This is a genomic window from Pseudomonas sp. FFPRI_1, assembly GCF_055384485.1.
The window spans coordinates 1518895-1576440 of sequence record NZ_AP029168.1; the positions used below are offsets into that span (position 1 = coordinate 1518895).

Sequence of the window (57546 nt, forward strand, 5' to 3'; positions counted from 1 at the left end):
CAGGCGCAGCTGGGCGATGATCTCGTCGATGGAGTCGTCCAGGTTGATGCCGTCGACTTCACTGCGGGGCACCAGGATGTCATTGACGGTGATGTTGTCCAGCGCATGGATGCCGGACAGGGCGTGGGGCTCCTGGCTGGCGGGCTCGTCGTCGAGCAAGGCCGGGTCGTCGTCGCTGTGCTTGACCGCGTTGGCCTTGGCGGCAAACGGCCGCAGCAGCAACTGGCCGATGGCATTGAGCAGCCAGGCCAGGGGGTAGACGATCTTCATCGGGATGGCCAGCAGGCTGTTGCCCAGGCTCAGGGTCCCTTCCGGATAGCGTGTGGCCAGGGTTCGCGGCAGGTATTCGGCCAGCACCAGGAGACAGCAGGTACTGATCAGGCAGGCCAGCCAGGGGCCGCTCTCGGCCCAGTAGAACAGGGCCAGCAAGGTGCTGATGATCACCGCCAGCACTCGGCACAAGGTGTTGCACAGAATCAGGCTTTCCTTGGGGAAGGCCAGGCGTGCTGTGGCTTTGTCACCCGGGCGCGAGCCGTTGCGCAAGGTCAGCAAGTGCTGCTGGGCGGCATCGATGGCGGTGAACAACCCCGACCAGACGATGAGCAGGGCAATTACCGCAAGCATGGGCCCGGAGGGCAGGGAATCGGTCATGGCCGGTCGTCAGATGTGCAGGATGTATTCACGAACCAGCTTGCTGCCGAAGTACGCCAGCATCAGCAGGCAGAATCCCGCCAGGGTCCAGCGAATCGCCTTGTGCCCACGCCAGCCGAGGCGGTTGCGGCCCCACAGCAGCACGCTGAACACCACCCAGGCCAGGCAGGCCAGCAGGGTCTTGTGCACCAGGTGCTGGGCAAACAGGTTCTCGACGAACAACCAGCCGGAAATCAGCGACAGCGACAGCAGGGTCCAGCCGGCCCACAGGAAGCCGAACAGCAGGCTTTCCATGGTCTGCAGCGGCGGGAAGTTCCTGATCAGTCCGGAAGGGTGCTTGTTCTTCAACTGGTGATCCTGCACCAGTAGCAGCAAGGCCTGGAACACCGCGATGGTGAACATGCCGTAGGCCAGGATCGACAGCAGGATGTGAGCCAGGATCCCGGGTTCCTCGTCGATCACCGGCACCGTGCCGGTAGGCACGAACTGCGCCAGCAGCACCGTCAGGGCGCCGAGGGGGAACAGCAGCACCAGCAGGTTCTCCACGGGAATCCGCGAGCAGGCCAGCAGGCTCAGGGCAATCACGGCGGCGGCGATCAGGCTGGCAGCACTGAAGAAATCCAGGCCCAGGCCGACCGGAGTCACCAGGTGAGTGACCAGGCTGGCAGCGTGGGCCAGCAACGCCAGTACGCCGAGAGTGACCAGCAGGCGTTTCTCGGCCTTGGCGCCGGAAGCCAGGCGAGAGCCTTGATAGAGGGTCGCAGCGGCATAAAGGACGGCGGCGGCGAGGGTGGGTAGCAAACTGGGTGACAAGGGGAGCATAAATCCTGTTAGGCAAGCCCGAAAGCCGCTGAGTTTGGCATAGAACCCACAGCCCTGAAAGACCACCCAAGCAGACGGCGAGGTGTCCGGCACGCACAGTCTTCGCTATAATCCGCGACCTGCCCACGCCGCAGGCTCATCGAGCACTTGTTTATCACGCTCTGGGCCGCCATTACCCCGGTCTACCTTGGGCCTGAAAGGATCGAGCATGTTTGAAAACCTAACCGACCGTCTCTCGCAGACGCTGCGCCATGTCACCGGCAAGGCCAAGCTGACCGAGGACAACATCAAAGACACCCTGCGTGAAGTGCGCATGGCGTTGCTCGAAGCCGACGTTGCCCTGCCGGTGGTCAAGGACTTCGTCAATTCGGTGAAGGAGCGTGCGGTCGGCACCGAAGTGTCCCGCAGCCTGACCCCGGGCCAGGCTTTTGTGAAGATCGTCCAGGCCGAGCTGGAAAGCCTGATGGGCGCGGCCAACGAAGACCTGAATCTGAGTGCCGTGCCGCCCGCCGTGGTGTTGATGGCCGGCCTGCAGGGTGCCGGTAAGACCACCACCGCCGGCAAGCTCGCGCGCTTTCTCAAGGAGCGCAAGAAAAAGAGCGTGATGGTGGTGTCCGCGGACGTCTACCGTCCGGCGGCGATCAAACAGCTGGAAACCCTGGCCAATGACATCGGCGTCACCTTCTTCCCGTCGGACCTGAGCCAGAAGCCGGTGGCCATCGCCGAAGCGGCTATAAAGGAAGCGAAACTCAAGTTCATCGATGTAGTGATCGTCGACACCGCCGGTCGCCTGCACATCGATGAAGAGATGATGGGCGAGATCAAGGCCCTGCACGCTGCGGTCAAACCGGTGGAAACCCTGTTCGTGGTCGACGCCATGACCGGTCAGGACGCCGCCAACACCGCCAAGGCCTTTGGCGACGCGCTGCCGCTGACCGGGGTGATCCTGACCAAGGTCGACGGTGACGCCCGTGGCGGTGCCGCGCTGTCGGTGCGGGCCATCACTGGCAAGCCGATCAAGTTCATCGGCATGGGTGAGAAGACCGAAGCCCTGGAACCGTTCCACCCGGAGCGTATTGCTTCGCGGATTCTCGGCATGGGCGACGTGCTCAGCCTGATCGAGCAGGCCGAACAGACCCTCGATAAAGACAAAGCCGACAAGCTTGCTAAAAAACTGAAGAAGGGCAAGGGCTTCGACCTCGAAGACTTCCGCGACCAACTGCAACAGATGAAGAACATGGGCGGCCTCGGTGGCCTGATGGACAAGCTGCCGAACATCGGTGGTGTCAACCTGGCGCAGATGGGCAATGCCCAGGGCGCAGCCGAGAAGCAGTTCAAGCAGATGGAAGCCATCATCAACTCCATGACCCCGGCCGAGCGCCGCGACCCTGAACTGATCAGCGGTTCGCGCAAGCGCCGGATCGCCATGGGTTCCGGCACCCAGGTGCAGGACATCGGTCGCTTGATCAAGCAGCACAAGCAGATGCAGAAGATGATGAAGAAGTTCTCCGCCAAGGGCGGAATGGCCAAGATGATGCGCGGCATGGGCGGTATGCTGCCCGGCGGCGGCATGCCGAAAATGTAAAGAATCCGCGCCGGCAGTCATGCCGGCGCTCTTCCACGGGGACGTGGAATCTCCAGCCAGCCTCCACCCGAGGCGCGCTGACCCGCTGTCGCTTGCGACGGCTCCATGGCAAATCTGAGTGGCGGCCGATGGGCGCCGGAAAAAGTCATTTGCAAAAGTCCGGATATTCCTTAGAATATGCGGCCTTTCGGGCACCCATGCCCGCTGTGCATTTAGATTTGCAGCACCGACTACAGGAACGATGTTCACATGCTAACAATCCGTCTTGCCCTTGGCGGCTCCAAAAAGCGCCCGTTTTACCACTTGACCGTAACCGACAGCCGTAACCCACGTGACGGTTCGCACAAGGAACAAGTTGGCTTCTTCAACCCGATCGCTCGTGGTCAAGAAGTCCGCCTGTCCGTGAACCAAGAGCGCGTAGCCTACTGGCTGAGCGTGGGTGCACAGCCTTCTGAGCGTGTTGCTCAGTTGCTGAAGGAATCGGCTAAGGCTGCAGCCTGAACCCTATGAACGCGACGCCAGCTCCTGCTGATGATTTGATCGTTATCGGCAAAATCTACTCTGTTCATGGCGTTCGCGGCGAAGTGAAGGTCTTTTCCTTTACTGATCCGATTAAAAACCTGTTGGACTACAAAACCTGGACGCTCAAGCGCGAAGGTAGCGTGAAGCAGGTTGAGCTGGTCAGTGGACGCGGGAACGATAAGTTCCTGGTCGCGAAGCTCAAGGGTCTTGATGATCGTGAAGAAGCTCGTCTTCTGGCCGGTTACGAGATCTGCGTGCCCCGCAGCCTGTTCCCTGAACTGACCGACGGCGAGTACTACTGGTACCAGCTGCAAGGTCTCAAGGTTATCGACACCCTCGGGCAACTGCTCGGACAGGTCGATCACCTGCTGGAGACCGGCTCGAACGATGTAATGGTGGTCAAGCCTTGCGCTGGCAGCCTGGATGATCGCGAACGCCTGTTGCCCTATACCGAGCAATGCGTGTTGGCCGTCGACCTGGCCGCGGGCGAGATGAAGGTGGAATGGGACGCGGACTTCTAAACGTGGCTAATTTGCGCGTAGAAGTGATCAGTTTGTTTCCCGAGATGTTTGCCGCCATCAGCGACTACGGCATAACCAGCCGCGCGGTGAAACAGGGGCTGTTGCAGCTCACCTGTTGGAATCCGCGAGACTACACCACGGATCGACATCACACTGTGGACGATCGCCCGTTTGGCGGTGGCCCTGGCATGGTGATGAAGATCAAGCCCCTGGAGGATGCACTGGTACAGGCCAGGAACGCAGCCGGGGAGGGTGCGAAGGTGATCTACCTGTCGCCCCAAGGCCGCCAACTGAATCAGTCGGCGGTACGCGAGTTGGCGAACGAGGATGCATTGATCCTGATTGCTGGTCGTTATGAAGGCATTGACGAGCGTTTTATTGAAGCTCATGTCGATGAAGAGTGGTCGATTGGCGACTATGTACTCTCCGGTGGCGAGCTGCCGGCGATGGTCCTGATTGATGCGGTTACGCGACTGCTGCCCGGAGCTTTAGGGCATGTGGATTCCGCGGAGGAAGATTCCTTCACGGACGGTCTGCTGGATTGCCCGCACTACACCCGACCGGAGGTGTATGCGGATCAGCGTGTTCCCGACGTGTTGCTAAGTGGCAACCACGCACACATCCGGCGTTGGCGTTTACAGCAGTCCCTTGGTCGGACCTATGAACGACGCGCCGATCTTCTGGAAAGCCGCTCGCTTTCTGGAGAAGAGAAGAAGCTGCTCGAGGAATATCTCCGCGAGCGGGACGATAGTTAACAACGTATCGATGGTAGATCCGACGATTTACCTTAGGAGCACAGCATGACCAACAAAATCATCCTTGCACTCGAAGCAGAGCAGATGACCAAAGAGATCCCAGCCTTTGCCCCGGGCGACACCATTGTCGTTCAGGTGAAAGTGAAGGAAGGCGATCGTTCCCGTCTGCAGGCGTTCGAAGGCGTAGTTATCGCCAAGCGCAACCGCGGTGTGAACAGCGCGTTCACCGTACGTAAAATCTCCAACGGCGTTGGCGTAGAGCGTACTTTCCAGACCTACAGCCCGCAGATCGACAGCATGGCTGTCAAGCGTCGCGGTGACGTGCGTAAAGCCAAGCTGTACTACCTGCGCGACCTGTCGGGTAAAGCAGCTCGCATCAAGGAAAAACTGGCTTAAGTCCAGCTTCCGATGCAGAAAAAAGCAGCCTACGGGCTGCTTTTTTGTTGCCCGTCATTTATCCCTTTCCAGTGTTTCAGGCAGTCGATCCATGTCCCCTCGCGAGCAAGAAATCACCCGTCGTACCGAGCTCTCGGTGACCCGGGTGACCAAGGCGGTATTCCCGTCCACCACCAACCACCACAACACCCTGTTCGGCGGCACCGCCCTGGCCTGGATGGACGAAGTGTCGTTTATCGCCGCCACGCGTTTCTGCCGCCTGCCTTTGGTCACGGTGTCCACCGATCGTATCGACTTCAATCACCCGATTGCCGCCGGCTCCATTGTCGAGCTGGTGGGGCGGGTGGTGAAGGTGGGCAATACCAGCCTCAAGGTCGAGGTGGAAGTCTTTGTCGAAAGCATGAGCTGCGACGGGCGGGAGAAGGCCATCCATGGCCTGTTCAGCTTTGTCGCCATCGATGACGACAAGCGTCCGGTGCCGGTGTTGCCAGGGTTCGCGGCGTAGGAGTCGGCTGGCCGGCGAGGGCGCTTTCGGGTCTCTTCGCTGGCAAGCCAGCCCCCACAAGGGGGTTGGGGTTAGAGGGGCTCGGGCAGGACCAGGGCCAGCAGGGTCCAGCCCGCCGCGGGCTTGAGGCTGCTTTCCGGGGTGACCACATGCACCCAGCCGCTGCTGTCACGGGCGAACAGCAAGGTGGCGCGTTCGCCATGCAGGGCCTGGTAGTCGTCCCAGCCGAAGCCTTCGGTGAGGTGGGTGCTGTACAGTTCGGCGCCTTGGCCCAGCAGGCTGGCCAGCTTGGTGTAGGTCAGGGCCTCGCTGCCCAGCAACTGGCCGCGGTGTTCATGGCTGGCGCGGTGCTTGTCGGTGCGCCGGCTTTCCTGGCTGTTGGCCAGGGCGAACAGGCGCTGGTGGCCGAAGTCGTGGCGAAAGCGCATGGCGGCCAGGGTGTTCAATTCGCCTGAGGGCGAAAGCGCGAGCAGGTGGCCCAGGCCCACCAGGTCCAGATGGGCATCAGCGTGCTGCGAGGCCGGATTGCCGAAATAGGTGGGCAGGCCTTCCATGCGCGCGGCGCGAATGTTTTCCCAGCTCGAATCGGTCAACAGCACCCGGCTGCCCAGCTGTTGCAAGGCCTTGCCGATGGTCCGCGCCGGGCCGTTGGCGCCGACGATCAGGAAACCGCTGGGGGCCGGCTCGGCGACTTTCAGCAGGCGCGCCAAGGGCCGCGCCGTGGCGCTTTGCAGAACCACGGTGCCGATGATCACGGCAAAGGTCAGGGGCACCAGCAGCAATGCCCCCTCATGGCCGGCTTCATCCAGGCGGATGGCGAAGATCGCCGACACCGCGGCCGCGACGATACCCCTCGGCGCGATCCAGGCCAGCAAGGCGCGCTCGCGCCAGTTGAGGCTCGACCCGGCGGTGGACAGCAGCACGTTCAGTGGCCGGGCGATGAACTGGATCACCAGCAGCAGGATCAGCACCAGCGGGCCCAGGGCGATCAGCGCCTTGAGGTCCAGGCGCGCTGCCAGGAGGATGAACAGCCCGGAAATCAGCAGCACGCTGAGGTTTTCCTTGAAGTGCAGGATGTGTCGTACATCCACGCCCTTCATGTTGGCCATCCACATGCCCATCAGGGTCACCGCCAGCAGCCCGGATTCGTGCATCACCTGGTTGGAGGCGATGAAGATGCCCAGCACCGCGGCCAGGGTTGCCAGGTTGTGCAGGTATTCCGGCAGCCACTGGCGGCGCATGATGCTGCCCAGCACCCAGCCTCCGGCAATGCCGAACAGGCTGCCGCAGAGAATCACCCCGCCGAAGGTCAGCAGGCTGTGGCTCAGGCCTTCGCCGGCGGCGCTGGCGATGATGAAGCTGTACACCACCACCGCCAGCAGGGCGCCGATGGGGTCGATGACGATGCCTTCCCAGCGCAGGATATTGGCGATCGAGGCCTTGGGCCGTACCACCCGCAGCATGGGCACGATCACCGTCGGTCCGGTGACCAGGGTCAGGGTGCCGAACAGCAGCGCCAGCATCCAGTCGAACCCCAGCAGCCAATGGGTCGCCAGGGTGATCACCGCCCAGGTGGAGAGGGCGCCGACGGTCACCAGGCGGTGCACCACGCTGCCGATCTCACGCCATTCCGAGAGGTGCAGGGTCAGGCTGCCCTCGAACAGGATCAGCGCCACCGCCAGGGACACCAGGGGCATCAGCAGTGGGCCGAACATTTCCTGGGGGTCGAGCCAGCCCAGTATCGGCCCGGCAAGAATGCCGCTCAGCAGCAGGAACAGAATGGCCGGCAGCTTCAATCGCCAGGCCAGCCACTGGCAGCCCAGCGCTGCCGCGCCAATGCCGCCGAAAGCCAGCAGAATCTGTTGTTCGCTCATCAATGCACCCTGTTCCTGAAAATGGCTGGCTATGAAAGACTAGCGACCCTCTGCGCAGTTCACTATTTTTTTGCGCGCGGCCCCTGGGTCGCGTCTTTCGAGTCTTTATGCCTGCCATCGACCATCCCCTGATCGACCGTTTCCTCGACGCCCTGTGGTTGGAGAAAGGCCTGTCCGACAATACCCGCGATGCCTACCGCAGCGACCTGGCGCTGTTCAATGGCTGGCTGCAGGAGCAAGGGCTGGAGCTGCCTCGGGCCGGGCGCGAGCTGATTCTCGATCACCTGGCCTGGCGTGTGGAGCAGGCCTACAAGCCTCGCTCGACGGCGCGGTTTCTCTCGGGCGTGCGTGGTTTCTATCGCTATTTGCTGCGAGAAAAGCTGATCGAAATCGATCCCACCCTGCAGATCGACATGCCACAGCTGGGGCGCCCGCTGCCCAAGTCACTGTCGGAAGCGGATGTGGACGCGCTGCTGGCCGCACCGGACTTGAGCGAGGCCATCGGCCAGCGCGACCGGGCCATGCTCGAAGTGCTGTATGCCTGTGGCCTGCGGGTTACCGAGCTGATCAGCCTGACCCTTGAACAGGTCAACCTGCGCCAGGGTGTATTGCGGGTCATGGGCAAGGGCAGCAAGGAACGCCTGGTGCCCATGGGCGAGGAGGCGATTGTCTGGGTCGAGCGCTACATGCGCGATGCCCGGGCCGAGCTGCTGGGCGGGCGCCCCAGCGACGTGCTGTTCCCCAGCCTGCGGGGCGAGCAGATGACCCGGCAGACCTTCTGGCATCGGATCAAGCACCAGGCCAAGGTGGCGGGGATCGGCAAGGCACTGTCGCCCCATACCCTGCGCCATGCCTTCGCCACCCACCTGCTCAACCACGGCGCCGACCTGCGAGTGGTGCAGATGCTGCTGGGCCACAGCGACCTGTCCACCACCCAGATCTATACCCATGTGGCCCGTGCCCGTTTGCAAGATCTGCACGCCAAGCACCATCCGCGGGGTTGATTTGCCTTCCGGGCCGCGCTTTGCGTCGCCCGTAGTCGGTGCCGGCAAACAGATGTGATAGGCTTTGCCGGTTTGCAAAACGGCTGTTTGCGAGCGGTTGCCATGGTGATCGCCGCGAGTGGCCCATTTGCCCGCCTTCAGGAGTTCCCATGCGCTTGACCCAGATTTTTGCCGCCGCCTCCCTGGCGCTGCTCAGCACCTTCGCCATGGCCGATGACAGTGCCGAGAAAGCCATCCGCAAGAGCCTCGAGACCCTGCAGCTCGAAACGCCGGTGGAAAGCATTACCGCCAGCCCCATGGGCGGCCTGTACGAAGTCAAGCTCAAGGGCAGCCGGGTGCTGTACGCCAGCGCCGACGGCCAGTTCGTGGTCCAGGGCTATCTGTTCCAGCTCAAGGACGGCAAGCCGGTCAACCTGACCGAAAAAACCGAGCGCCTGGGCATTTCCAAGTTGATCAATGGCATTCCGGTCGCGGAAACTGTGGTCTATCCGGCCATTGGCGAGACCAAGACCCACATCACCGTGTTCACCGACACCACCTGCCCGTACTGCCACAAGCTGCACGCCGAAGTGCCCGAGCTGAACAAGATGGGCGTTGAAGTGCGTTATGTGGCCTTCCCGCGTCAGGGCCTGGGTTCCCCGGGTGATGAACAGCTGCAGGCGGTCTGGTGCTCGGCGGACAAGAAAGCCGCCATGGACAAGATGGTCGACGGCAAGGAAATCAAGGCCGCCAAGTGCGCCAACCCGGTATCCAAGCAATTCGCCCTGGGCCAGTCGATCGGTGTCAACGGCACCCCGGCCATCGTCCTTGCCGATGGGCAAGTGATTCCCGGCTATCAGCCGGCACCGCAGATCGCCAAACTGGCACTGGGTGCGAAATAATCCTGCATCGTCACGCTAGCCTTTGACGATCATGGCTCGCCGGTGAAAGCGGGCGGGCCATTAATAGAGAGCCGCGCAGTTTGCGGCTGTATTCCACGGCCGGCCTAGAGTCGGCCGTTTTATGGGGAGTTCAGAGTGAATCCGGTCAAAGTAGGCATCTGTGGGCTGGGTACTGTCGGTGGCGGTACCCTAAACGTACTTCAGCGCAACGCCGAGGAGATTGCCCGCCGTGCCGGGCGTGGAATCGAAGTAGCGCAGATTGCTACCCGTACGCCAAAGCCGCAGTTCCAAACGACCGGTATTGCGATTACCAACGATGTCTTCGCCGTGGCCACCAATCCCGAGATCGATATCGTCATCGAGCTGGTGGGTGGCTACACCGTGGCCCGTGACCTGGTGCTCAAGGCCATCGAGAACGGCAAGCACGTGGTCACCGCCAACAAGGCGCTGATCGCTGTGCACGGTAACGAGATTTTCGCCAAGGCCCAGGAGAAGGGCGTGATCGTCGCTTTCGAAGCGGCCGTGGCCGGTGGCATCCCGGTGATCAAGGCGATCCGCGAAGGCCTGTCGGCCAACCGCATCAACTGGCTGGCGGGGATCATCAACGGCACCGGCAACTTCATCCTCTCGGAAATGCGCGAGAAGGGCCGCACCTTCGAAGACGTGCTGGCCGAGGCCCAGGCCCTGGGTTATGCCGAGGCCGACCCGACCTTCGACGTCGAAGGCATCGATGCTGCCCACAAGCTGACCATCCTGGCGTCCATCGCCTTTGGCATCCCGCTGCAGTTCGACAAGGCCTACACCGAAGGCATCACCAAGCTGACCACTGCCGATGTGAACTACGCCGAGGCCCTGGGCTACCGCATCAAGCACCTGGGTGTGGCGCGCCGCACCGAGGCCGGCATCGAGCTGCGGGTGCACCCGACGCTGATCCCTGCCGATCGCCTGATCGCCAACGTCAACGGCGTGATGAACGCGGTGATGGTCAATGGTGACGCTGCCGGTTCGACCCTGTTCTACGGCGCTGGCGCCGGCATGGAACCGACCGCTTCCTCGGTGGTGGCCGACCTGGTGGACGTGGTCCGCGCCATGACCAGCGACCCGGAAAACCGCGTGCCGCACCTGGCCTTCCAGCCCGACTCGCTGTCGGATCATCCGATCCTGCCGATCGAATCCTGCGAAAGTGCCTATTACCTGCGGATCCAGGCCAAGGATCACCCAGGCGTACTGGCCCAGGTGGCGAGCATCCTTTCCGAGCGTGGCATCAACATCGAGTCGATCATGCAGAAGGAAGTGGAAGAGCAGGACGGCCTGGTGCCGATGATCCTGCTGACCCACCGCGTTCTGGAGCAGCACATCAACGATGCGATCACCGCCCTGGAAGCCCTGCAGGGCGTCGTTGGCCCAGTGATGCGTATCCGCGTCGAACATCTCAATTGAAGCAGCGGCAAGCTTCAAGCAACCAGCGGCAAGTCAGGAGCCGAGCGGCCCTGGCTTGCAGCTTGTAGCTGATAGCTTGCAGCTCAAACCGAAGGTTTGCACTTATGCGCTATATCAGTACCCGTGGCCAGGCACCGGCCCTGAATTTCGAAGATGTGCTGCTGGCCGGCTTGGCCAGCGATGGCGGTCTCTATGTGCCTGAGAACCTGCCGCGCTTCACCCAGGAAGAGATCGCCTCCTGGGCCGGCCTGCCGTATCACGAGCTGGCGTTCCGGGTGATGCGCCCGTTCGTCACCGGCAGCATTGCCGACGCCGACTTCAAGAAGATCCTCGAGGAAACCTACGGCGTCTTCGCCCACAGCGCCGTGGCGCCGCTGCGCCAGCTCAACGGCAACGAGTGGGTGCTGGAACTGTTCCACGGCCCGACCCTGGCGTTCAAGGACTTCGCCCTGCAGCTGCTGGGTCGCCTGCTTGATCATGTGCTGTCCAAGCGCGGCGAGCGCGTGGTGATCATGGGCGCCACTTCCGGTGATACCGGTTCGGCGGCCATCGAAGGCTGCAAGGCCTGCGAGCACGTCGATATCTTCATCATGCACCCGCACAACCGGGTGTCCGAGGTGCAGCGTCGGCAGATGACCACCATCTTCGGCGAGAACATCCACAACATCGCCATCGAAGGCAACTTCGACGACTGCCAGGAAATGGTCAAGGCCAGCTTCGCCGACCAGGGCTTCCTCAAAGGCACGCGCCTGGTGGCGGTGAACTCGATCAACTGGGCGCGGATCATGGCCCAGATCGTCTACTACTTCCACGCGGCCCTGCAGCTGGGCGGCCCGGCGCGCTCCATCGCGTTCTCGGTGCCCACCGGCAACTTCGGCGACATCTTCGCCGGTTACCTGGCGCGCAACATGGGCCTGCCCATCAGCCAGCTGATCGTCGCCACCAACCGCAACGACATCCTGCACCGCTTCATGAGCGGCAACCAGTACGTCAAGGAAACCCTGCACGCGACCCTGTCGCCATCGATGGACATCATGGTCTCGTCGAACTTCGAGCGCCTGCTGTTCGACCTGCACGGGCGCAATGGCGCGGCCCTGGCCGGGCTGATGGAGAGTTTCAAGCAGGGCGGCGGCTTCAGCGTCGAGGAAGATCGCTGGACCGAAGCGCGCAAGCTGTTCGACTCCCTGGCGGTGAATGACGAAGAGACCTGCGAGACCATTGCCGAGGTCTTCGCCCAGACCGGTGAAGTGCTGGATCCGCACACCGCGATCGGGGTCAAGGCCGCTCGCGAGTGCCGCCGCAGCCTGGATACACCGATGGTGATCCTGGGCACCGCGCACCCGGTGAAGTTCCCGGAAGCGGTGGAAAAGGCCGGTGTCGGCAAGGCTCTGGAGCTGCCGGCCCACCTGACCGACCTGTTTCAGCGTGAAGAGCGCTGCACAGTCCTGGCCAACGACCTGAAAGCAGTGCAGGCTTTTGTCAGCCAGCACGGCAACCGTGGCAAGCCGCTCTGATAGATTGGCCTTGTCGACCACTAAGCCCGTCTTCTGACGGGCTTTGTTTTTTCAAGCTGCTGCACGGGCGGGGCCCGTCAGGGGCAGGGAGGCCTGGATGATGAATCGCCGAACTTTTCGGATGCCCAGGGGCTTGTGCCTGCTTGTCGCCTGCCTGCTGGCCTGGTCATTGCCCTGGGAGCCGGCCCTGGCCAGCGTGGCGAAGAGCCTGCCATTCAAATTGGTGCCGGCCTTTGTCGATCTGGAGCCACTGGAACTGGCGCCAGCCCAGCGCCAGTGGCTGCAGGCCCACCCGACCCTGCGAGTGGGGATCGCGATCGACGATTACCAGCCCATCGATATCACCCGCGATCGTAACCGTTACCAGGGCATCAGCGCCGACTACCTGAGCCTGGTGGGCGAGCGGCTGGGAGTCGGGATGGAGGTGCTGGGCTTTGCCGAGCGCGAACAGGCGGTGGAGGCGCTGCGCAACGGCACCATCGATGTGCTGACCAGTGCCAATGGCTACGAGCGTGGCGTATCCGGGCTGCGGTTTACCAGTGACTACATGCCCGACCGTTCCGTGGTGGTGGTGCGCCGCGACGAGCCGGATCTGGGTGATGATCTGCGGGGCAAGAAAGTGGTGCTGCTGGATGGCTACGCCAACGCCGCCCAAGTCCACGCCGCCTACCCGGACAGCCAGGTCATGCTCTCGCCGAACCTCTACAGTGGCCTGGAGGCGCTGAACCAGGGGGATACCGACGCCTTTATCGGCAACGAGGTGATTGTTCGCGCCTACAAGGCCCTGCGCCCCTACCTGGCGGTGCGGATCCGCGTTGAAAGCCGCTTGCCGCCCACCGGCTTCGCCTTCGCCACCCGGGACAGTAACCCGCAGTTGGCGCAGATGCTGGAGCAGGCCCTGCAAAGCATCGACGAGTCCATACGCCGGGAAATCCAGGCGCGCTGGACCACCGGCCTCGGGACCAGTATTTCCAGCGAGCGGATCGAGCTCAGCGCCCAGGAGCAGGCCTGGATTCTTCAGCACCAGCATGTGCTGGTGGCCTCCCAGCAGTACCCGCCCCACGTGTTCAAGGACAAGGAAGGGCGCTGGGTTGGCCTGAACATCGATCTGCTCAGCCGTATCTCGCTGATGACCGGGCTGCAGTTCGTGCAGAAGGAAAGCCAGTCCACCGCGCAGACCCTGGAGCTGCTGGAAAGCGGCCAGGCACAGATGACCTCGACCCTGACCGCCAGTGATGATCGGCGCCTGTTCCTGAATTTCTCCCATACCTTCGGTGGCGCTGCCTGGGTGTTCGTGGTGCGCCCGGAGGATCGGCGCTTGAGCAGCCTGAAGCAGATGGCCGGGGAAGTGCTGGCGCTTCCGGCCCGGCATACCCTGGAGAGCTATATTCGTCGCAACTATCCCGATATCAGCCTGCGCAGTGTCGCCAGCTATGAGGAGGCCCGCGCCCTGGTGCGCAGTGGCCAGGCCATGGCGACCATCCAGAACGAAGTCCAGGTCCAGGCCCTGGGCCCTGCCGACGATGGCCTACGGGTGGGGCGCAGTGTCGAGGGCACCTGGTCCGCCGACGAGTTTTCCGTGCGCAAGGACCAGCCCGAGCTGCTGAGCATCCTCAACAAGGCCCTGGAGGCCTTGCCGGTGGCGGAGCTCAGCGCCATCCGCCTGAAGTGGCTGGGAGCCACGCCGGTGCCGATGCCGGTCTGGCAACGGGTGCCGACCTGGGTGTACTGGGCCATTACCACTGCGCTGCTGTTCGGGCTGATCTCCCTGGTCTGGAACAGCCGGCTCAAGCGCCAGATCCAGCAGCGAGTGCAGGCCGAACAACGGCTCAGCGATCAACTGGTGTTCAAGCGTGCCTTGCTCGATGGCATTCCCAACCCGATCTTTGTCCGGGACCTGGAAGGGCGGCTGATTACCTGCAACAGGAGTTATGAGCAACAGCTGGGGACCCGTCTGGATCTGATCCAGGGGCGTCGGCTGACGGAGCTGGACCTGCTGCCGCCGGCAACCGCCCGCCAGTTGCACGGCGAGATCATGCAGTTGCTGGAGTCCGAAGAGTCGGTGTTCAACGACCGGCAGGTGGAGTCCCGGGACGGGCCGATCGATGTCTATCAATGGACGGTGCCGTTCTACAGTGCCCAGGGGCAGTTGCAGGGCCTGCTGGGGGGCTGGATCGACATCACCGAGCGCAAGCGCCTGGAGAACCAGCTGGTGGATGCGCGCCAGGCCGCCGACCAGGCGAATGCCGCGAAAAGTGCGTTTCTGTCCACCATGAGCCACGAGATCCGCACTCCCATGACGGCCATCATCGGCCTGCTGGAGTTGGAGAAGGAGCAGGCCAGGGTGCGTGGCGTACCTTTCTCCGAGGCCTTGCGGGTGGCTTATCAGTCTGCCCAGGAGCTGATCAGCCTGATGGGCGACAGCCTCGACCTGGCCAAGATCGAGGCCGGCTACATGCAGCTGGCGCCGCAAGTCACCGCGCTCAAGCCGTTTTTCGACAGCATCCGGCAGTTGTTCGAGGTGACGGCGCGCAACCAGGGGGTGCGTTTGCTGCTGGTCTTCAATGAAGAAGCCCGCGGCCGCTATCTGTTCGATCCATTGCGCCTGCGCCAGGTCCTGCACAATCTGGTGAGCAACGCCCTGAAGTTCACCGCCGAAGGTGAAGTACGGCTGATGGTCGAGCGCCACCCCGACGCCTCCGGTGTCGAGTGCCTGCGTATCAGTGTTGCCGATACCGGTCCGGGTATCAGTGCCGAGCAGCAGGCCAGGCTGTTCACCCCCTTTGCCCAGGCTGATGCCACGACCTCCCTGGCCTATGGCGGTACCGGGCTGGGCTTGAGTATCTGTCGGCAACTGGTGGAACTGATGGGCGGGCGGATTCACCTGGCCAGCGAGCCCGGGGCTGGCACCCTGGTGACCATCGAGCTGTATCTGGAGCGCCTCAGTGATGATCTGGAGCGGTCGCAGGAGGTGCCTGCCGAGCGTCCGCCCAGTCGCAGCATCGAGGTGCTGGTGGTGGACGACTTGAGCGCCAATCGCATGGTCCTGAGCCAGCAGCTGATGTTCCTCGGGCACCGGGTGGTGGCCTGCGACAACGGGGAGGACGCGTTGATGCAGTGGCAATCCGGCACCTTCGACCTGGTGATGACCGATTGCAACATGCCGGGCATGAGTGGCTACCAGTTGACCGAATCGATCCGACGCCGGGAAGCCGAAGAGGGGCGTGAGCGTTGCCCGGTGATAGGTTGCACCGCCAATGCCTTCGAGGATGAGCGCGAGCGCTGCGATCGGGCGGGCATGGATCAGTTGCTGGTCAAGCCGGTGACCCTCGACCAGTTGGCCCAGTCCCTCGCGCATTTCCTGCCGGCGCTGTCCTTCGATATCCAGACCCTGCGGACCATGACCCAGGCTGACGAGCAGGTGTTGCAGCGGATGCTGCACGAGCTGCTGCGCAACCTGGTCGAGGAGCAGCAGGCCCTGGCGGCGGCTCTGGCGGAGCTTGACTGGTGGCGCCTTAGCGGCACCTTGCACCGGCTCAAGGGGGTCTGCTGCCTGATCGATGCCTTGCCTCTGGCCAAGGCCTGCCTGGAGTTCGAGAGCCTGGTAAAGGCGCGGCAGGAGCAGGCCCTTGGCAAGCAGTGGGTGATCTTGCAGGAGGTCATCGAAAGGTTGCGCGCTGATATTCAGGCGGCCCTGAACGATTAAGACTTGTCCTATGTGTGATTAGGATTTGTCTGATTACCGTGGCGGCCGGTAGGGATTGTCCCTGCCTGCGCCGTACCGGAGGTTGCCCCATGCATTCGCTCAATGTGCTGATTCTCGAAGATAACTCCTTTCAATTGATGGCCTTGCACCAGATGCTCAACGCCAATGGCGTGTTCAACGTGCTGGCCGCCGAGAGTGTGCAGGCGGCGTTGCGTTCGCTGGAAAACCGCGGGCCGGTGGACATTGCCATCTGTGATCTGTACCTGGAGCAGAGTGACGGCCTGGAGTTGATTCGTGATCTGGCGCAGCAGCAGTTGGCCGGGGCGCTGATCATTCTCAGCGACGCCGAGCCGGATGTGCTCGAGGGCACGGCGGGGATGGCCCGCGAGCTGGGGCTGAAGGTGCTCGGCTGCCTGTCCAAGCCGGCTTCGGCCACGGTGCTCGGAGACTTGCTCGCCGCCTACCGGCAGCAGTCCCGCCAGGGCAGCCCGGCGCAGAACCAGGCCCTGCTCCGTGAACTGCTGACCCTGGATCCTTTTTCCCTGGAGCCGGTGAGCCAGGCAGAAGGGCTGGCAGCCGTGCTGGGCCATGGCGTGGCCCATTTCCAGCCGGTGGTCCATCAACACGGCGGCTTGCGGGGCGTCGAGGCCCTGGCCCGCTGGCAGCATCCGGAGCGCGGGCTGCTGATGCCCGGCGAATTCCTGCCCCTGCTTGAGTTCGCCGGCCTGCAGGAGATCTTCACCTGGCACATGCTGGAGCAGGCGCTGGAACTGGCGGCCGGGGTCAGGCTGGTCATGGGCTACTCGCTGGCGGTGGCGGTGAACATTCCCATCGGCATTCTCGAGCGGCCGATGTTTCCCCGGCTGTTGGAGGCCTTGCTCCGGCGCTTCGAAGTGCCGGCACGGCTGCTGACCCTGGAGCTCATCGACACCACACAGCTGCAGACCGATACCGCCCATGTGGAAGCCCTGCTGCGCCTGCGGATGATCGGCTGCAAGCTGTCCATCGGCGATTTCGGCGTCGGCGGCACCAGTCTGCAGCGCCTGCTGGAGTTGCCCTTTACCGAGCTGAAGATCCCGCCAAGCTTCGTGGTTGGCCTGGCCAGTGACGAACGCAAATTGGCCCTGGTAGGGGGCGCGATGAACATGGCGCGGCGTATGTCCCTGGAGGTAGTCGTGGCGGGTATCGAGAGCGAGCCTGATTGCCTGGCCGCCAAGGCCCTGGGAGGCGCGCACCTGCAGGGCTGCTTCGTGGCCCCGCCCATGAGTGCTGCCGAGGTGCGCCAGTGGCTGCTCGAAAGCCTGGCCGAGGATGAGTGCCCCAATGCGTCCTCGGCCTGCGTCTGTGTCTAGGCCAGGCCGTGCTCCTGGACGTAGATGTACAGCGCGGCTTCGCTGGAGAGGCCGAGTTTGCGCATGGCGCTGACTTTCTGCGCGCTGACGGTCTGCTTGCTGCGGCTGAGTCGGCTGGCGATCTCACCCACCGCATGGCCCGCGGCCAGGAGGCGAATCACCTCCAGCTCCCGGGGGGATAGCTGATCCGCCGAGACCAGCCGGTCCGGCCCGACCTCGCCGGCGAGGCTCAGGGCCCGCTGGATGGCCTGGGCGACATAGGGTTTGTGTTGGCGCGCCCGGGCGATGGCCGACGGCAACTCCTCCGCCAGGCTGGCCTTGCTCAGCAGGCCCATCACCCCCAGGTCGAGGATCGAGCGAAACAGCCCGGCGTGATTGAGCATGGTCACCACCACGATCGGCAACTCGGGATGATGCCGACGCAACTGTTCGATCAGGCGCAGGCCATCGTTCTGCTGTTCGGCGGGCATCATGAAATCGGTCACCAGCACGTCGCATTCAATCTCTTGTACCCGTTGGATGAGGGCTGAGGGAGACGTGGCCTCGCCGACGATGGACAGGCTGGGGTCCTGCTCCAGCACGGCACGCAGGCCGATCAGAAAGATCGGGTGGTCGTCGGCAAGGATGATGCGCAAGCGGTTGTTCGACGTTGCTTTCAAAGCAGGGCTCCGGTGCGAAGGCTGTGTTGTTTGCGCCTGGTCGGTGGATTTTTCAACTGTCATGTTAGCCGTGCATGCTCGATTGACTCAGGTCGGCAGCAGTAGGTGTAGCGAACTTTCCTCTCTGAGCGACGGTCACTTGAATGTCAGAAAGCTACCGGCATTTTTGTTTTCGAACCTTTAATTCGAGCTATTGAGTGGTGATCTAGATGGAAAGTATCAGTCTTTTATTGAATGAGGCGCTGAGTCCCTACCAGGTCACACTGACCCCTAGCGGCGCCCAGGGCGAATGCCTGGTGAGCTTGCGCAACGCGGCGGGGGCACTGGTGGTGGAGCGTGAAGTGAATCGGGCCCAGCTCACCGACAAGCGCCTGCTCACCGATGTCGTCGATGGCCTGCACCGTGATGTGTTGATCGCTGAGGGCCGGCTGGAGCCCTGCGTGATTGCTGCATTGCGCCATGCTGCGCAGGGCAGGGTTTTCGATCAGCACAACTGATGTTTTTTTACGGAACCTTCTCGTCATCCCGTCAGTCAGACTCAGTATCAGCAGGATCAGGCATTGTGCTCCGGTGTTTGTAGCCTGCTGGTACGGGTCTTCATAGACCACGTTTAACCCCGAGTCGTCTCCCCACTTCTCGGGGTTTCTTTTTGTCCGGCGTTTGTCAGTGGTCCTTCAGGCCCTGGAAATAGCTGCGGGCGTCGGCGCGGTAGGCATCGCGCATTCCGGGCTCCAGCCAGGTGGCGTACAGCTCGACCAGGCGATCCTCGCGCAGTTTGCGCAGGGCCTGGTTGATCCGGGCAATGGCTTGCTGGCCCTGGGCGGTCTTGCTGCAGCCAATGTGGATCTCCTGGTATTTCTCGGTGCCCTGGATCGGATAGAACTCCAGGTCCTGTGGGTCGATGCCTTGCTGCGTGGCCTGATAACGGATTTCCGGCCAGTAGCCCAATAGCAGGCGCAGGCGCCCCAGGCGCTGCATCTGCAGCAGGCTGCCCAGGGCATCGTTGCCGTGGTGGGCATTGACTGCACCTTCCGGCGCCTGCGACAGCAGGTTGTCGACCTGCTGGCCGTAGCTGCGCTCGGCGACCACACCGACTTTTTCCTGGCCGCTGTCGAGCAGGGCATGCAGGTCGATCCTGCCGTTCTGGATGAAGTGCGCCAGCTGTTCATGATCGCTGCGGCGGATCACCAGGCCATTGCTGAGAATGCGAAAAGCGGTGATGGAGAAGGTCACCCACTGCTCGCGCTCCTTGTTCATGATCAGCGACGGGTCGCAGACGAAGGTCGCCTCGCGAAGCATCTGCATGCCCCGGGCGCGGTTGACCCGAACCATTTGCTGCGGGTATTCGGGCAGGCTGGCGATGAGCTGGGGCATCAGCAGGTCGATGACGCCCTGGCCCTTCTGCTCGCCCTCGAAAATCGTCAGGGGCGGCAAGTCCCGCAGCAGCCAGAGCAGCGACTCCTGTGGCGCGCTGGTGGCGCTCGGCAGCCAGAGCAGGGCAAGCAGCAAGGTCGCCGCGCGCCATTCACGCAAGCGTGACCGGGGTAGCAACCAATGTCGGATGGCCCGCAGCGGCGCGCCTGTAGAGAGCCGGTATTTCAGCTTAGATTGCCCCAAGGCTGCGTAAATTGCGGATCTGCTCGGGGCTGTAGCCCAGGCTCGCCAGGACTTCGTCGGAGTGTTCGCCAAGCTGCGGTCCCACCCACTCCGCGGAGCCGGGGGTTTGCGACAGCTTGGGGACGATGCCGGGCATCTTGAAGGCCTTGCCGTCCGGCAGCTTGGCCTGCAGGAACATTTCCCGGGCGAGGAATTGTGGGTCATGGAACATGTCTTCGGCACTGAAGATCCGGCTGGCCGGGACCTCGGCCTGGTTCAGCTGTTGCAGTACCTGGTCCAGGGGTAGGGAGGCGACCCAGCGATCGATGACTCCGTAGAGCTCGTCGCGGCGCGTGTCGCGTCCGTCGTTGCTGGCCAGCGTCGGGTCGTTGGCCAGGTCTTCGCGGCCGATGATGTGCATGAAGCGCTTGAAGATCGCATCGCCGTTGGCGCCGATCTGCACGTGCTTGCCGTCGGCACTGGTGTGGATCGACGATGGGGTGATGCCGGGCATGATGTTGCCGCTGCGCTCGCGAATGAAGCCGAACACGTCGAACTCCGGGACCATGCTTTCCATCATGGCGAAGATCGCCTCGTACAGTGCCACGTCCACCACTTGGCCCTGGCCGCCGTTGACCTCGCGATGACGCAGGGCCATCAGGGCGCCGATCACGCCCCACAGGGCGGCGATGGAGTCGCCGATGGATATGCCGGTGCGCACTGGCGGGCGGTCCTCGAAACCGGTGATGTAGCGCAGGCCGCCCATGGATTCACCTACCGCGCCGAAGCCGGGCTGGTCCTTCATCGGCCCGGTCTGGCCGAAGCCCGAGAGGCGCACCATCACCAGCTTCGGGTTCAGGGCGTGCAGCACGTCCCAGCCCAGGCCGAGTTTCTCCAGCACGCCGGGGCGGAAGTTCTCGATCAGGATGTCAGCCTCGGCCAGCAATTGCTTGAGCACGGCCAGGCCTTCAGGGTGCTTGAGGTTCAGGGTCAGGGATTTCTTGTTGCGGGCCTGGACGAACCACCACAGCGAGGTGCCTTCATACAGCTTGCGCCACTTGCGCAGCGGATCGCCGCCATCGGGGGACTCGACCTTGATCACTTCGGCGCCGAACTCGGCGCAGATGCGCGAGGCGAAGGGGCCGGCGATCAGGGTGCCAAGTTCGATCACTTTGACGCCGGCGAGGGGCTTGCTGAGGCTGTTCATGGGGCATCCGCTGGGCAAGAAAATCCGCCTAGCCTAGACCATTGGTCGTCATTAAGGCAGCGCCGGGTGCCCGGGTTGATTGATTATTTGCCTGCCGGTTTGCCAATCATCGTGCTTCTCATTCTCTTCGGTGGCGGGTTTAATGTCGCCGTTTGTGAAAAGGGCGGTTTCGATGGGCATGGCTGCAGCGGTGCCCTGTCGCTCATTCGGTAGTTTTTGCGCGGGTGAGGCCACTCAGTATTCCCGAAAATTTTTGTTACAAATACCGCCTGCAAAAATTACATGTGATGAGTTGAAAGTCTTACATGTGATGTTCTAGTCTCTGCACCATGGAAAACAAATCCTCAGCCCATTACCAACGTTTATTCCGTCAGCGCCTACGTGATCAGGGCCTGGTGAAAAAGGAAGTCTGGATACTGCCGGAGAACGCCCAGGCGTTGCTGGCGGTTGAACGCAAACTGCGTCAGCCCCTCGAGGGGCTGGCTCCTGTGGAAAAGGATGGAGAAATGAGCATGCCGCAGATCTGGAATGCCCGATCGTTGTGCCAGGCGCTGGCGGCCACCGAGCTGTTCAGCGGTGGCGAGGCCAGTGTTGAACTGCTCGACGGCGCCGAGCCGAGCTTGCACGTGACCATGCGCGAATACGGCGACCTGCCGCTGTTCATCGCCCTGTCCGGCGAGCAGATCCTGGTGGAAGGGCTGCTCTGGCCGCAAAGCGAAGTGACCGACGTGGTGGCCTTCAACGAAGAGGTGCTGGTCAGCCGGCAACTGTTTCCGCTGTCGAGCATCGGCCTGGAAACCCGCTTGGGTGGCGAGCGCTTCTACATGATGTTCGGTGCCCTGAGCGCGACCTCGATCCTCTCCAACGTGCTCTACGAGATCGAAACCCTGGCCAGCAACGTGATCAGGGCCACCGAGGCCTACGAAGGCTACCTGAAGGCTCAGGCCTGACCTGGAGGAATGCACATGAACGTATGGAGCAAGTTGCTCACCGCCCTGCGCGGTGGTGCCAATGAGGCGGGCGAGGCCCTGGTGGATAGCCAGGCCCTGAGGATTCTCGATCAGGAAATCCGCGACGCCGATCAGGAACTGCGCAAGTCCAAGGAGGCCCTGGCCGAGATCATGGCCCGGCAGAAACTCGCCGCCGAGCGCGCCAACAGCAGCGCGGCCAAGGTCGCCGAATATGAAAGCTACGCCCTCAAGGCCCTGGAGGCAGGTAACGAAACCCTGGCCCAGGAAGTGGCGCAGAAGATCGCCAACCTGGAAAATGACCTGGCCGTGGAGCGCGAGCAGGCCGACGGTTTTGCCGCCAGCGTGGCCCAGTTGCGCAAGGCCGTGACCCAGGCCGAGGGCAATATCAAGCATTTGAAACAACAGGTGGATACCGTCAAGGCCACCGAGAGTGTGCAACGGGCGCAGCAGGCGGTGGCCCAGCGCTACGGCGGCTCCCAGAGCAAGCTGCACACGGCGGTTGAGTCCCTGGAGCGGATCAAGCAGAAGCAGGCCGAACGCGCGGCCAAGATGGACGCCGCGGCGGAGCTGGCCAGCACCAGCAGCCCGGACGATGCCCTGGACGCCAAGTTGCGCGAAGCCGGGATCGTTGCCGGCAGCACCAGCGCCGACAGCGTGCTGGCGCGCCTCAAGGACCGCGGCAAGTCCTGATTCACCGTTGTGTTGTAAGGGTGGGGCCGGTTGGCCTTGCCCGGCTTTTTCAGGGATAGGAAAGCAATGGAAATCTTCCTGCAGACAGTGTTGTCGTTTCCCACGGTGCTGTTCAGCTTCATGCTCTGCCTGGCAGTGATCTACTGGGCTGTGGTGGCTCTGGGCATGCTTGAGGTTGACCTGCTGGATTTCGAGGCCGACTCGCTGCTCGACAGCGCCCACGCCACCGAAGGCCTGGCCGGGCTGCTGATCAAGTTCAAGCTCAACGGGGTGCCGGTCACCCTGGTGTTGACCCTGCTGATGTTCTTCAGCTGGTTCCTGACCTATTTCGCCGAACTCTTCATTCTCAGTCACCTGCCCCTGGGTTGGCTGCGCTATCCCCTGGGCTTGCTGCTGGCCGTGGGCGCGCTGTTTCTGGCGGCGCCCATCAGTGCGGCGATCTGCAGCCCGCTGCGCCCGCTGTTTCGCAAGATGGAAGCCACCAGCAGCAAGTCGGTGCTGGGGCAGACCGCCGTGGTACGCAGCGGCAGAGTCACCCTGGAACACGGCGAAGCCGTGCTCGAGGACGGTGGCGCGGGCCTGATCCTGCGTGTGCGTGCCGATGAGGCACGAGCTTTCAAACGCGGCGATCGCGTCGTGTTACTGGAGTATCTGGAGGCGCAACATGCCTATCGGGTCATTACCGAGGACGAGTTTCGCGGCCAATGAGCCCGGACTCCCTCAGAATCAAAGGAGATTGATTGCATGAATTTACCGTCGCTGCTGCCCATCCTGTTCGGGGTCGGCCTCGTCGTTCTGGTGGTCTTTGGCCTGTTGGCCCTGTTCAAGGCCTTCTACATCAAGGTCCCCCAAGGCACGGCGCTGATCGTCAACGACATGTCCTCGACCCCCAAGGTGCACTTCACCGGCGCCTTGGTGTACCCGGTCATCCACCTCAAGGAGTTCATGCGCATCTCGCTGATCACCCTGGAAGTCGATCGCCGGGCCAAGGACGGTCTGATCTGCCGCGACAACATGCGTGCCGACATCACCGTGGCCTTCTACCTGCGCGTCAATGAAACCCAGGAAGACGTGCTCAAGGTGGCCAAGGCCATTGGTGTCGACCGTGCTTCCGATCGCGCTGCGGTCAACGAGCTATTCAACGCCAAATTCTCCGAAGCGCTGAAGACCGTGGGCAAGCAATTCGACTTCGTCCAGTTGTTCGAGAACCGCCAGGACTTCCGCGACCGCATCATCGAGATCATCGGCAACGACCTCAACGGCTATGTGCTGGAAGACGTGGCCATCGACTACCTGGAACAGACCGCCAAGCATTCCCTGGACCCGAGCAACATCCTCGACGCCGAGGGCATTCGCAAGATCACCGAGCTGACCGCGACCCAGAACGTCATCACCAATGAACTGGAGCGCAACCAGGAGCTGGCGATCCAGAAGAAAAACGTCGAGACCCGCGAAGCCTCGCTGTCCCTCGAGCGCCAGCAGGCCGACGCCGAAGCCCGGCAGAAGCGCGAGATCGAGACCATCCGTGCCCGTGAAGAAGCCGAGACGGCCAAGGTCAAGGAAGAGGAGCGCTTGAAGTCCGAGCAGGCCCGCATCCAGACCCAGCAGGAAATCGACGTACGCACCGAGAACCATCAGCGCGAAGTTGAAGTGGCCCAGCAGAACCGCCAGCGCGCGGTGGTCATCGAGGTGGAGAAAGTCACCCGCGCCAAGGACCTGGAAGTAGTGGCCCGTGAGCGTGAAGTGGAGCTGCAGCGCATCGAGAAAGAAAAGGCCCTGGAAGAACAGCGCAAGAACATCGCCACGGTGATCCGTGAGCGGGTAGCGGTAGAGAAGACCGTGGCCCAGGAAGAAGAGCGGATCAAGGAAGTACGCGAGGTTTCCGAAGCCGAGCGCGCCAAGCAGGTGGTGGTGATCCAGGCCCAGGCCGAAGCCGAGCAGGACCTGGTACGCCAGGTCAAGCAGGCCGAAGCCGACGAGACCCGTTCCAAGCACAAGGCGGTGGAAATCAACAACCTGGCCCAGGCCGAACTGGAAGCTGCGGCCAAGCAGGCCGAAGCCAAGAAACGCCTGGCCGAAGGCCTGGAAGCCGAGCGCGCCGCGCCTGGCCTGGCCGATGCCCGAGTGCTGGAAATCACCGCAGCAGCCCAGGAAAAAGAAGGCCTGGCACAAGCTCGCGTACGCACCGAGCAGTTGATTGCCGAAGCCCGCGGCGAGCAGGAAAAAGGCCTGGCCGACGCCCGCATCATGGAAGCCCAGGCGGCTGCCAAAGAGAAGGACGGCCTGGCGGAAGCCAAGGTCATGGAAGAGAAGCTCGGGGCTCAGGCCCGTGGCGAAGAGCAATTGGGCGCGGCCAAGGCCAAGGCCACCAAGGACCTGGGTTCGGCCGAAGCCGAAGTGCTGCTGCAGCGCCTGAACGCCGAGGCCGAAGGCCTGGGCAAGAAGTTCGGTGCCCTGGATTCCCTCAGCGACAGCGCGCGTTCCCACGAAGAGTTCCGCATGCAACTGGAGAAGAACTTCGAGGAAGCGATGGCCGCCATCGCCGCCAACAAGGAAATCGCCAAGGACCAGGCCGAAGTGCTGTCGGCCGCCCTCAGCAAGGCCAAGATCGAGATCGTCGGCGGCGAAGGCGACTTCTTCAACTCCTTCGCCAAGTCGCTGTCGGTGGGCAAGGCCATCGAGGGCGTGGTGGGCAAGAGCCCGGTGGTCCAGGACGTCCTGGCACGCCTGCTCAACGGCAAGAGCGCACCGGCTGCTGTAGCCGCTGAGCTGGCCGCTGCCGCGGTCGAGCGCAAGCTCGAAACCCCAGCCGCCGAAGCCTGATCGATCCCTGTCAGCAGCGCCCGGGTGCTCTCTGCGCCCGGGCGCTGCTGGCGGGTATTCGAAGCATCGCCGTATACCGGGGCGGACCTGAGCCGATAGATATCCGGCGCCCGTCCCCGTTTTTTTGCACACCGCCGTAGATCCAGGAAGGCCACGATGTCGGACGCTCAAGTCGCAACTCCCCCACAGGACGTATTGGACAAGGCCGTCGCCGAAGGCGGCGCCTATGAGGTGCTGCACAAGCGCCTGCTGGACCAGGGCCAGCGCCTGCGGCAGACCACGGACGGCCTCAACCAGCGACGTCTCGACGAGTTCGGCAACAGCCGCATGGAAGTGGTCGGGCGGGTGCGCATCCGTAGCGAGAACAACTGCATCGCCCGGGACATCGTCCAGGTCGGCGATTGCCTGCTGTTCGGCTACAACGTGTTTATCGGCCTGAAGAAGGAAACCAGCGTCGCCGACGTGTTTTCCCTCTACCGGCTGGTGGAAGAGGGCGAAGGCTACGAAGCCGAGCCCGTGCCCCTGGAAGGCAGCTTCCTGGCGGCCCAGGGCTTCCTCAACGATTTCAACGAGCTCTATACCTATTACAAGAACACCCGCCTGCTGCAACTGGCGATCCGCGACGGCAAGCTGCTGGCGAGTTTCCAGATCGGTGAGCGGGTCACCGATCTGCGGGTGTTCCGCTGGTCGATCTCGGTGGACGGGCATGATGTCCGTTACATCGACAACCGCGGCGAGCGCGATATCGCCCTGCCGGCGCCCTTCGATTTCGAATGGAAGAAAGCCACCCGCGAGATGGTGGTCGAAGGCCGCTTTCCGCACCTGAACATTCTCGACACGGTGTTCGTCGAGACCATCGGCGGCGACCTGACCATCAAGGTCGAGAACAACACTGAGTCGGGCCTGGGCATCTACCGTGAAGAAGTGCTGGACAAGACCCAGTCCCTGGACGATTCGCAGATCGAGTTTGCCCGCCTGGGCAGCCTGATCCTGCTCAAGGTCCTGCCATACCGCGAAGAGCAGTGGCGCTACCTGGTGTTCAACAGCCTGACCCGCCAGGTGGAGCGCATCGACGCCATCGGCCTGGCCTGCGTGCAGCTGCCGGAAGACCACGGGATCATCTTCCCCGGCGGCTACTACCTGCAGAGCGGCGAGTACAAGACCTTCGAGCAGTCCATGGAAGGCATGCGCTACAAGCGCTCGGTGCGCTCGCCCAACGGTGAAGATGTGCAGTACATCTTCTACCACCCGGAGCAGGGCCGTTCGGTGCTGCTGACCTACAACATGATCAACCGCCAGTTGCAGAACCCGCTGTTCGGCCACGGTTATGCGCGCCTGGAAGACGGGCGCATGGTGATCTTCGCCGCCGAGGGCGACGAGCCGACCCGGGTGCACCCGATGCAGGTCTGGCAGACGCCGTTCTTCACCGAGGAATACGCTGCGCGGCAACCGACCCGCAGCGGTTTCCTCGGGCGCATCGGCAACGCCGAACTGGTGCGCAGCGTGTCCGACCTCTACGACCTGTGCCGCGAGATCGACACCCCGGCCGTTTCGGTGCAGCGCTACTCGCTGCTGTGCCAGAACACCCGTCGGCTGTTCGATGTGTACCACTGGCTGGGCAGCGACGAGCTCGACAACCTGGCGCCGCTGCTGCGTGAGGTTGCGGCCACCTCGGAGCTGGTGCTGGATGAATATGAGAAGGTCGAGAGCATCCGCCGCCAGTCGGAGCAGGCCATGGTGGCCGCCGAGGCCAAGCAGAAAGCCCTGCTGGACAGCCTGCTGGTGGACAGCTGGGACCAGGTGCAGAGCTTCGTCGATGCGCTGAACGGCATCACCGCCCAGCGCGGCCTGCTGCTGACCATCCGCGATTACCGCTACATCGACGTGGTGCGCATCGACGCCATGGAAGCCGAGCTGCTCAAGGCCCAGGAACGCACCGCCGCCGGCACCGCGACCTTCCTCGCCAGCGAGCAGGCCCTGCAACCCTTCGTCACCCAGCTCGAAACCCTGGACGCCCAGGCGCAGAAAGCCGAAACCGTGGCCCAGCTCAGCGAGCCCCTGGGGGCCCTGCAAGCCATGGCCGGCGACCTGGACATGCTGTCGAGCCTGATGGCCTCGTTGCAGATCGACGATGCCACCCAGCGCACCCGGATCATCGAATCCATCTCGCAGATCTACGCCCGCCTGAACCAGGCCAAGGCCCGCGCCGAACAACGGCGCAAGGGCCTGGGCTCGACCGAGACCGTGGCGCAGTTCGGCGCCCAGTTCAAACTCTTCAGCCAGGGCATCACCAACGCCCTGGCCCAGGCCCAGGACCCCGAGCGTTGCGATGAGCAGCTGTCGCGGTTGCTGGTGCAGTTGGAGGAACTGGAAAGCCGCTTTGGCGACCATGAACAGTTCCTCGGCGACATCCTCGGCAAGCGCGAGGAACTGCTGGAAACCTTCGAGGCCCACAAGCAATCGCTGCTCGACGAGCGCCAGCGCAAGGCCCAGGGCTTGCTGGACGCAGCCCGACGGATTCTCGACAGCCTTGGCCGGCGCACCGCCAAGTTCACCCAGGCCGAGGAGCTCAACGCCTTCTTCGCCGCTGACCCGCTGATCCTCAAGTTGCGGGAACTGGCCGAGCGCCTGCGCGAGCTCAAGGACAGCGTCAAGGCCGATGACGTCGAATCGCGCCTCAAGGGCGCCCGGGACCAGGCCGTGCGCGCCCTGCGGGACAAGACCGAGCTGTTCGAAGAGGGCGGCAACGTCATCAAGCTCGGCCCGCGCCACCGCTTCAGCGTCAACACCCAGGAATTGGACCTGACCCTGATGCCCCGGGGCGACGAGTTGCACCTGCACCTCACCGGCACCGATTTCCTCGAACCGTTGCGCGACCCTGAGCTGGAGGCTCTGCGGGACTTCTGGCAGGTGGCCCTGGAGTCGGAGTCGGCCCAGTTGTACCGCGCCGAATACCTCGCCGGGCAAGTGCTGGACGCCGCCGACCGGGGCCAGGAAGGCCTGAGCCTGGAAAGCCTCAAGCCGATGCTGGCGCACCCTGACGAGCTGGCGCGGGTGATCCGCGACTTTGCCGCGCCGCGCTACAAGGAAGGCTACGAAAAAGGCATTCACGACCACGACGCCGCGGCGATCCTCCTGCAACTGCTGCCCCTGCGCGACAGCGCCGGCCTGCTGCGCTTCGGCGCGGCGGCGCGGGCCTTCGCCGCGTTGTTCTGGGATCGCCAGCAGCACCAGCCGCAACCCCGGCAATGGGCCGAGCGAGCCCGTACCAGCCGGCATATCCAGCAACTGTTCGGCCGCCGTGAAGGCTTGCTGCAGTTGCAGGAAGAAATCTTCCTGGCGCTGCAGGACTGGCGCCAGCAGCAGGCCTTCAGCCTGCCGTTGGAGCTGCTGCCGGAAGCCGCCGAATACCTGGTACAGGAGCTCGCGGCGCAGCGCATCGAGTTCACCTTCAGCAAGTACGCCAAGCAGTTGCAGGAAGCCCTGACCCTGCGCCTGCAGGGCGCACGCATGTGGGACGACTACCAGCAGGCCCTGGCCCAGCTGGCAGAACGCCCCGCCGCGCAGTGGGCACTGGCCGGCAACTGGCTGGCGGCCTTGTGCGCCGAGGGCGAGTTCGCTGAATGGAGCGACTACGTGCCCGAGGCCGTGGCCCTGTCGTTGCTGGGCGAGGACTTTGCCAAGCGCATCACCGAAGTCGATCTGCGGTTCAAGGTCGACAACCTGATGGGCGAACACCCGCGCATCCAGGAGCGCAGCCTGTCCCTCACCGTGGACGGTTTCTTCGCCCGCCTGCGAGCTCACCGCGAACAGTTCCTCCCCGGTCTGCAGCGCTACCAGGCCTTGCGCCAGGGCATTATCAGTCGCGAACGTTCGGCCCTGCGCCTCAGCGAATTCAAGCCGCGGCCGTTGAGTTCCTTCGTGCGCAACAAGCTGATCAACGACGTGTACCTGGGCTTTATCGGCGACAACCTGGCCAAGCAGATGGGCACCGTGGGTGAGAACAAGCGCACCGACCTCATGGGCCTGTTGATGCTGATTTCGCCACCGGGCTACGGCAAGACCACCTTGATGGAATACGTGGCCCACCGCCTGGGCCTGATCTTCATGAAGATCAACGGCCCGGCCCTGGGCCACCAGGTGCGCTCCCTGGACCCGGCCCAGGCGCCGGACGCCACTTCGCGCCAGGAGCTGGAGAAGCTCAACCTGGCCCTGGAGATGGGCAACAACGTGATGCTCTATGTCGACGACATCCAGCACACCCACCCGGAGTTCCTGCAGAAGTTCATCTCCCTGTGCGACGGCACCCGGCGCATCGAAGGCGTGTGGAAAGACCGCACCAAGACCTACGACATGCGCGGCAAGAAGTTCTGCGTGGTGATGTCGGGCAACCCGTACACCGAATCCGGCGAGGTGTTCAAGATCCCCGACATGCTGGCCAACCGGGCCGACATCTATAACCTCGGCGATACCCTGGGCGGCATGCAGGAAGCCTTCTCCCTGAGTTACATCGAGAACGGCCTGACCTCCAACCCGGTGCTGGCGCCATTGGCCACCCGCGACATGGCCGACGTCTACCGCTTTGTCGCCAAGGCCGAGGGCAAGGCCTTCTCCAGCAACGAGCTGAGCCACAGCTACAGCGGTGCCGAGATCAACGAGATCACCACCACCCTGCAACGCCTGATGCAGGTGCGCGACGTGGTGCTGCGGGTCAACCAGCAGTACATCGCCAGCGCCGCCCAGGCCGACCAGTACCGCAGCGAGCCGCCGTTCAAGCTGCAGGGCAGCTACCGCAACATGAACAAGATGGCGGAGAAGATCTCGGCGGTGATGAACGACGCCGAGCTGTTGCAACTCTTGGCCGACCACTACCAGGGCGAGTCCCAGCTGCTGACCACCGGCGCCGAGGAAAACCTGCTCAAGCTCGCCGAGCTGCGCGGTAACCAGACCCCGGAGCAGAGCCAGCGCTGGGCGCAGATCAAGCGCGACTTCGTGCGCAACCGCTCCATGGGCGGCAGCGACAGCGATGTCGGCACCCGCGTGGTGGCCCAACTCAATGACCTGGTCGAGGGCGTGCGTGGCCTGGCCCGGCCGCCGGTGGACGAGGCCGAGGCGGCCAAGCCCTGGCGTGAACTGCTGGCCGGCCTGGAGCGGCTGGGGCAGCAGGCGCCGCATATCGAAGTTGAGCTGCAAACGCCGGAACAGCCAGGCATGCGTGAAGTGCTGGAAGGCCTGGTCGAGCAGCTGGAAAACAGCTTCCTGCCGCTGATCAAGGTGATGCACAAGAAGATCGACGTCGATCTGCACGGTCATCACCGCATCAGCGACATTGCCAACCGTCTCGACGAACTGAGCCGCATGCTCAGCAACGGCGAGGTTCCGACCCTCAAGGACCCCCAACCGTAGCAGGCCGTGTGAAAACTACTGCGTTTGGCAATACTGCGTTAAAAACAGGCTCGGAATGCTCATTTACAGCTAGTAAACTCCGCTTCCTCGCCTGTTTTTGCCTTGTCTTGCCTTCACTCGTGACGTTTTCACACAGCCTGCGTAGGAGCCGGCTTGCCGGCGAACACCCAAGGATCACGACATGGATTTTGCCCACCTGGACCAGCAACTGCGCGACAGCCTGCAGGACCTGAAACTGAGCAATGAAGAGCGCGACGAACTGCGCCAACTGGGCAGTGAGCTGGGCACCGACCAGGTGCGCTACCTGCGCAATCGGGCCTTTGATCTGGTGCGCGAGTTGAGCCTGGCCGACAGCGCCAATGTGCTGCCGGCGCTGAAATGGCTGGAGCAGGTGATCAAGACCCTGGACACCCACAGCGCCCCGGTGCGGGACATGGCCAGTGCCCACTTCAGCCCCGGCGAGGACTGCCGGCGCAAGATCCGCGACCTGTGCCGCCAGGCCCGGATCTCGGTGGATATCTGTGTGTTCACCATTTCCGATGATCAGCTGAGCGACGAGATCCGCGCCTGCCACAAGCGCGGCGTGGTGGTGCGGGTGATCAGCGACAGTGAAAAGCAGTTCGATGTCGGCAGCGACATCGCCGCGCTACGGGAGGCCGGGGTGCCGGTGCGGATCGACGACACGCCGTTCCACATGCACCACAAGTTCGCCGTGTTCGATGGCCGCACCCTGCTCAACGGCAGCTTCAACTGGACCCGCAGCGCCACCACCGGCAATGAAGAGAACCTGCTGGTGATCGACCATCCGCAACTGGTGGCCAGTTATCTCAAGGAGTTCAACGAGCTCTGGAGCCGCTACGCGCCGCGTTAAGGCGTGCAGCGGCTGGCCTCAATACGGCCTCAGGCGGCGTTCGGGTAACCCCAGGCGCTCTCGGCCGCGAGGCTGTCGATCAGCTTCTGGCGCAGCCCCTGGGCTTTTTCCGGGGCGCTCTGGCTCAGGGTTTCCAGGGCCAGGTGCAACTGCTGCACCGGGTTTTCACCGATGAACAGGTTGCGCAGTTCCAGGCCGGCAATCGCCTCCTCGAAGCGTTGCTGGCGGATATGGTTCAGCACCATGGCCTGGCTCAACTGGCTGGCATAGGCCGCCTGCTGCTCCAGGCGGTTCTTCAGCTCGGCGGCTTTTGCCTGGTCGTCGATGTAGACGTAGCTCAGCGCCAGCTGTTCCAGGAAGAAGGTTTTTTCCGCCGGGTCCAGCGTCGCACTTTGATGGTCGTCGTCGAGGGCTTGCACGGCCTGGTCCAGCAGTTCGCCGGCTTGCCGGGTCTGCTCCAGGTCGTGCAGCAGTTTGGCCTGCAAGGCCAGTTTCATCGGGCGATCGGTGTATTCGAGCTGGCTGTTGAGGCGCGCCATTTCCTCCAGATTGTTGCGAATCAGCCAGCTGTCTCGACGCAGGCGCGGCAGGTCGGCCTGTACCCGCAGTTGGGTTTCCAGGATCAGCAGGCGCAACCACGGCCATTGCTCATCACCGCGCAGGGTTTCCAGGGTCAGCAAGGCTTGTTCCAGCAGATGGGCGCACCATTGCGAGTGTTCCTCGACGTAGCTGCCCCACAGGCAGATCAGGCACCAGATACGCTGCGAGGGCGAAACGGCGCAGGCCTGCAGGGCCGCCTCGGCCTCGGCCCTTTCATTGCGCCCGACATGCCAGTTCAACAGGCTCAGCAGCAGATCGCTGGCGTAACTTTCCGGCATCTGGGCGATCAGCCGTGGAGCCAGGTCCGGGCGGTTGGCATCCAGGATCAGCTTGAGCAACGGCAGGTAAGCGTAGTAGCCGTCAGGCTCGGGGTTCTGCGCCAGCAGTTCGAGCCCGGCATCGAATTCAGCGGTTTCCATGAGCAAGGTCACGACGATGATCTGGGCCGAGCCTGGCAATTGCGCGGCCATGGCCGGGAACTGCGCATCCTGCCCCTGGGCACGGTACTCGCGCAGGGTCTGCTCCACTTCATGCAGGTCCAGTTCGTTGGCCGGCTGTTTGAGCAGCAGTTGCCAGGCCAGGCCGATGCTGGTGGCGGCCTGGTCGGCCAGGCCCAAGCTACGTTGCAGGGCGGCCAGTTGCCGGTGCTCAGCGGGGGAGTCCGGGCTCAACTGCTTGACGCCGAAGGTCACCAGCAAGGCGCGGGCCTGCTCCTGTTCACCCTTGGCCAGCAGCAGTGGAATGCGCAGCAGGGGCGCTGACGGCAGTGGTTGATGCAGGCGCTCCAGCAAGCCCAGCACAGCCTGCGGGCCGTCGTTGTCGAGCAGGGTTTCGAGCAACTGGTTCAGTGCCATGGGCTGGTAGGTTTCATCCAGCTCGGCCAGTACTGCCAGGGCCTGTTCCTGGTTTCCCTGCCGGTACAGCGCAGCGGGCATTTGCAGCAGCCCCAGTTGCCGGGCTTTGCCCGTCAGGCGCTGGGCCAGTTGCAGGCCCACTTGCGGTTCGATGGCGCTCAGGTGCGCCGCGCGATTGATCTGCGCGGCCTCGTCCAGGGTGATGCCCAGGTCATTGTCGGCGCTGCGCTTGTTGGCATAGACCACCAGCAGCGTTATCACGCCGGTAATCAGCAGCAGGATGACAAGTACTTCCATGATCAATCTTCCTCGGGTGCGGCTATTGGCCGGTGACGCGCCCCGCCAAGGGCGCGCAACCGGGGGCGTCAGTTGGTCTGGGAATTGAGCCAGATCTGGCCGTTGGCAATGCGCGCCATCAGTTGCTGTTTCAGCTCGCCGGCACGTTCGGGGGCACGCTGCTGCAGGTCTTCCAGGGCCTGGTACAGCAGCGACAGGGGCTTCTTGTCACTGAGCAGGCTGCCCAGGTTCAGGCCCTCGATGGCCTGGGCGTAACGCTGATGCTGGATATGGTTGAGCAGCAGTTCCTCTTCCAGGATGCGACTGCCCGAATCCTCGGCGTTGAGCCGCTCCTGCAGGGCCTGGGCCTGTTGTACGTCGTCGATGCTCAGGTAGGCGCTGGCGATGTCCTCCAGGTAGAAGCGGGCGTCCATCTCATCCACATCCGGCAGCGGCTCGCCATCCAGTAGCTGCACTGCCTGCTCCAGCAGGGTCCTGGCCTGGGCGGTCTGGTCCAGGGCGTGCAACAGCTTGGCCTGGTCGCACAGGTGCAGCAATTGCTCGTCACCGGGCATCTGCTGGCGCAGGCGGTGCATTTCCTCGATGCTGCTGCGCACCAGCCAGCTGTCCCGGCGATGAGCTGGCAGGTGGCTTTGCATCAGTAGCTGGGTTTGCAGGGCCTGCATGCGCAAGCTGTTGTAGAACTCGTGTTCATTCTTGTAGCCCTCGATCAGTTGCAGGGCCTGGGCCAGCAGGGCTGTGGTCCATTGCGGCTGCGCCTGGTGCAACTCATCGCAGAGGTTGAGCATCAGCCCCGGACGCTGCGACTCGTGGCTGGCTCGCGCCTGCAGCAGGGCCTCGGCTTCGGCGGTCTGGCCCTGGGCCGCCAGATGGTTGAGCAGTTGCAGCAGCAGGCTGTGCTGGTGCATCTCGGGGGCCAGATCCAGCAGGCGCAGGGCGCTATCGATCCGTTGGCGCTTCAGGGCCGAGTCCATCAAATCATCGTAGGTCGAGGAATAAAGGGTGCCGTTATCGGCCAGCAAGCTGAAGGCCGGCTCCACCTGGCCGGCATCGAACAGCGCGATCAGCGCCTGCACCTGTTCCTCGGCCGGCAGTGCGGCCGAGTGGGCCAGAATCCGCTCGGCATGCCCCTGGGTCGCGAATGCATCGAACAGGCTGCGCAGCACAGTGTGATAGCGCTCCTGCCCGGGTTGCTGGAAGCTCGCCCAGGCCTGTTCGAGGCTGATCAGCGCGGCGTCTTGCATGCCCGCCTGAAATTGCAGGCGCGACAGCATCAGCAGATTGCCGATGCTCTGGCGTTCATGGGCCGCAGGGTTTTTCGGGTCGCCGAGCTCGCCGATCAGGGCCAGGGCGCGCGCCTGTTCACCGCGGGCCTGGAGGATTGGCACCTGCAGCAGCGGCCAGCTGGGCAGGGATTCGCCCCAGTGCTCCAGGAGCTCCAGGCAGGCCTGGGTATCCTGGCTGTCGAGCAGCGTTTCAATCAGGGTATTGAGCACGTATTCCCGAGCGTGAGGCGGCAGTTGCTGGTAAATCGCCGTGGCCTGGGCCTTGTGCCCCGCCACATAGAGCTCGCTGGCCACCAGTTGCAGGCCCAACTGCTGCGCTTCGCCCTCCGGCAGTTGTAGCGCCAGTTCTAGGGCCAGCTGCGGCTCGGCCTTGCTCATCAGCAGGGTCTGATTGATCTGGGCGGTGAGGTTGCCGGTCTGTTCCAGGTACTGCTGCTGGTCGGCGGATTTCTGCCGGAAGTACAGAATCGCTGCGATGAACAGCAGCACGATGACGAGCAGGGTGACAAAGAGGGTCATGGACGTCCTTTTCTATTGCACAGCGGCTCTGGCGCGGTGCGCGCCAGCCGGTTTGCGCGGGGTTATAAAGCCATGGTTACGGGCTGGCAACCGACTTTACCCAGGCAATGCGTTTCAGCGGATGTCATCCAGGGCGGGGGCGGCCCGGTCAGCGGTCGGGCAGGGCGGCAGGTTTCAGGTTAGACTTGCCGCCTTTTCGCACACTCAAGAAGCCCGCACATGGCCCAGCCGTCCACCACCTACAAATTCGAACTGAACCTGACCGACCTCGACCGCGGGGTCTATGAAAGCGTCAAGCAGACCATTGCCCGTCACCCTTCGGAAACCGAAGAGCGCATGACCGTGCGGCTGCTGGCCTACGCCTTCTGGTACAACGAGCACCTGTCGTTCGGTCGTGGTCTGTCGGATGTGGATGAGCCGGCCCTGTGGGAAAAGAGCCTGGATGATCGGGTGCTGCATTGGATCGAAGTCGGCCAGCCGGATGCCGATCGCCTGACCTGGTGTTCGCGCCGTACCGAACGCACCAGCCTGCTGGCCTACGGCAGCCTGCGGGTCTGGCAGACCCGGGTAGTGGACGCGGTGAAGAACCTGAAGAACCTCAACATCGCCGGCGTGCCCCAGGAAGTGCTGGAAACCCTGGCCAAGGACATGCCGCGGGTGATCAAGTGGGACGTGATGATCAGCGAAGGCACGATCTTCGTCACCGACGATCGCGGCCAGCACGAAGTACAGTTGGAATGGCTACTGGGCGACCGCGGCTGATTGCCCGTTCCGCCCCCTGATCGATCTTTCGTATTCAAGAGAAGTTGCTGTTAGCCCATGCGTATCGAACCCCGTGAGTTGCCCGCCGTCCTGCCCTTTCTCGGCGATCTGCCGCCGCTGTTGACCCGCCTCTATGCCGCCCGCGGCGTGCAGTCGGTGGAGGAGCTGGACAAGAGCCTGGCGCGGTTGATCCCGTACCAGCAACTCAAGGGTATCGATGCCGCGGTGGACCTGCTGGTAACGGCCCTGGACCAGCGCCAGCGCATCCTCATCGTCGGTGACTTCGACGCCGACGGCGCCACCGCCAGCACCGTCGGCCTGTTGGGCCTGCGCCTACTGGGTGCGGCCCATGTCGATTACCTGGTGCCCAACCGCTTCGAATACGGCTACGGCCTGACCCCGGAAATCGTCGCCGTGGCCCTGCAGCGCCAGCCGCAGCTGCTGATCACCGTGGACAACGGCATCTCCAGCGTCGAGGGCGTGGCCGCGGCCAAGGCGGCCGGCTTGCAAGTGCTGGTCACCGACCACCACTTGCCCGGTCACGAACTGCCGGCGGCGGACGCCATCGTCAACCCCAACCAGCCGGGTTGCGAATTTCCCAGCAAGTCCCTGGCCGGGGTCGGGGTGATCTTCTACGTGCTCATGGCCCTGCGCGCGCGCCTGCGCAGCCTGGGGCGCTACGAAAGCCGGCCGCAGCCGAACATCGGCGAACTGCTGGACCTGGTGGCCCTGGGCAGCGTGGCGGACGTGGTGCCCCTGGACGCCAACAACCGCATCCTGGTGCACCAGGGCCTGGAGCGGATTCGCGCCGGCCGTGCCCGGCCCGGTCTCAAGGCGATTCTCGAAGTGGCCAAGCGCGATCATTCGCGCATCACCTCCACCGACCTGGGCTTTATCCTCGGCCCGCGGCTCAACGCCGCCGGGCGCCTGGACGACATGAGCCTGGGCATCGAATGTCTGCTCAGCGATGACGTCTCGGCGGCCCGGGCCATGGCCGCCCAGCTCGACGAACTGAACCAGGACCGCAAATCCATCGAGCAGGGCATGCAGCGCGAAGCCCTGGCCCAGCTCAAGGAACTGCCGGTGGAATCCATGCCGTTCGGCCTGTGCCTGTTCGATGCCGACTGGCACCAGGGGGTGATCGGGATTCTCGCCTCGCGCCTGAAAGAGCGTTACCACCGTCCGACCATCGCCTTTGCCGATGCTGGCGAGGGCATGCTCAAGGGCTCGGCGCGCTCGGTGCCGGGTTTCCATATCCGTGATGCCCTGGACGCCGTGGCGGCGCGCCAGCCGCAATTGATCAGCAAGTTCGGCGGCCACGCCATGGCCGCCGGCCTGTCGCTGCCGGAGCAGAACTTCCCGGCTTTTGCCCAAGCCTTCGACGAAGAAGTGCGGCGCCAGCTGCAAGAGGAAGACCTCACCGGGCGCCTGCTGTCGGACGGCACCCTGGCCGTGGAAGAGTTCCACCTGGAACTGGCCCGTGCCCTGCGCCATGCCGGCCCCTGGGGCCAGCACTTCCCCGAGCCGATGTTCCATGGCGTGTTTGAACTGGTGGAACAGCGCATCGTTGGCGAACGCCACCTGAAGGTGGTGCTGCGCAGCGAATGCGGCTCGCTGAAGCTGGACGGCATCGCCTTTGGCATCGACCGCGAAGTCTGGCCCAACCCGACCATCCGCTGGGTGGAGCTGGCCTACAAACTCGATCTCAACGAGTTCCGTGGCCAGGAAACCGTGCAGTTGATGATTGCCCATATCGAACCGCGCTGAGGCGGGTAGTGCCGATCGGCTCAGCGCTGGAGCGAGCGAAAACTAACCTGTGGCGAGGGAGCTTGCTCCCGCTGGGCCGGGCTGGCGTATCAGCGCGCAGCGGCCCTAAAAATGGGACTGCTACGCCCCGGAGCGCCGGCCGGTCCCACGGGAGCAAGCACAGTGCTTGACCTTAACTGACTGGCAGTAGGCGGCGCGGGTGGATTTTCCAGACTTTGGGAAAGCGGGGCGGCGGCACGTCTCTTTCTTTTGTAAGGGGTTTCCGAGATGAGTTGGAGCGCTTGTCACGCTAACAGCCGCTGACTAGCCTGCGGTAGTCGCTTCGAGTCGGCGATCGGGTTTAGCAGCTCGGGTCCAAGTAACGCCAGCATTGCCATTGATACAGCGCGTGTCGTTGTGTTCCGTTACGGCAGCTGTGCGTGGGGGCGCCTTTGGGTGCGCCGGCGACTTGGCCTGTTGTGATAACCCGCGTACCGCTGCCGTAACTCCACGCTAAGGAGTTACCTCATGAAAAAAACTGTCCGTGATTCACTGTCTGACTTTGTTCACCCCCGTAGAAACCCCGAACACGACCAAGCCAATGAGGAGGTTCGTCGCGGTTTGAGTGCTGCTCAGGGGGACTTGCTCGGGGCAATCAAGCCAACCGTCAGCACCGCTATCAGTGGTTGTTCACTGTTCAACGTTCGCTCAGGCATTACCGCCGAAGAAGCACTGATTCATGTTTCCATGCTGCTCAAGTCTGCCGAGGAGGTTTCCGATGAAATCACCGAGCACGCCAGCGGCATCGAGCGTGGCCTGATCTGGTCGCTGGTGCATTCGGTGGAAATGGCCCGTGGCGTGGTGGATGCGTTGCTCGATGGCAATCGCTGCGCCCCGCTTGGCTGACATTGGCCTGGCCGCTGCCGCTGGCAGCGGCCAGTACAACAGGTTTTTTGCCCGGTGCCGTGTCAGGAACCCAGCCGACGGCAGTGTTGTCGACTAGTCTCTAAGCACTGTCTGATTGGCCTTGTGACCTTTTGTCATTCTTCTACCCGCGGGGGCGGGCGCTTCACTTCGCAGTCACTCGTCGACCGTTCAAACAGAACCCTGGAGCCTGACCATTGACCGAGAGGTGCCCCATGAGTCTGCTGCTTGAACCCTATACCCTGCGTCAACTGACCCTGCTCAACCGCATCGCGGTGTCGCCCATGTGCCAGTATTCGTCGGTGGACGGGCTGGCCAACGACTGGCACCTGGTGCACCTGGGCAGCCGCGCTGTCGGTGGCGCCGGGCTGATCTTCACCGAGGCCACGGCGGTCACCGCCGACGGCCGGATCACCGCCCAGGACCTGGGCCTGTGGAACGATGCGCAGATCGAGCCTTTGCAACGCATCACCCGCTTCATCACCGCCCAGGGCGCGGTGGCCGGCATCCAGCTGGCCCATGCCGGGCGCAAGGCCAGCACCCATCGGCCGTGGCTCGGCAAGTCCGGCAGCGTCAAGCCGGAAGACGGCGGCTGGGTGCCGGTGGGGCCGTCGCGGATTGCCTTCGACCCCCAGCACACGCCGCCTACCCAGCTTGATGAGGGGCAGATAGGCGAGATCGTCCAGGCCTTCGTCGACGCCGCCAAACGAGCCCTGGTGGCCGGTTTCAAGGTGGTGGAGGTGCATGCCGCCCATGGCTACCTATTGCATCAATTCCTGTCGCCCCTGAGTAACCAGCGTCAGGACCAGTACGGCGGTTCGTTTGAAAACCGTATTCGCCTGGTGCTGCAGGTGACCGAAGCGGTGCGGGCGGTATGGCCTGAAGAACTGCCGCTGTTCGTGCGGGTGTCGGCCACCGACTGGGTGGAGGACGGTTGGAACCCGGATGAAACCGTGGAGCTGGCGCGGCGGCTCAAGGCCCTGGGGGTGGACCTGATCGACGTGTCTTCCGGGGGCACCGCGGCCAACGCCGAGATCCCCACCGGGCCGGGTTACCAGACGCGCTTTGCCGAGCGGGTGCGCAAGGAGTCGGGGATTGCCACCGGCACCGTGGGCCTGATCACCGAGCCGGCCCAGGCCGAGCATATTCTGCGCACCTGCCAGGCGGACATTATCCTGCTGGCCCGGGAACTGCTGCGTGATCCTTACTGGCCGCTGCATGCCGACGATGACCTGGGCGGGCGCAAGGCTACCTGGCCGGCGCAGTACCAGCGGGCGACCCACAGGGACCAGCCGATTCACGAGTCGGACCTGCGGGATTAAGCTCGTTCAAGCGTAAAAAAACCGGCCTCTGTGGGCCGGTTTTTTTGTGTCTGGCGTCAGGCCGCCTTCGTGGGCAAGCCCGCTCCTACACGGACGCCGCCGATCTGTAGGAGACGGCTTGCCGGCGAAGAGGCCCTTGAGGCAGGCGCTATATGTACCGACGCCTTCGCGGGCAAGCCCGCTCCTACACGGACGCCGCCGAACTGTAGGAGCCGGCTTGCCGGCGAAGGGGCCCTTGAAGCTGGCGCGATATGTACCGACGCCTTCGCGGGCAAGCCCGCTCCTACATGGACGCCGCCGATCTGTAGGAGCCGGCTTGCCGGCGAAGGGGCCCTTGAAGCTGGCGCGATATGTACCGACGCCTTCGCGGGCAAGCCCGCTCCTACACGGACGCTGCCGATCTGTAGGAGCCGGCTTGCCGGCGAAGAGGCCCCGGAGCCTGGCGCGCTCAGCGGGTCACGGGTATTTGCGCTTGTCCGGCGCCGGCGGGAAGTACTGGTACAGCCAGGTCTCGCTGAGGGTACGGTCGTGGGTGCGGATGAACAGCCGCAGTTCCACTGGCTCGACGCTGTCGTTGCTGGGGTACCAGTCGAAGAGGATGCGGTAGCCCTTGATCTCGTCCAGCACCAGTACGCTGAAGTCCTTGACCTCACCGTTGGAGGCGGTGACCACCGGCTCGATGCCGGTGCCCGGCGGCAAGCGGTCGAGGCCGCCGCCGGTGAAGTCCACGGCAAAGCGCCGCGCCCAGACTTCCGGGTAATGCTCGCCCGGGGCCCAGCCCTCGACGAAACCGCCCATGCCGGAACGGGTGGCGTGCACTCGGGCCAAGGGTGTGCCTACTGGCGGCAGGGCGCTCCAGTAGAGTTTGTAGCCGTAGTTCAGCGAGTCACCCGCGGCCACCGGTTGTTTCGGGGTCCAGAAGGCCACGATGTTGTCCAGGGTCTCGCCGGTGGTGGGGATCTCCAGCAGGTCGATGGAGCCTTCGCCCCAGGCCGTGGTGGGCTCGACCCACAGGCTCGGACGGCGGCTGTACCAGTCGACGGTGTCCTGGTAGTTGGCGAACTCGTGGTCGGTCTGCACCAGGCCGAAGCCTTTCGGGTCCTTGTCGGCGAAGGCGTTGAACTGCAGGTTGGCCGGGTTGTTCAGCGGCCGGCAGATCCATTCGCCGTTGCCGCGCCACATGGCCAGGCGATCGGAATCGTGGATCTGCGGGTGGATGGTGTCGCACATGCGCCGTTCATGGGTGCCGCAGCTGAACATGCTGGTCATCGGCGCGATGCCCAGTTGCTCGATGGCGGTGCGGGCGTTGATATGGGCGTCGACCTCCATCACCACCCGTTCGGCCTGGCAGTCGATGTCGAAGCGGTAGGCACCGGTGGCGCTCGGCGAATCCAGCAGGGCGTAGACCACGAAGCGGGTGCTGTCCTTGTCCGGGGTCTCGAACCAGAATTGGGTGAAGTCGGGGAACTCTTCACGGCGCTTGGCGTAGGTGTCGATGGCTAGGCCCCGGGCCGAGAGGCCGTACTGGCCGGTGGCGTCCACCGCGCGGAAGTAGCTGGCGCCGAGGAAGGACACCACGTCGTGGCGGTCCAGCTCCGGGGCCTTGAACAGCTTGAAGCCGGCAAAGCCCAGGTCGCCCTTGAGCTGGGCGGTGTCGACGCTGGTGTTCTGGTAGTTGAACAGGGAAGGGCGGAAGTGCACCTCCCGGGCCAGGCGGGTCTTGGGGTCGACACTGTGCATGCGCACCGGCTGCTTGAAGCCCATGCCGACGTGGAAGAACTGCACGTCCAACTGGCCGTTGAGTTCGTTCCACAGCGAATGCTTGGCATCGTACTGGATGGCGTTGAAGTGCTGCGGAGTCATTTTCGCCAGGGTTGGCGGCAGCACCTGCTTGGTGTCGACGTAGGGCTTGCCGGCCAACTGCCTGGCCTGGGCCTTGAGGCGTTCGAAGTCGAACGCCAGGGCTTCGCCATCAGCGGCGCCGGCCCAGGCCCGCGCGGCCAGCAGACCGCTGGCCGAGAGGCCGGTATAGGCCGCCAGGGCCATGGATGCTTTGAGGAGATGCCTGCGGTGCATGGGTGAACCTTGTGCTGAAAAGATCCCGGGCCGTTCCTGGCTGTAGAGGGATCTGCGAATAGAGGTTCGGTCATGCCATCGGCCAAACACAACGGTCTTTAAACAGATGCGCAATAGAATAAACGGTTCGCCCAGGGCAAAAAAATGATTAGCTTGTGTCCATTGGTAACTTCCCGATCACCGCCAGGAACCGGCCCCATGCTGCACTCGCGCCTGCTCACCGAAGACGACATTCCCCTGCTCAAACTGATTGACCGTGCCGAGGTGATCGATGAGTTCTACTGCCTGCAGGACGGGCAGTTGCAGTGTTATCCACAGCATGAAGTGGTGCCGGGCTGGCCGGAAGGTGAAGCCGAGCATGATGCGCTGATCTTGCAGCAGTGTTACCAACGGGGAGGCTGGCTGTACGGAGTCTTCGATGGGCCGCAACTGGTGGCGGCAGCGGTGGTGGATTGCCTGCCAATCGACAACGCCGGGCTGGACCTGCGGCAATTGAAGTTTCTGCATGTGAGCCAGGCCTACCGTGGCCTGGGCCTGGGGCGGCAGCTCTTTGCCCTGGCTAGGGAGCAGGCCCTGGCCCTGGGCGGCCAGGGCCTGTATGTGTCGGCCACGCCATCGCGGCATACGGTGGATTTCTATATCGGCCTTGGCTGCAGGCTGTTGGCGGCCCCGGACCCGACGCTGCTGCGCATCGAGCCTGAGGACATCCACCTGTACCTGCCACTGGCCTAGGCCTTGGTGACCTTGCGCCAGTTGGGCCAGGCGCCGAGGGTGATGGCTCGCAGCAGCCACTCGCAGGGCCCGTACTGATGGTGCCGCAGCCAGTGGGCGCTGAGCTGCATTTGCAGCAGGTAGAGGGCGATCACCAGCAATGGGATCCAGGGAGGCGCGACGCGATTGACCAATCCCAGGCCGTAGCCGCTGAACAGCAGGTTGAGCAGCAGCGACTGCAGCAGGTAGTTGCTCAGGGACATCCGCCCCAGGGGGGCCAGGCGCCGGCACAGGCGCTGGCCGAGGTTGCTCTGGAACAGGTTGAGCAGCAACAGCCCGTAGCTGACCGTGAGCAGTGGTGCGGTCAACTGACTGATGCCGTAGCCGATCACCTCCAGCCCGGCGCCCGGAAAATACGCGGCCCAGTAGGCATAGAGCATGGCGCCGCCGAGGCCGATGGGCAGGCTGATGGCCAACCATTGCGCAGTCCGTTGGGCAAAGCTGAAGGGCGCTACCAGCAGTTCCTTGCGACCGGCCACATAGCCCAGGAGAAACATCGCCAGGGTGCTGGGGCCCTGGAGTAGCCACAGGGCCAGTAGCGTTTCCAGCCAGTGACCGGCGTTGAACTCCAGGGTCTGCAGGGCGCTGCCGCCCAGGGCCGCGGCCTTGAGCAGGGGCTCGTCGCCAGCTGCGCCGGTGTAGGCCCCGAGGCTCAGCAGCCCGGCCCCCAGGGCAATGATCAACAGCCCGGCGCAGCTCAGCAGGATCAGGGCCAGGCGGCTGGCGCTCGCCGCCGAGAGCCCGCGCAGGCCCAGCAGAAGCAGGCCCAGCAGGGCATAGAGGGAGAGAATTTCGCCGTCGAACAGCAGCAGCCCGTGCACCAGGCCAATGCCCAGCATCGCCAGTTGGCGACGCAGCATGCGCGGCACGAAGGGCTCGGCGGCCCGTTCCGCGGAAGCCATTTGCAGGGTGAAGCTGTAGCCGAACAGAAAGGAAAACAACAGGTAGAACTTGGCCTCGAAGAAGGTCGAGACCAGCCAGCGGATCAGGTGGTCGGTGGCGCTGGTGTAGTCCGGGTTGCTGCTTGCCGAGGCGTAGTAAGGGTCGGCGAAGGCCCAGATGTTCACCATCAGGATGCCGAACAGGGCGAAGCCGCGCAGGGCATCCACTTGTTCCAGGCGAGCGGTTCGGGTGATGGGAGCGGTTGCAGGGGTGTTCATGTCGAGTGTCCCTGGAGCAGGTGCAGTACTAACTGCCGCAGGACCTGCACTTGGTGGGCGGGGTGAAACTCCGGGTCGACGGCGACTCGGGTGAACAGGCCGTCGATCAAGGCCGCCAGCCAGCCGGCGATCTGCTCTGTCCCCAGGGCACTGTGAATTTGCCCTTGCTGGTTGGCCCGTTGCACCAGTGCAGCGAGGCCCTGGCGCAGCAGCCAGTCGTTGTGGCGCACCTGCTGCGCCACCTGTGGGTCACGGTGGCTCAGGGCGGCGATCTCCAGGGCCAGTCCGGTGTATTGCGGGTCCTGGGCCAACTGGCAGACGTGTTCGAAGAAGGCCAGCAGCGCCGCCAGGGGATCCGCTTCGAGCAGCAACTCGGCCATGGCTTGCTCGATCTGCTGCCCTTCGCGGCTGATCAGGGCCAGCAGCAGCGCCTGTTTGTTGGAAAAGTAGTGGAACAGGTTGCCGGCGCTCATCTCGGCCTGCAGGCAGATGTCGGCGGTGCGGGTGGCGACAAAACCGCTTTCGGCAAAGCAGCGGGCCGCGGCGTCCAGCAAGGCCTGGCGTCGGGCTTCGCGTTGTTGAAGATTGGCGGGGCGCATGGGAGGGGGCTTTCGAGTTAATTGAGTGGTTGCTCAATTAACTCGATCGGGGTGTGACAGGGCAAGAAGACACTTGTTAAAAATCGTCAATAAGTAGCTGGTCAAGGGCCGGGCACTTGGCGTGCCGTTTCAGGCCCCACCTGGCGCTGGGGGAGAATCTTCCAGGCACTGGGCGCCGCTGGCCGGCATCTGGCCTTTTTGGGTCCACCAGGTCAGGGCCCCTAGACTGTGCAGGTCACCGCGCTGGATCGCTTGCTGATGACAGGCCAGGGCCCGGGGCAGGTCGGTGACGCCCCATTGGCCATCGGCGTAGCCGCTGCCCAGGTAGTAGTAGGCGGTGCCCGAGTCCAGTTCCCGGGCGGTGCGCTTGATCAGGTCTTCGGATTGGCGCGGGTGCTGGCATTGGGTGATGGAGCCGTCGCCGAGGGGGTCGCAGTAGTACATGGCAAGCATCAACGCCGCCTCGGCATCGGTCTGGGCGTAAGGCAGCAACAGTTGTTCCGGTTCTCCGGGCTGGAGCTGCGGAGCCATGCCCGAGTAGCCCAGGCTCACCGCCTGCACCGCCGCCTTGGCCGAGCCGTGCCTGGCGGCGTCCAGCAGGATGCGCTGGCCGACTTCGAAGAAGTAGGCGGTCAAGGGGTACTGCTCACGGCTGCCATAGCCCAGGAGCAGATCGGCCTTGCGCATCTGCCGCTCCAGAGCGGTTTCACCGGCCGGTGGGTTCTGCTTGAGCAGGCCGTCCATGGACCATTGATCCACCCGCACCAGTTGCCAGCAGGCGCCCTGTTCGAAGACGAAGGCCTGGATCACCTCGCCCAGCGGCTGGTGCACCACCAGGGCGTTGCCTTCCCAGAACGTCTGCAGCCCCGCCTCGGCCTGGGCGCGGGGATCGAGCAGGGCCAGCAGGCTGCGGGTATCGCCCGTCAGCTTGTGCCGGGTGGTGACGGCCCGGCCCTGGTCGTCAAGGGCCGGACGTTGCTCGATCAACGGCGATTCGCTGAAGGCCTGCTGCAACTCAGGGCTGCTGGCAAAGGCCTGGACGAAGGTCGGCAGGTCGCTGGAGGGACAGCTGGGGGCGGCAGCCAGGGCCACAGGGGTGGCGGCGCCAAGCAGCAGGCCGGCCAGGTATTGGCGCAAGAGGTGACGGGGGGCGGTCATCGGCGAACTCATTGGGGGCGAGGGCAGGGCGTCGGTCATGGCGTGTCCGCCGCAGGCATCGACAGCAAGCGCTGGCACAGCCAGTGCGTCAGCCAGATCGCGAGCAGGGGCGGTACCGTCACCAGCAAGCAATAGACATAGCCGCGTATCGGATGCTGGGGAAACATTGCCCAGGCGGTGAACAGCGCCAAGGCGCCGATCAGGCCCAGCTTGACCTTCAGGCCAGGCAGCAGGGCCAGCAAAAAGCTGACAATGATCAGCAGCTGGAGCAGCAGCTCCACCATCATTCCCATGCCGAAGGCCTTGGCGATGGCACCGAAATGACTGCGATATACCGGCACGCCCCAGATATGCGCGAGGTAGAACAGCAGCGGCGGCAGTGAATGGGGCAGCAGGCCGATGAGAATGCGTTTGACCTGATACTGGCCAATGGCGTCCAAGCTCATGGCTGACACTCGCGGGCGGCGGTAGGAGTAGGGCGGGGCATGGGCGCATCCTTGCAGCCGGAGGATATTGAGCAATTCCGGTCAGGGGCGCCGGCGATTTTCAGGCGGCGGATATTGCCGCAACTCGGTGCGCTTATCCACTGGCGCCGACAGGATCTTTGCGCGCCCGGCATTTTTGTAGGAGCCGGCTTGCCGGCGAAGAGGCCCGCAAGGCGGGTGCCGTCCGTGGTGACGCTTTCGCTGGCAAGCCAGCTCCTACAGGAGTGTTGTGCGCCCGGTATTTTTGTAGGAGCCGGCTTGCCGGCGAAGAGGTCCGCAAGGCGGGTGCCGTCCGTGACGACGCTTTCGCTGGCAAGCCAGCTCCTACAGGAGCGTTGTGCGTCCGGCATTTTTGTAGGAGCCGGCTTGCCGGCGAAGAGGTCCGCAAGGCGGGTGCCGTCCGTGGAGACGCTTTCGCTGGCAAGCCAGCTCCTACAGGAGTGTTGTGCACCCGGTATTTTTGTAGGAGCCGGCTTGCCGGCGAAGAGGCCCGCAAGGCAGGCGCCATCCGTCACAACCTGCCGGGGCTCGGCCGCATCCCCCTGCACCGGCGAAAGCAACATTCTGAAGCACACTCTTCAACTGGATCGGGGCACTTCTCTCTAGGCTTACGGCCTTATGTGTCTGCTTGACACCTCTTTCAGGAGACGACAGATGAACACCCGTGGACTGCTCGATCAATTGCTCAAATCCGGCCAGGAGTTCCTGCAAGACAAGGCGGGTTCGGCGCCGACCAACAAACCCGGATCCGAGCAGGGTGGCCTTGGCGGCTTGCTCGGTGCTGCCAAGGGCAGTGGCCTGGGTGGCCTGCTCGGCGGCACGGGCGGTGGGGCCCTGGCAGGCGGCGCCATGGCTCTGCTGCTGGGCAGCAAGAAGGCTCGCAAGTACGGCGGCAAGGCCCTGACCTATGGCGGCCTGGCAGCACTTGGCGTGCTGGCCTACAAGGCCTATGGCAACTGGAATGCACAGCAGGGCCAGGCCCCGCGACAAGAGCCGCAGACCCTCGATCGCCTGCCGGCGCCCCAGGTGGAACAACACAGCCAGGCAATCCTCAAGGCGCTGGTGGCCGCGGCCAAGGCCGATGGCCATGTGGACGAGCGCGAACGGGCGCTGATCGAGGGCGAATTCCGCAAGCTGGACAACGATCCGCAACTGCAGCACTGGCTGCACAGCGAGCTGAACAAGCCCCTGGACCCGGCAGATGTCGCCCGGGCGGCCAGCACCCCGGAGATGGCCGCTGAAATGTACCTGGCCAGCGTGATGCTGGTGGACGAAGAGCACTTCATGGAAAAGGCCTATCTGGATGAGCTGGCGCGCCAGTTGCAACTGGCGCCGGGGCTCAAGGCCGAGCTGGAAAACCAGGTGCGCCAGAGCAGCCTCTGAAACACTCCGGGCGCCGCCCGGGGTCGAGGGTGGCGGTTATGCCTGCGGGATTTGCCGAAATGCCTTTCGCAAGGCCTGAAATCCCCTGCTAAGCCGCCATCCAGAGCGGGCGCACAAATTTATCGAAAATGCCACCCATGTCGTTAAACCACCCATAAAACCTGCATCGTCCTCGGCTATACTCCCCCCATTTTTGATGGCCTCGAGGACTGACTGTGAAGAACTGGACGTTGCGCCAACGCATTTTGGCGAGCTTTGCGGTGATTATCGCCATCATGCTGCTGATGGTCGTCGTCTCGTACTCGCGGCTGTTGAAAATCGAGGCGGGCGAAGAGCGCATGCGCAATGACGCCGTGCCCGGAGTCTATTTCAGTTCGATGATCCGCAGTGCCTGGGTCGATACCTACCTGCAGACCCAGGAAATCATCGGCCTCAAGCAGGACCAGGACATCAGCGCCGAGGACAAGGCGGACTTCAAGGCGTTCGAAGAGCGCCTGCAGACCCAGATGACCAATTACAAGCAGACCATCAACAGCCGTGAAGACCAGACCGAGTTCGATGCCTTCGAGAAGGACCATCAGGAATTCAACCGCATCCAGACGGCCGTGCTCGATCTGCACCAGCGCCGCCAGGAAGCCGAGGCGATCCGCCTGTTCAATGAGCAACTGACCCCGGCCTGGACCGCCGGGCGGATGAAACTCAACGACATCATCAGCGAAAACAAGGCCGTGGCCGATTCCGCCACCGCCGCCATCGACGATGCCGTGGCCGCGGCCAAGGTCAGCATGGGCATCTCGTTGCTGCTGGCGGTGCTGGCTGCCGGGCTCTGCGGCCTGCTGCTGATGCGCGCGATCATGGCACCGATGAACCGCATCGTGGAGATTCTTGAAATCATGCGGACCGGTGATTTGAGCGGCCGCCTGAACCTGGACCGCAAGGACGAGTTCGGTGCCGTGGAGACCGGCTTCAACGACATGATGACCGAGCTCACGGCCCTGGTTTCCCAGGCCCAGCGCTCCTCGGTGCAGGTCACCACCTCGGTGACCGAGATCGCCGCCACTTCCAAGCAGCAGCAGGCCACCGCCACCGAGACCGCCGCCACCACCACGGAAATCGGCGCGACCTCGCGGGAAATTGCCGCGACCTCGCGGGACCTGGTGCGCACCATGACCGAAGTTTCCAGTGCGGCCGACCAGGCCTCGGTGCTTGCCGGTTCCGGCCAGCAGGGCCTGGCGCGCATGGAGGACACCATGCATTCGGTGATGGGCGCGGCGGACCTGGTGAATGCCAAGCTGGCGATCCTCAACGAGAAGGCCGGCAACATCAATCAGGTGGTGGTCACCATCGTCAAGGTAGCCGACCAGACCAACCTGCTGTCGCTGAACGCAGCCATCGAGGCCGAGAAGGCCGGCGAGTACGGCCGCGGTTTTGCCGTAGTGGCCACCGAAGTGCGGCGCCTGGCGGACCAGACCGCAGTCGCCACCTACGACATCGAGCAGATGGTTCGCGAGATCCAGTCGGCGGTGTCGGCGGGGGTCATGGGCATGGACAAGTTTTCCGAGGAAGTGCGCCGCGGCATGGCAGAAGTGCAACAGGTGGGCGAGCAGCTGTCGCAGATCATTCATCAGGTCCAGGCCCTGGCGCCGCGGGTGCTGATGGTCAATGAGGGCATGCAGGCCCAGGCCACCGGCGCCGAGCAGATCAACCACGCCCTGGTACAGTTGGGCGATGCCAGCAGCCAGACCGTCGAATCGCTGCGCCAGGCCAGCTTCGCCATCGATGAACTGAGCCAGGTGGCCGTGGGGCTGCGCAGTGGCGTTTCGCGTTTCAAAGTCTGATGGATGAGCTCGCGCACAAGCGCAATGCTGCCGCAGCGGTGAGGAACACGCTGTTCCTGGTGTTTCGCATAGGAGACGAGCGCTATGCACTGCAGGCGGTGGATGTGGTGGAGGTGCTGCCGCGCCTGCAGCTCAAGCCGATTGCCCACGCACCTGCCTGGGTCGCCGGGGTCTTTGCCTACCGTGGTGCGGTGGTGCCGGTCATCGACCTGAGCCAGCTGACCTTCGGCCGGCCGGCCCAACTGCGCACCAGTACCCGGCTGGTGCTGGTGCACTACCGTGGCGAGCCCGGGCAGCCTGCCCGAGTGCTCGGACTGCTGCTGGAGCAGGCCAACGACACCTTGCGTTGTGACCCGGCAGAGTTCCAGCCCTACGGCCTGGACAACCGCCAGGCGCCGTACCTGGGGCCGGTGCGCGAAGATGCCCAGGGGCTGCAGCAGTGGGTCCGGGTCGACGACCTGCTGGGCCCCGAAGTGCGCGAGCTGCTGTTCCCCGCAGTGCCCCTGGACCCGGCGTCGCTTGAGGAGCCTCGATGAGTGACGAACAACGGTTCTTCGACTTTCTCAAGGAGCGTATCGGCCTGGATGTCGCCTCCGTTGGGCCGGCGATCATCGAGCGCGCGGTGCGCCAGCGTTGCAACGCCCTGTATGCCCACAGCAGCGATGAGTACTGGCAGAAGCTGCAAGGCTCGCGAGATGAGCAGCAGGCCCTGATCGAGGCGGTGATCGTTCCGGAAACCTGGTTCTTCCGCTACCCGGAATCCTTCGCCACCCTGGTCAAGCTGGCCAAGGCACGCCTGGCCCAGATCAAGGGCATGCGCGCCTTGCGCCTGTTGAGCCTGCCCTGTTCCACCGGCGAGGAACCCTATTCGATTGCCATGGCCCTGCTGGACGGCGGGCTGGCGCCGCACCAGTTCAAGGTCGATGGCCTGGACGTCAGCCCGCTGTCGGTGGAGCGGGCCAGGGCGGCGGTCTATGGCAAGAACTCCTTTCGCGGCCAGGACACCGAGTTCCGTGAGCGCCACTTCGTGGCCGAGGGCGACCGCTATCGCTTGAGCGAGCGGGTTCGCGAACAGGTGCGATTGCAAGTGGGCAATGTCCTGGATCCGGGCTTGCTGGCGGCTGAGCCGGCCTTCGATTTTGTCTTCTGTCGCAACCTGCTGATCTATTTCGACCAGGCGACCCAGCGCCAGGTGTTCGAGGTGCTCAAGCGCCTGACCCATGAGGAGGGGGTGCTGTTCATCGGCCCTGCCGAGGGCAGCCTGCTCGGGCGCCTGGGCATGCGCTCCATCGGCATCCCGCAGTCCTTCGCTTTCAGCCGGCACAGCGAGCCCGAGCCTGTCCCGGCGCCGGTCAGCTTGCCCCTGCCGTTGCCGCTACCGCCGCGTCAGGCGGTGCCTCCTGCACCGCGTCAACGGCCCTTTACCGCCCGAGTGGCGCCGCTGCCGGTGGCCGCAAGCCCACCGCCGGTCAGCGATGCAGCCAGCCTTTTGGCCAGCATTGCCACCCTGGCCAACGAGGGCAAGAGCGCCGAGGCTCGCCTGGCCTGTGAGCGCTACCTGCAGCACCACGAACCGGTGGCCCAGGTGTTCTACTGGCTGGGCCTGCTCAGTGATGTGGCCGGCAATGCCATGGAGGCCCAGGGTTTCTACCGCAAGGCCTTGTACCTGGAGCCGCAGCATCCCGAAGCCCTGGTGCACCTGGCCACGCTGCTGGCGTCCCAGGGCGATGTCGCAGGTGCCCAACGATTGCAGGAGCGCGCCGCCCGCAGCAGCCGCTCTGCCGACAGTGAGTTGAAACGATGAGCCAATCCTACTCATTGGACGTGACCCATGAAGAGGCGCACGCCATCGATGATTGCTGGAACCGCATCGGCATCCACGGCGACAAGTCCTGCCCGCTGCTGGTCGAGCACATCCATTGCCGCAACTGCGCGGTGTATTCCGCCGCCGCCACGCGCCTGCTGGACCGCTACTCCTTGCGCCAGGAGGACCGCGAACATTCGGTAGTGCTCAAAGCCGATAGCGATGTGGTCGCCCGCTCGCTGCTGATGTTCCGTCTCGGCGAGGAATGGCTGGGCCTGGCGACCCGCTGCCTGCTGGAAGTGGCGCCGTTGCAGGCGATTCATTCCTTGCCCCACCAGCGTTCGCGGGCGCTGCTGGGGGTGGCCAATGTGCGTGGGGCACTGGTGGCCTGCCTGTCCTTGACCGAACTGCTGGGGCTCGACGGCACGCCGGCGGTCGCGCCGTCGGGGCGGATCATGCCGCGGATGCTGATCATCGGTGCCGAGGGCGGCCCAGTGGTGCTGCCAGTGGATGAAGTGCACGGCATCCACGCCATCGACGAACGAATTCTCAATGGTGCCTCGGCGTCTGGCGAGCAGGCCAATGCCAAGTACACCCGTGGCGTGCTGCAATGGCAGGGACGCAGCCTGCGTTTGCTGGACGAGGAGCAATTGCTCTCGGCCGTGACCCGGAGCCTGACATGACCCCCGATCAAATGCGCGACGCCTCATTGCTGGAGCTGTTCAGCCTGGAAGCCGAGGCCCAGACCCAGGTGCTCAGCGCCGGACTGCTGGCCCTGGAGCGCAACCCGACCCAGGCCGACCAGTTGGAAGCCTGCATGCGGGCGGCTCACTCGCTCAAGGGCGCGGCACGGATTGTCGGGGTCGACGCCGGGGTCAGCGTTGCCCACGTGATGGAAGACTGCCTGGTCAGCGCCCAGGAAGGGCGGCTGTACCTGCGCCCCGAGCATATCGACGCCTTGCTGCAGGGCACCGACCTGCTGATGCGCATCGCCACCCCGGGCGGCGCCGAGATCGTGGCGCTGGACGTCCAGGCCTACGTGGTGCTGATGGAGCGCTTGTTGGCGCAAGGCCCAGCAGGGGCTGGTACGCCGCTGCCGTTGCCCGAGCCAGAAGCGCCGCTCCTGCCCCAGCCGGAACCCCAGGGCGAAGCCGACGCCCTGCCGCTGGCGCTCGAGCCGTCCCTGGAATTCACGCCGGGCACTGCACGCCCCGGCAAGCGCATGACCGAGGGCGGCGAGCGCGTGCTGCGGGTCACTGCCGAGCGCCTCAACAGCCTGCTGGACCTGTCGAGCAAGTCCCTGGTGGAAACCCAGCGGCTCAAGCCCTACCTGACTGCCCTGCAGCGCCTCAAGCGGATTCAGAGCAACAGCCTCGCGGCCCTGGAAAACCTCAACCTGCACCTCAAGGAGCACGCCCTGAGCCTCGAAGCCCAGGAGGCCCTGGGCGATGCGCGCCGGCTGCTGGCCGAATCCCAGCAACTGCTGGGGGAGAAAACCGCCGAGCTCGATGAGTTCGGCTGGCAGGCCAGCCAGCGCGCCCAGGTGCTCTATGACACCGCACTGGCCTGTCGCATGCGGCCCTTTGCCGATGTGCTCAGTGGCCAGGTGCGCATGGTCCGCGACCTGGGCCGCAGCCTGGGCAAGCAGGTGCGCCTGGAGATCGAGGGTGAAAAGACCCAGGTCGACCGCGATGTGCTGGAGAAGCTCGAAGCGCCGCTGACCCACCTGCTGCGCAACGCTGTGGATCACGGCATCGAGTTGCCCGAGCAGCGCCTGCTGGCGGGCAAGGCCGCGGAAGGGGTGATCCGCCTGCGGGCCTCCCACCAGGCCGGCCTGCTGGTGCTGGAGCTCAGCGATGACGGCAACGGCGTGGATCTGGAGCGCCTGCGTCAGAGCATTGTCGAGCGCCAGTTGTCACCCGCGCAGACAGCGGCCCAGCTCAGCGAGGAAGAACTGCTGACGTTCCTTTTCCTGCCCGGCTTCAGCCTGCGGGACAAGGTCACCGAGGTCTCCGGCCGGGGCGTCGGCCTCGACGCGGTGCAGCACATGGTGCGGCAACTGCGCGGCTCGGTGGTGCTGGAGCAGGCCACTGGCCGGGGCAGCCGTTTCCACCTGGAGGTGCCGCTGACCCTGTCGGTGGTGCGCAGCCTGGTGGTGACCGTCGGTGACGAGGCCTACGCCTTTCCGTTGGCCCATATCGAGCGCATGTGCGACCTGGAACCCGAGGACATCGTGCAGGTGGAAGGGCGCCAGCACTTCTGGCACGAAGGCCGGCATGTCGGCCTGGTGGCGGCCAGCCAGCTGTTGCAGCGGCCGGCAACCCAGGACAGCGCGCCAACCCTGAAGGTGGTGGTGATCCGCGAGCGCGACGCGGTGTACGGGATTGCCGTGGAGCGCTTCATCGGCGAGCGCACCCTGGTGGTGCTGCCCCTCGACGACCGCCTGGGCAAGATCCAGGATATTTCCGCAGGTGCCTTGCTTGATGACGGTTCGGTGGCGTTGATCGTCGATGTCGAGGACATGCTGCGCTCGGTGGACAAGCTGCTCAATACCGGTCGTCTCGAGCGCATCGCCCGGCACCATCAGCAGCATGCACAGGCGGTGCGCAAGCGTATTCTGGTAGTCGACGATTCGCTGACGGTGCGTGAACTGCAACGCAAGCTGCTGATCAACCGCGGGTATGACGTAGCCGTGGCGGTGGACGGCATGGACGGCTGGAATGCCCTGCGCTCGGAAAGCTTCGACCTGCTGATTACCGACATCGACATGCCGCGAATGGATGGAATTGAATTGGTCACACTCTTGCGTCGGGACAACCGCCTGCAGTCCTTGCCGGTGATGGTGGTGTCCTACAAGGATCGTGAGGAGGATCGGCGCCGTGGACTGGATGCCGGCGCCGACTATTATCTAGCCAAAGCCAGTTTCCATGACGACGCCCTGCTGGATGCGGTGGTGGAACTGATTGGAGGAGCGCGGGCATGAAGATAGCAATAGTCAACGACATGCCCATGGCGGTGGAGGCCTTGCGCCGGGCCCTGGCCTTCGATCCCAGCCATGAGGTGGTCTGGGTCGCGACCAATGGCGCGGAGGCGGTGAAGTATTGCGCCGAAATGACCCCCGACCTGATCCTCATGGATCTGATCATGCCGGTGATGGACGGGGTCGAGGCGACGCGGCGCATCATGGCCGAGACGCCCTGCGCCATCGTGATTGTCACCGTCGACCGCCAGCAGAACGTGCACCGGGTCTTCGAGGCCATGGGCCATGGCGCCTTGGACGTGGTCGATACCCCGGCCCTGGGAGCAGGCAATGCCCAGGAGGCGGCAGCGCCGCTGCTGCGCAAGATCCTCAACATTGGCTGGCTGATCGGCCAGCGTGGCAGCCGGGTGCGCGCGGCACCGGTGCCGCTGCGCAGTGGCGCGGCGCGCCAGAGCCTGGTGGCCATTGGCTCCTCTGCCGGTGGCCCGGCGGCCCTGGAAGTGCTGCTCAAGGGCTTGCCAAAGGACTTTCCCGCCGCCATCGTGCTGGTCCAGCATGTGGACCAGGTGTTTGCTGCGGGCATGGCCGAGTGGCTCAGCAGTGCCTCCGGCCTGCAGGTGCGTCTGGCCCGGGAAGGCGAGCCGCCACAAAGCGGCACGGTCTTGCTGGCCGGTACCAACCATCACATCCGGCTGTTGAAGAACGGCACCCTGGCTTATACCGCCGAACCGGTGAACGAGATCTACCGCCCCTCCATCGATGTGTTTTTCGAGAGCGTCGCCACCTATTGGAATGGCGATGCGGTGGGGGTGCTGCTGACCGGGATGGGCCGTGATGGCGCCCAGGGCTTGAAGCTGATGCGGGATCAGGGTTATCTGACCATCGCTCAGGATCAGCACAGCAGCGCGGTGTATGGCATGCCCAAGGCAGCCGCCGCCATCGGCGCTGCAAAAGAGATTCGCCCACTGGACAAGATCGCTCCACGTTTGCTGGAGATATTTGCCAAATGACTGATAAACGCAGCTGTCCTGGCCAGGTAGCAACTCAGGTGACAACCCATGAATGATTTACAGCTCGACGAATTCAAGACCGATGAAAACGCCGCCATGGTGTTGCTGGTAGATGACCAGGCCATGATCGGCGAGGCGGTTCGGCGTGGGTTGGCGAATGAAGAAAACATCGACTTCCACTTTTGCGCCGATCCGCACCAGGCCATTGCCCAGGCGATCCGCATCAAGCCCACGGTCATTCTCCAGGACCTGGTAATGCCCGGCCTGGACGGCCTGACCCTGGTGCGCGAATACCGCAACCACCCGGCGACCCAGAACATCCCGATCATTGTCCTGTCGACCAAGGAAGACCCGCTGATCAAGAGTGCGGCTTTTGCCGCCGGGGCCAACGACTACCTGGTCAAGCTGCCGGACAACATCGAGCTGGTGGCGCGCATCCGCTATCACTCGCGTTCCTACATGACCCTGTTGCAGCGTGACGCGGCCTACCGCGCCCTGCGGGTCAGCCAGCAGCAGTTGCTGGACACCAACCTGGTGCTGCAGCGGCTGATGAACTCCGACGGCCTGACCGGGCTGTCCAACCGCCGGCACTTCGACGAATACCTGGAGCTGGAATGGCGTCGGGCGATGCGTGAGCAGAGCCAGCTGTCGCTGTTGATGATCGACGTCGACTACTTCAAGACCTACAACGACACCTTTGGCCACCTGGAGGGCGACGAAGCCCTGCGCAAGGTGGCCACGGCGATTCGCGAGGCCAGCAGCCGGCCTTCCGACCTGCCGGCGCGCTACGGCGGCGAAGAGTTCGTGCTGGTGCTGCCCAACACCTCGCCGGGCGGGGCGCGACTGGTGGCGGAGAAGCTGCGCCAGACCGTGGAGGCCCTGAAAATCCCCCATATCGCACCGGTGGAGGGCGCCAGTCTGACCATCAGCATCGGTCTTTCCACCATCACGCCGCAGCCCAACAGCCATTGCCGACAGTTGATTTCGGCAGCGGACAAGGGGCTCTACCTGGCGAAGAACAATGGCCGCAATCAGGTCGGGATCGAGTAGGCGGTTTCGGCCTGCGCTCTAGGCGTCAGCCATTTCCGTGGCCGGCGCCTGATCCGCTGGGACCTCCACCAGGGTGTCTCGGAACAGGTAGTAGCTGTGGCTCGCGGTGTGTCGGCACCTGAGCTTTACCGCTTCGATGCGGTAGGTGGTGCAGGTGTCGAGTGTGTTGTCGATGAACCAGTTGTTCAGCAGGTTGCTGGGGGCGATCGGGTAGTCGCCAAAGCTGTAGTCCATGTAGCCACCCTTGTGGACGTGGACCCAGCGACAACTGAACCTGGCCTGCAGCCATTGGGTTCGCTCATCGACCTCATCCACCAGCATTCTTGTGCGGTAGTAGATCCACCACCACAGAAAGATCAGCCAGGGCACGACCAGGGCGCAGGCCAGCGCCGGTGAGACCAGCAGCCAGATTCCCATCAACGGTATACAGGCCAGCGCGCTGAAGAGCACGGCGAAAAACGCCTGGACGCCTTTCTGGTTTCGGCGCTCCCTGCGCTGGATGCCTTCGATCTCGGCGTTGTTGAGTGTGCGTCCCATGAGCCTGCTGTTTGCGTGTCGTTTAGCGGGGGATTGTATCGCGCTGGCCGGCTTCCAGGGCGCCGTGAGTGCCCATCGCAACCTTCGGGTATCGAAGGGGGCGGGCCTGCGCAGCAGGGCAGGCAGGTAACTGGGGGCAATAAATTTTAGGGGGCACCGGGATTTCCTGGGGCCTGTCGTTGAAATTAGATGGCCGATTGGCCTCTAAAGCCGCTAAGCGGGCTGCCGTGAATCGGTGATTCCGTTATAATCTCCGGCTTTCAAAAGTTCGCCAACGAGTGCCGCCCCCCATGGAAATCAACCCGATCCTGAACACCATCAAGGACCTGTCCGAGCGCTCCGAAACTATTCGGGGGTATCTTTGACTACGATCAAAAGCATGAGCGTCTGACCGAGGTCAATCGCGAGCTTGAAGATCCGAGTGTCTGGAACAAGCCTGAATACGCCCAGGAGCTGGGCCGCGAGCGCGCTGCGCTGGCCCAGATCGTCGAGACCCTGGACGAGTTGAACAGTGGTCTGGCCGATTGCCGCGACCTGCTGGACATGGCCGTCGAAGAAGAAGACGAAGGCGCAGTGGGCGATGTCGTCGCCGAGCTGGCCCGTCTCGAGGAAAACCTCGCCAAGCTGGAATTCC

General features: G+C 63.8%; 47 protein-coding genes (2 of these 47 cut by a window edge). 33 read left to right on the plus strand and 14 right to left on the minus strand.

Annotation, left to right across the window (positions count from 1 at the left end; translation table 11 throughout):
• On the minus strand, positions 1-651 hold the 5' portion of the coding sequence (locus ACZ5BO_RS06810; protein WP_025127555.1) for an HlyC/CorC family transporter. The gene continues 579 nt to the left of window position 1, outside the view; 651 of the gene's 1230 nt are visible here — the first part of the coding sequence; the start codon lies at positions 649-651; the stop codon falls past the left edge of the window.
• A gap of 9 nt (positions 652-660) precedes the next feature.
• Positions 661-1473, minus strand: a complete 813-nt coding sequence (locus tag ACZ5BO_RS06815; protein ID WP_025127556.1) for a cytochrome C assembly family protein — start codon at positions 1471-1473, stop codon at positions 661-663.
• A 208-nt stretch (positions 1474-1681) separates the two neighbouring features.
• Between ACZ5BO_RS06815 and ffh the strand changes: the two genes are divergently transcribed.
• The 6 genes from ffh to ACZ5BO_RS06845 all read left to right on the plus strand — a co-directional run bounded on the left by ffh (position 1682) and on the right by ACZ5BO_RS06845 (position 5757).
• A complete protein-coding gene (ffh, locus tag ACZ5BO_RS06820) occupies positions 1682-3058 on the plus strand; it encodes a signal recognition particle protein (protein WP_025127557.1) in 1377 nt (458 codons plus the stop codon).
• A 249-nt stretch (positions 3059-3307) separates the two neighbouring features.
• On the plus strand, positions 3308-3559 hold the full coding sequence (gene rpsP / locus ACZ5BO_RS06825) for a 30S ribosomal protein S16 (RefSeq protein ID WP_007927680.1): 252 nt from the start codon (positions 3308-3310) through the stop codon (positions 3557-3559).
• 5 nt (positions 3560-3564) lie between these two features.
• On the plus strand, positions 3565-4101 hold the full coding sequence (rimM, locus tag ACZ5BO_RS06830; protein WP_025127558.1) for a ribosome maturation factor RimM: 537 nt from the start codon (positions 3565-3567) through the stop codon (positions 4099-4101).
• Positions 4083-4856 carry a tRNA (guanosine(37)-N1)-methyltransferase TrmD gene (trmD, locus tag ACZ5BO_RS06835; protein ID WP_464698891.1) on the plus strand — a complete coding sequence of 258 codons (774 nt, stop codon included), beginning with the start codon at positions 4083-4085 and terminating at the stop codon, positions 4854-4856. Before rimM ends, trmD begins: the two co-directional genes overlap by 19 nt.
• A gap of 45 nt (positions 4857-4901) precedes the next feature.
• Entirely contained in the window at positions 4902-5252 is a 351-nt protein-coding gene (gene rplS / locus ACZ5BO_RS06840) for a 50S ribosomal protein L19 (protein WP_009047143.1), read from the plus strand.
• A gap of 91 nt (positions 5253-5343) precedes the next feature.
• Positions 5344-5757 carry an acyl-CoA thioesterase gene (locus tag ACZ5BO_RS06845; protein ID WP_464698894.1) on the plus strand — a complete coding sequence of 138 codons (414 nt, stop codon included), beginning with the start codon at positions 5344-5346 and terminating at the stop codon, positions 5755-5757.
• A gap of 71 nt (positions 5758-5828) precedes the next feature.
• Here ACZ5BO_RS06845 and ACZ5BO_RS06850 read toward each other — a convergent pair whose 3' ends face one another.
• Entirely contained in the window at positions 5829-7631 is a 1803-nt protein-coding gene (locus ACZ5BO_RS06850; protein WP_464698896.1) for a cation:proton antiporter, read from the minus strand.
• 107 nt (positions 7632-7738) lie between these two features.
• Between ACZ5BO_RS06850 and xerD the strand changes: the two genes are divergently transcribed.
• The 6 genes from xerD (at position 7739) to ACZ5BO_RS06880 (ending at position 17528) form a co-directional block, all read left to right on the plus strand.
• The gene (gene xerD, locus ACZ5BO_RS06855; RefSeq protein ID WP_025127562.1) at positions 7739-8635 is read left to right on the plus strand and encodes a site-specific tyrosine recombinase XerD; all 897 of its coding nucleotides are present in this window, start codon (positions 7739-7741) and stop codon (positions 8633-8635) included.
• 149 nt (positions 8636-8784) lie between these two features.
• Positions 8785-9516 carry a thioredoxin fold domain-containing protein gene (locus ACZ5BO_RS06860; RefSeq protein ID WP_025127563.1) on the plus strand — a complete coding sequence of 244 codons (732 nt, stop codon included), beginning with the start codon at positions 8785-8787 and terminating at the stop codon, positions 9514-9516.
• A gap of 135 nt (positions 9517-9651) precedes the next feature.
• Entirely contained in the window at positions 9652-10956 is a 1305-nt protein-coding gene (locus ACZ5BO_RS06865) for a homoserine dehydrogenase (protein ID WP_025127564.1), read from the plus strand.
• A 104-nt stretch (positions 10957-11060) separates the two neighbouring features.
• Positions 11061-12470 (plus strand): threonine synthase, encoded by a 1410-nt coding sequence (gene thrC / locus ACZ5BO_RS06870; protein WP_025127565.1) that lies wholly within the window; start codon positions 11061-11063, stop codon positions 12468-12470.
• A gap of 97 nt (positions 12471-12567) precedes the next feature.
• Positions 12568-16176, plus strand: coding sequence for an ATP-binding protein (locus tag ACZ5BO_RS06875; protein WP_464698899.1), 3609 nt, complete (start codon positions 12568-12570; stop codon positions 16174-16176).
• An 89-nt stretch (positions 16177-16265) separates the two neighbouring features.
• The gene (locus tag ACZ5BO_RS06880) at positions 16266-17528 is read left to right on the plus strand and encodes an EAL domain-containing response regulator (protein WP_025127567.1); all 1263 of its coding nucleotides are present in this window, start codon (positions 16266-16268) and stop codon (positions 17526-17528) included.
• On the opposite strand, the gene ACZ5BO_RS06885 is transcribed toward ACZ5BO_RS06880, so the two are convergent.
• Entirely contained in the window at positions 17525-18187 is a 663-nt protein-coding gene (locus ACZ5BO_RS06885) for a response regulator (protein ID WP_025127568.1), read from the minus strand. The two genes, ACZ5BO_RS06880 and ACZ5BO_RS06885, sit on opposite strands and share 4 nt — an antisense overlap.
• Before the next feature lie 209 nt (positions 18188-18396).
• On the opposite strand from ACZ5BO_RS06885, the gene ACZ5BO_RS06890 reads away from it, so the two are divergent.
• Positions 18397-18684 carry a DUF3509 domain-containing protein gene (locus tag ACZ5BO_RS06890; protein WP_464698902.1) on the plus strand — a complete coding sequence of 96 codons (288 nt, stop codon included), beginning with the start codon at positions 18397-18399 and terminating at the stop codon, positions 18682-18684.
• A gap of 166 nt (positions 18685-18850) precedes the next feature.
• Here the strand turns inward: ACZ5BO_RS06890 and ACZ5BO_RS06895 are convergent, their stop codons facing one another.
• Entirely contained in the window at positions 18851-19720 is an 870-nt protein-coding gene (locus ACZ5BO_RS06895; RefSeq protein WP_371261285.1) for a TIGR02285 family protein, read from the minus strand.
• 70 nt (positions 19721-19790) lie between these two features.
• Positions 19791-20990 carry a CaiB/BaiF CoA transferase family protein gene (locus ACZ5BO_RS06900; RefSeq protein WP_025127571.1) on the minus strand — a complete coding sequence of 400 codons (1200 nt, stop codon included), beginning with the start codon at positions 20988-20990 and terminating at the stop codon, positions 19791-19793.
• A 329-nt stretch (positions 20991-21319) separates the two neighbouring features.
• Here ACZ5BO_RS06900 and bacA point away from each other — a divergent pair, with 329 nt between their 5' ends.
• The 6 genes from bacA (at position 21320) to ACZ5BO_RS06930 (ending at position 31751) form a co-directional block, all read left to right on the plus strand.
• Positions 21320-21940 carry a biofilm formation regulator BacA gene (gene bacA, locus ACZ5BO_RS06905; protein WP_025127572.1) on the plus strand — a complete coding sequence of 207 codons (621 nt, stop codon included), beginning with the start codon at positions 21320-21322 and terminating at the stop codon, positions 21938-21940.
• A gap of 15 nt (positions 21941-21955) precedes the next feature.
• On the plus strand, positions 21956-22651 hold the full coding sequence (locus ACZ5BO_RS06910) for a PspA/IM30 family protein (protein ID WP_025127573.1): 696 nt from the start codon (positions 21956-21958) through the stop codon (positions 22649-22651).
• Between the two features lie 66 nt (positions 22652-22717).
• On the plus strand, positions 22718-23359 hold the full coding sequence (locus ACZ5BO_RS06915) for an OB-fold-containig protein (RefSeq protein WP_025127574.1): 642 nt from the start codon (positions 22718-22720) through the stop codon (positions 23357-23359).
• 36 nt (positions 23360-23395) lie between these two features.
• Complete coding sequence (locus ACZ5BO_RS06920) at positions 23396-25474, plus strand: flotillin family protein (protein WP_025127575.1); 2079 nt, start codon at positions 23396-23398, stop codon at positions 25472-25474.
• Positions 25475-25630: 156 nt separating this feature from the next.
• Entirely contained in the window at positions 25631-30880 is a 5250-nt protein-coding gene (locus tag ACZ5BO_RS06925) for a DNA repair ATPase (RefSeq protein ID WP_464698906.1), read from the plus strand.
• Positions 30881-31061: 181 nt separating this feature from the next.
• Positions 31062-31751, plus strand: a complete 690-nt coding sequence (locus tag ACZ5BO_RS06930; protein WP_161758023.1) for a phospholipase D-like domain-containing protein — start codon at positions 31062-31064, stop codon at positions 31749-31751.
• Between the two features lie 29 nt (positions 31752-31780).
• Here ACZ5BO_RS06930 and ACZ5BO_RS06935 read toward each other — a convergent pair whose 3' ends face one another.
• Both ACZ5BO_RS06935 and ACZ5BO_RS06940 read right to left on the minus strand, forming a co-directional pair.
• Positions 31781-33502 carry a hypothetical protein gene (locus ACZ5BO_RS06935; RefSeq protein ID WP_464698908.1) on the minus strand — a complete coding sequence of 574 codons (1722 nt, stop codon included), beginning with the start codon at positions 33500-33502 and terminating at the stop codon, positions 31781-31783.
• Positions 33503-33570: 68 nt separating this feature from the next.
• On the minus strand, positions 33571-35307 hold the full coding sequence (locus tag ACZ5BO_RS06940) for a hypothetical protein (protein WP_464698910.1): 1737 nt from the start codon (positions 35305-35307) through the stop codon (positions 33571-33573).
• A 219-nt stretch (positions 35308-35526) separates the two neighbouring features.
• On the opposite strand from ACZ5BO_RS06940, the gene ACZ5BO_RS06945 reads away from it, so the two are divergent.
• The 4 genes from ACZ5BO_RS06945 to ACZ5BO_RS06960 all read left to right on the plus strand — a co-directional run bounded on the left by ACZ5BO_RS06945 (position 35527) and on the right by ACZ5BO_RS06960 (position 40061).
• Positions 35527-36069 (plus strand): YaeQ family protein, encoded by a 543-nt coding sequence (locus ACZ5BO_RS06945; protein ID WP_025127580.1) that lies wholly within the window; start codon positions 35527-35529, stop codon positions 36067-36069.
• Between the two features lie 57 nt (positions 36070-36126).
• The gene (gene recJ, locus ACZ5BO_RS06950; protein WP_464698912.1) at positions 36127-37836 is read left to right on the plus strand and encodes a single-stranded-DNA-specific exonuclease RecJ; all 1710 of its coding nucleotides are present in this window, start codon (positions 36127-36129) and stop codon (positions 37834-37836) included.
• 507 nt (positions 37837-38343) lie between these two features.
• Positions 38344-38721, plus strand: a complete 378-nt coding sequence (locus tag ACZ5BO_RS06955; protein WP_464698914.1) for a DUF6124 family protein — start codon at positions 38344-38346, stop codon at positions 38719-38721.
• Positions 38722-38954: 233 nt separating this feature from the next.
• Complete coding sequence (locus ACZ5BO_RS06960) at positions 38955-40061, plus strand: NADH:flavin oxidoreductase/NADH oxidase (RefSeq protein WP_464698916.1); 1107 nt, start codon at positions 38955-38957, stop codon at positions 40059-40061.
• Between the two features lie 456 nt (positions 40062-40517).
• On the opposite strand, the gene ACZ5BO_RS06965 is transcribed toward ACZ5BO_RS06960, so the two are convergent.
• Entirely contained in the window at positions 40518-42137 is a 1620-nt protein-coding gene (locus tag ACZ5BO_RS06965; protein ID WP_464698918.1) for a glucan biosynthesis protein D, read from the minus strand.
• A 198-nt stretch (positions 42138-42335) separates the two neighbouring features.
• Between ACZ5BO_RS06965 and ACZ5BO_RS06970 the strand changes: the two genes are divergently transcribed.
• A complete protein-coding gene (locus ACZ5BO_RS06970) occupies positions 42336-42869 on the plus strand; it encodes a GNAT family N-acetyltransferase (RefSeq protein WP_025127585.1) in 534 nt (177 codons plus the stop codon).
• Here ACZ5BO_RS06970 and ACZ5BO_RS06975 read toward each other — a convergent pair.
• From ACZ5BO_RS06975 to ACZ5BO_RS06990, 4 genes are all read right to left on the minus strand, one after another.
• Positions 42866-44068, minus strand: a complete 1203-nt coding sequence (locus ACZ5BO_RS06975) for a DUF418 domain-containing protein (protein ID WP_464698920.1) — start codon at positions 44066-44068, stop codon at positions 42866-42868. The two genes, ACZ5BO_RS06970 and ACZ5BO_RS06975, sit on opposite strands and share 4 nt — an antisense overlap.
• The gene (locus ACZ5BO_RS06980) at positions 44065-44667 is read right to left on the minus strand and encodes a TetR/AcrR family transcriptional regulator (protein WP_464698922.1); all 603 of its coding nucleotides are present in this window, start codon (positions 44665-44667) and stop codon (positions 44065-44067) included. The genes ACZ5BO_RS06975 and ACZ5BO_RS06980 overlap by 4 nt, the downstream gene beginning before the upstream one ends.
• Positions 44668-44796: 129 nt before the next feature.
• The gene (locus ACZ5BO_RS06985) at positions 44797-45825 is read right to left on the minus strand and encodes an SEL1-like repeat protein (RefSeq protein ID WP_464698924.1); all 1029 of its coding nucleotides are present in this window, start codon (positions 45823-45825) and stop codon (positions 44797-44799) included.
• A gap of 35 nt (positions 45826-45860) precedes the next feature.
• A complete protein-coding gene (locus tag ACZ5BO_RS06990; RefSeq protein WP_464698926.1) occupies positions 45861-46271 on the minus strand; it encodes a hypothetical protein in 411 nt (136 codons plus the stop codon).
• 693 nt (positions 46272-46964) lie between these two features.
• Here ACZ5BO_RS06990 and ACZ5BO_RS06995 point away from each other — a divergent pair.
• From ACZ5BO_RS06995 to ACZ5BO_RS07030, 8 genes are all read left to right on the plus strand, one after another.
• Positions 46965-47693, plus strand: coding sequence for a tellurite resistance TerB family protein (locus tag ACZ5BO_RS06995; protein WP_025127590.1), 729 nt, complete (start codon positions 46965-46967; stop codon positions 47691-47693).
• Positions 47694-47908: 215 nt separating this feature from the next.
• Positions 47909-49531, plus strand: coding sequence for a methyl-accepting chemotaxis protein (locus ACZ5BO_RS07000; RefSeq protein WP_025127591.1), 1623 nt, complete (start codon positions 47909-47911; stop codon positions 49529-49531).
• Positions 49531-50067 carry a chemotaxis protein CheW gene (locus tag ACZ5BO_RS07005; RefSeq protein WP_464698929.1) on the plus strand — a complete coding sequence of 179 codons (537 nt, stop codon included), beginning with the start codon at positions 49531-49533 and terminating at the stop codon, positions 50065-50067. Before ACZ5BO_RS07000 ends, ACZ5BO_RS07005 begins: the two co-directional genes overlap by 1 nt.
• Positions 50064-51335, plus strand: coding sequence for a CheR family methyltransferase (locus ACZ5BO_RS07010; protein ID WP_464698931.1), 1272 nt, complete (start codon positions 50064-50066; stop codon positions 51333-51335). The genes ACZ5BO_RS07005 and ACZ5BO_RS07010 overlap by 4 nt, the downstream gene beginning before the upstream one ends.
• Complete coding sequence (locus ACZ5BO_RS07015) at positions 51332-52018, plus strand: chemotaxis protein CheW (RefSeq protein WP_464698933.1); 687 nt, start codon at positions 51332-51334, stop codon at positions 52016-52018. Before ACZ5BO_RS07010 ends, ACZ5BO_RS07015 begins: the two co-directional genes overlap by 4 nt.
• Complete coding sequence (locus tag ACZ5BO_RS07020) at positions 52015-54318, plus strand: response regulator (protein WP_464698935.1); 2304 nt, start codon at positions 52015-52017, stop codon at positions 54316-54318. The genes ACZ5BO_RS07015 and ACZ5BO_RS07020 overlap by 4 nt, the downstream gene beginning before the upstream one ends.
• Positions 54315-55325 (plus strand): chemotaxis response regulator protein-glutamate methylesterase, encoded by a 1011-nt coding sequence (gene cheB / locus ACZ5BO_RS07025; RefSeq protein ID WP_025127596.1) that lies wholly within the window; start codon positions 54315-54317, stop codon positions 55323-55325. Before ACZ5BO_RS07020 ends, cheB begins: the two co-directional genes overlap by 4 nt.
• A 48-nt stretch (positions 55326-55373) precedes the next feature.
• Positions 55374-56375 (plus strand): response regulator, encoded by a 1002-nt coding sequence (locus ACZ5BO_RS07030; protein WP_025127597.1) that lies wholly within the window; start codon positions 55374-55376, stop codon positions 56373-56375.
• Between the two features lie 18 nt (positions 56376-56393).
• On the opposite strand, the gene ACZ5BO_RS07035 is transcribed toward ACZ5BO_RS07030, so the two are convergent.
• Positions 56394-56912 (minus strand): hypothetical protein, encoded by a 519-nt coding sequence (locus tag ACZ5BO_RS07035; RefSeq protein WP_464698938.1) that lies wholly within the window; start codon positions 56910-56912, stop codon positions 56394-56396.
• Between the two features lie 290 nt (positions 56913-57202).
• On the opposite strand from ACZ5BO_RS07035, the gene prfB reads away from it, so the two are divergent.
• A protein-coding gene (gene prfB / locus ACZ5BO_RS07040; protein WP_103741041.1) for a peptide chain release factor 2 occupies positions 57203-57546 on the plus strand; the annotation gives its coding sequence in 2 pieces (ribosomal slippage) (positions 57203-57274 and positions 57276-57546; 1095 coding nt in all) (it continues 752 nt past the right edge of the window).

Bases quoted from the DNA above. Each gene is read 5' to 3' on its own strand.
- ACZ5BO_RS06815 (WP_025127556.1), bottom strand. From the start codon at position 1,473: ATGCTCCCCTTGTCACCCAGTTTGCTACCCACCCTCGCCGCCGCCGTC.
- ffh (WP_025127557.1), top strand. From the start codon at position 1,682: ATGTTTGAAAACCTAACCGACCGTCTCTCGCAGACGCTGCGCCATGTC.
- rpsP (WP_007927680.1), top strand. From the start codon at position 3,308: ATGCTAACAATCCGTCTTGCCCTTGGCGGCTCCAAAAAGCGCCCGTTT.
- rimM (WP_025127558.1), top strand. From the start codon at position 3,565: ATGAACGCGACGCCAGCTCCTGCTGATGATTTGATCGTTATCGGCAAA.
- trmD (WP_464698891.1), top strand. From the start codon at position 4,083: ATGGGACGCGGACTTCTAAACGTGGCTAATTTGCGCGTAGAAGTGATC.
- rplS (WP_009047143.1), top strand. From the start codon at position 4,902: ATGACCAACAAAATCATCCTTGCACTCGAAGCAGAGCAGATGACCAAA.
- ACZ5BO_RS06845 (WP_464698894.1), top strand. From the start codon at position 5,344: ATGTCCCCTCGCGAGCAAGAAATCACCCGTCGTACCGAGCTCTCGGTG.
- ACZ5BO_RS06850 (WP_464698896.1), bottom strand. From the start codon at position 7,631: ATGAGCGAACAACAGATTCTGCTGGCTTTCGGCGGCATTGGCGCGGCA.
- xerD (WP_025127562.1), top strand. From the start codon at position 7,739: ATGCCTGCCATCGACCATCCCCTGATCGACCGTTTCCTCGACGCCCTG.
- ACZ5BO_RS06860 (WP_025127563.1), top strand. From the start codon at position 8,785: ATGCGCTTGACCCAGATTTTTGCCGCCGCCTCCCTGGCGCTGCTCAGC.
- thrC (WP_025127565.1), top strand. From the start codon at position 11,061: ATGCGCTATATCAGTACCCGTGGCCAGGCACCGGCCCTGAATTTCGAA.
- ACZ5BO_RS06875 (WP_464698899.1), top strand. From the start codon at position 12,568: ATGATGAATCGCCGAACTTTTCGGATGCCCAGGGGCTTGTGCCTGCTT.
- ACZ5BO_RS06880 (WP_025127567.1), top strand. From the start codon at position 16,266: ATGCATTCGCTCAATGTGCTGATTCTCGAAGATAACTCCTTTCAATTG.
- ACZ5BO_RS06890 (WP_464698902.1), top strand. From the start codon at position 18,397: ATGGAAAGTATCAGTCTTTTATTGAATGAGGCGCTGAGTCCCTACCAG.
- ACZ5BO_RS06900 (WP_025127571.1), bottom strand. From the start codon at position 20,990: ATGAACAGCCTCAGCAAGCCCCTCGCCGGCGTCAAAGTGATCGAACTT.
- bacA (WP_025127572.1), top strand. From the start codon at position 21,320: ATGGAAAACAAATCCTCAGCCCATTACCAACGTTTATTCCGTCAGCGC.
- ACZ5BO_RS06910 (WP_025127573.1), top strand. From the start codon at position 21,956: ATGAACGTATGGAGCAAGTTGCTCACCGCCCTGCGCGGTGGTGCCAAT.
- ACZ5BO_RS06915 (WP_025127574.1), top strand. From the start codon at position 22,718: ATGGAAATCTTCCTGCAGACAGTGTTGTCGTTTCCCACGGTGCTGTTC.
- ACZ5BO_RS06920 (WP_025127575.1), top strand. From the start codon at position 23,396: ATGAATTTACCGTCGCTGCTGCCCATCCTGTTCGGGGTCGGCCTCGTC.
- ACZ5BO_RS06925 (WP_464698906.1), top strand. From the start codon at position 25,631: ATGTCGGACGCTCAAGTCGCAACTCCCCCACAGGACGTATTGGACAAG.
- ACZ5BO_RS06930 (WP_161758023.1), top strand. From the start codon at position 31,062: ATGGATTTTGCCCACCTGGACCAGCAACTGCGCGACAGCCTGCAGGAC.
- ACZ5BO_RS06935 (WP_464698908.1), bottom strand. From the start codon at position 33,502: ATGGAAGTACTTGTCATCCTGCTGCTGATTACCGGCGTGATAACGCTG.
- ACZ5BO_RS06940 (WP_464698910.1), bottom strand. From the start codon at position 35,307: ATGACCCTCTTTGTCACCCTGCTCGTCATCGTGCTGCTGTTCATCGCA.
- ACZ5BO_RS06945 (WP_025127580.1), top strand. From the start codon at position 35,527: ATGGCCCAGCCGTCCACCACCTACAAATTCGAACTGAACCTGACCGAC.
- recJ (WP_464698912.1), top strand. From the start codon at position 36,127: ATGCGTATCGAACCCCGTGAGTTGCCCGCCGTCCTGCCCTTTCTCGGC.
- ACZ5BO_RS06955 (WP_464698914.1), top strand. From the start codon at position 38,344: ATGAAAAAAACTGTCCGTGATTCACTGTCTGACTTTGTTCACCCCCGT.
- ACZ5BO_RS06960 (WP_464698916.1), top strand. From the start codon at position 38,955: ATGAGTCTGCTGCTTGAACCCTATACCCTGCGTCAACTGACCCTGCTC.
- ACZ5BO_RS06965 (WP_464698918.1), bottom strand. From the start codon at position 42,137: ATGCACCGCAGGCATCTCCTCAAAGCATCCATGGCCCTGGCGGCCTAT.
- ACZ5BO_RS06970 (WP_025127585.1), top strand. From the start codon at position 42,336: ATGCTGCACTCGCGCCTGCTCACCGAAGACGACATTCCCCTGCTCAAA.
- ACZ5BO_RS06975 (WP_464698920.1), bottom strand. From the start codon at position 44,068: ATGAACACCCCTGCAACCGCTCCCATCACCCGAACCGCTCGCCTGGAA.
- ACZ5BO_RS06980 (WP_464698922.1), bottom strand. From the start codon at position 44,667: ATGCGCCCCGCCAATCTTCAACAACGCGAAGCCCGACGCCAGGCCTTG.
- ACZ5BO_RS06985 (WP_464698924.1), bottom strand. From the start codon at position 45,825: ATGACCGCCCCCCGTCACCTCTTGCGCCAATACCTGGCCGGCCTGCTG.
- ACZ5BO_RS06990 (WP_464698926.1), bottom strand. From the start codon at position 46,271: ATGAGCTTGGACGCCATTGGCCAGTATCAGGTCAAACGCATTCTCATC.
- ACZ5BO_RS06995 (WP_025127590.1), top strand. From the start codon at position 46,965: ATGAACACCCGTGGACTGCTCGATCAATTGCTCAAATCCGGCCAGGAG.
- ACZ5BO_RS07005 (WP_464698929.1), top strand. From the start codon at position 49,531: ATGGATGAGCTCGCGCACAAGCGCAATGCTGCCGCAGCGGTGAGGAAC.
- ACZ5BO_RS07010 (WP_464698931.1), top strand. From the start codon at position 50,064: ATGAGTGACGAACAACGGTTCTTCGACTTTCTCAAGGAGCGTATCGGC.
- ACZ5BO_RS07015 (WP_464698933.1), top strand. From the start codon at position 51,332: ATGAGCCAATCCTACTCATTGGACGTGACCCATGAAGAGGCGCACGCC.
- ACZ5BO_RS07020 (WP_464698935.1), top strand. From the start codon at position 52,015: ATGACCCCCGATCAAATGCGCGACGCCTCATTGCTGGAGCTGTTCAGC.
- cheB (WP_025127596.1), top strand. From the start codon at position 54,315: ATGAAGATAGCAATAGTCAACGACATGCCCATGGCGGTGGAGGCCTTG.
- ACZ5BO_RS07030 (WP_025127597.1), top strand. From the start codon at position 55,374: ATGAATGATTTACAGCTCGACGAATTCAAGACCGATGAAAACGCCGCC.
- ACZ5BO_RS07035 (WP_464698938.1), bottom strand. From the start codon at position 56,912: ATGGGACGCACACTCAACAACGCCGAGATCGAAGGCATCCAGCGCAGG.